The sequence below is a fragment of the Mycobacterium sp. 663a-19 genome, from assembly GCF_035616495.1.
In the GTDB taxonomy this organism is placed as follows: Bacteria; Actinomycetota; Actinomycetes; order Mycobacteriales; family Mycobacteriaceae; genus Mycobacterium.
On record NZ_JAPJAV010000009.1, the window covers coordinates 167,600 to 211,359 of the forward strand.

Consider the following 43,760-nt stretch of genomic DNA (forward strand, 5'->3'; position numbering starts at 1 on the left):
ACATCGGCCAGATCGGTTACGAGATGGCCATCCTCGTCGAACGGGTGGGCGGCGTCGTGCAGTCCTCCCGCCGATCCGCCGCACACTCGTGAGCCGCGATGGACAAACGCGAGCCCTGGCCGTCCTCACGTGAGGCGAGCCTGGTCCGTCCGTACACCCTGACCGCCGGACGGACCGCCACCCACGTCGACCTTCCCCTGGAAGCGCCGATCCAGGCGTTGCCGGCCGGGCAGGCTCATCGATGGCCACCCAACGATGCGAGAGGCAGGATCATCCAACTGTGCGTCAACAGCCCGTCCGTCGCGGAGATCTCGGCCCGGCTCGACCTGCCGGTCGGGGTCGCGCGCGTCTTGATCGGCGATCTGGTGCTGTCCGAATACGTTCGGGTGCATCGAACGCTGACCGAGCGGTCGACCCGCGACGAGCGTCACGAACTCATAGGAAGGACGCTGCGTGGCCTTAAAGCACTCTGAGGCGCACTCCGACGAGCCGGCCACCGCCTCGACGAAGATCGTCATCGCGGGTGGCTTCGGCGCCGGCAAGACCACGTTCGTCGGGGCGGTCTCGGAAATCATGCCGCTGCGCACCGAGGAGATGGTCACCGACGCCTCGGCCGGTGTCGACATGCTCGAGGCGACCCCCGACAAGCGGACCACCACGGTCGCGATGGACTTCGGCCGCATCACCCTGGACGAGGACCTGGTGCTCTACCTGTTCGGCACCCCGGGCCAGCGGCGGTTCTGGTTCATGTGGGACGACCTGGTCCGTGGCGCGATCGGCGCGATCATCCTGGTCGACTGCCGGCGCCTGCAGGACAGCTTCGCCGCGGTCGACTTCTTCGAGCACCGCAAGCTGCCGTTCCTGATCGCCGTCAACGAATTCGACGGCGCGCCAAGGTATCCCGTCGGCGCGGTGCGCGAGGCGCTGACTTTGCCGGCGCACATTCCGGTGATCAACGTCGATGCCCGGGACCGCAGGTCGGCGACGGACGCGCTGATCGCGGTGAGCGAGTACGCGCTGGCCAGCCTGACGGCGTCGTAGGGCGGCCGGGCTATCGCTTGAGCCTCATCCGCCACCGCACGATGCCGAGATACACCAGCGACAACAACACGAGCATGGCCATGTCGAAGAGCCAGGTTCCCGACGCGTGCTTGAAGTGGCTGTCGTGCGGACTCTGCGGACCGGGCGCCACCGTCCACAAATCCACCGTCGACGCCGACGCCGCGTACCCCCACCGCGAGGGCACCAGCCAGGACAGCTGATCGAGGAAGATCCGGTCGGTGACGGGCACCATGCCGCCGCACAGCACCATCTGCATCATCAAAGACACCACCAGCAGCGGCATGATCTGCTCGTTGGAGCGGGCCAGCGACGACAGCAGCAGGCCGAGCATCGCCGAGGCCACACAGGTCGCCGCGACGGTGACGTACAGCTCGAAGGTGGCGTCACCGAGCAGCACGGCCGGCCGCGTCGGCGCGCCCTTGCCCAGTATCACGATGGTCGTCGCGATCACCGCCTGGACGACGGCGAACATGCAGAACACGACGACCTTGGCACCCAGATAGGCCCCCGTCGACAGGCCGACCGCCTGCTCTCGCCGGAAGATGGGACGCTCGCCGATCAGGTCGCGCAGCGTCAGCGCGGTCCCCATGAACGCGGCGGCCATGGTCAGCAGCATCAAGATTGTGGCGGGTTCGCCGGCGGAAGGACCGGCCGGATCGGCGATGCCGAAACCGGTGTTGCCGGGAACGGTCAGCGACAGCGCACCCATGACGAACGGCAACAGCGCCAGGAACACGAAGTAGGCGCGGTCGGAGACGACCAGGCGAACCTGGCGGCGGGCGATCGTGAAGAACTGGCGACGCACGCTGGTGTGCGCCGCGTCGCCCAGTTCGGCGGCCGGCGCTTCGGCCTCCGGGGGCGGCGGCGGCTTGGCCTGGGCCAGGAAGCGGCGGTTGGCCTCGTCCGGGTCGGCGCCCACCTTCGCGAAGATGTGGGCCCAGTTGGTGGTCCCCATGGCGGCGCCGATCTGATCGGGTGCGCCCAGGAAGGCCGTCTTGCCGCCCGGTGCCATCAGCAGCACCTGATCGCAGACGTCCAGGTAGGTCAGCGAGTGGGTGACGACCAGCACGACGCGGCCGGCGTCGGCCAGCTGCCGCAGCATCGTCATGACCTGCAGGTCCAGCGCGGGGTCCAGCCCCGACGTCGGCTCGTCGAGGATCAGCAGCGACGGCCCGGTGAGCAGCTCCAGGGCCACCGAGGCGCGCTTGCGCTGGCCGCCGGAGAGCCTGTCCACCCGGGTGTCGCCATGTTCGGTCAGCCCCAGTTCGTCGAGCACCTGCGCGACGACCTCCTGGCGGTCGGCCTTGCTGGTGTCCGGCGGCAGCCGCAGCTCGGCGGCGTAGCCGAGCGCCTGGTTGACCGTCAGCTGGCGGTGCACGACGTCGTCCTGCGGGACCATCCCGATCCGGGTGCGCAACGACGCGTACTCGGTGTGGATGTTGTGGCCCTCGAACGTCACGGTGCCGGCGGTGGGGGTGGCGTACCCGGCGATCAGCCGCGACAGCGTGGACTTGCCGGCGCCCGATCCGCCGATGATGGCGGTCAACGTGCCGGGCCTGGCCGTCATCGATACCTTCTCGAGCAGGTTCTTGCCGTCGATGGCGAAGTCGACCTGGCGCACCTCCAGCCCGCCGGTGCGCGTCGCGGCCTCCTGGCGGCGCAGCAGGGCGCCGCCGGTGAACACCAGGTCGACGTTGCCGATGGTGACCACGTCGCCCTCGGACAGCAGCGCGGACCCGACGCGGATCCCGTTGACGAACGTCCCGTTGCTGCTGTTGGCGTCGCGGATCTCGGCGCCGATCGGCGTCGGCGCCAGGTACGCGTGATAGCGCGAGGCCAGCACGTCGTGGATGACGATGTCGTTGTCGATCGCGCGACCGATCCGGGCGGCGCCCGGGACGGCCGCGGCCGGTTCGGGCCGCAGCGACCTGATCCTCCGGGTCCGCGCCTCCACCATCTCGGGCCCCGACGCGGGCGGGATCGGCTGCGGGACGGAGCGGTAGATGCGCGCCCGCGGGGCCTGGCCGGACGGCGGGGGTTGCCGCGGCGCGGCGGGCTGCGGCCGCGACGCCGGGGCGCGCGCGGGGCCCGACGGCGGGCCGCCGGGCGGCACGATGGTCGGGATCGACACCGTCGTCGGCGGCAGCGCGCCGACGTTGCCCTGGTGATGCCCGACCTCGAAAAGGATTTGCGGCCCGTCGGGCTTGCCGATGTTGATGCTCTGGCCGTCGGTGATGTCGACCCTCGGCACCCGCTGCCCGTTGACGAACATCCCGTTGAGCGAGTTGTTGTCGACGGCGACCCAGCGGCCCTGCTCGAAGCGCAGCAGCAGATGCGCGCGGGCGACCAGCGGGTGGGCCACCCGAAGGTCGGCGCGCAGGTCGCTGCCGACGACCACGTCGCCGCCCGGGGCGAAGCTGCCCTGGGATCGATTGGACCGGGCCGTGAGCACGGGTTGGGCGGGCCGATTCATCTAGCTCAGTGCCGCTTGAGCCGGATCTTCCACCACACGATGGCGCTGTAGACCACGCTCAGCACCGCGAGCATCACCATGTCGAAGACGAAGATGTGTTTCGAGTGCTGCCAGATCGGATCGTTGGTCGGGATCTGTTTGACCTTCACCAGCGACGGAAAGTCGATCGAGGACGCACCCGCCGCATAGCCCCAACGGGCGGGTGTCAGCCATGCGAGCTGCTCGAGACCGAACCGTTGGTAGACCGGAATCATCCCGCTGGAAAACACCAGCTGCGACATGATCGAAACCACGAGCAACGGCATGATCTGCTCGTTGGACTGCGCCAGGGCCGACAACAGCAGGCCGAGCATCGCAGAAGCAACACAGGTGCCCGCGACGGTCACGAACAGCGAGAACGTGGAGTTGCCGAAGAATTGGGGGTGCGCAGTCGGCGCGCCCTTGCCCAGCCGCACGATGAACGTTGCTATCGCAGCCTGCGCGGTCGCGAAGACGCAGAACACCGTGATCTTTGCCAGCAGATACGCGGTGGTGGACAGGCCGACGGCCTGCTCCCGGCGGAAGATGGCACGCTCGCCGATGAGATCGCGGATGGTCAGCGCGGTGCCCATGAAGACTGCGCCGATATTCAACAGCACCATGATGTACTGCGGCTGCGTGGGCGCGGGACCGAGCGGGTCGGCGGGACCGAGGCCGGGGTGGGGGCCCTTCACCGTCAGCGACAACGCGCCGATGAGAAACGGCAAGATCGCCAGGAAGATCGTGTAACCGCGGTCGGACACGACGAGGCGAACCTGACGGCGGGCGATCGTAGACAGCTGCCGCCACAGGTCGGTTTGGGGTGGTTCGCCCAGATCCGCCGGGCTCTGGGGAGCCGGTGGCTGCGACATCTGCTGATTACGTTCCCTGAAGCGGCGGTTGGCCTCGTCGGGATCGGCGCCCACCATGGCGAAGATGTCGGCCCAGTTGCGGGTTCCCATGGCGGCCTCGACCTGGTCGGGAGGCCCGCAAAATGCAGTCTTACCGCCGGGTGCGATCAGCAGGATCTGATCGCAGACATCCAGATAGGAAACCGAGTGGGTGACCACCAATACCACGCGGCCGGCGTCGGCGAGCTGGCGCAGCATCAGCATGACCTGACGGTCCAGCGCCGGGTCCAGACCGGAGGTGGGCTCGTCGAGAAGCAGCAACGACGGTTGGGTCAGCAGCTCGAGTGCCACCGAGGCGCGTTTGCGCTGGCCGCCGGAGAGCTTGTCGACCCGGGTGTCCGCGTGTTTGGTCAGCTCGAGTTCCTCGAGCACCTGAGCGACGACCTGGGCCCGTTCGCCCTTGCTGGTGTCGGGCGGCAGCCGCAGCTCGGCGGCGTACCCCAGTGCCTGGTTGACGGTCAGCTGGCGGTGCACCACGTCGTCCTGCGGGACCATGCCGATCCTGCTGCGCATGGACGCATATTCGGTATGGATGTTGTGGCCCTCGAAGGTCACCGTGCCCGAAGTCGGGCTGGTGTAGCCGACGATCAGCCGCGACAGGGTGGTCTTGCCGGCACCGGACCCACCGATGATGGCGGTCAGCGTTCCGGGACGCGCGGTCAGCGAGATGTGGTCGAGCAGCTGCTTGCCGTGGTCGACGGTGTAGGTGACCGAGTTGACTTCCAGTCCGCCGGTGCGCGTCGCCGCCTCGGTGCGGCGCATCAGGGTGTCGCCGGTGAACACCAGGTCGACGTTGCCGATGGTGACCACGTCGCCCTGGGTGAGCACCGCCGACCCGACCCGGACACCGTTGACGAAGGTCCCGTTGACGCTGTGCGCGTCGCGGATCTCGGTGCCCAGCGGCGTCGGGGTCAAAAACGCGTGATGGCGCGACGCCAGCACGTCCTGGATGACGATGTCGTTGTCGGTGGCACGGCCGATCGTGATCGAGCCGCTGGGCATCGCGCCGGACCGGGACGGCAGCAGCGCCTGGAACATCTTCGTCGCCAGGTTCGCCACCTCCGGCGGCTTGGCCACGCTGGGCGACATCTGCGTGTGCGGCGCCGCGGGTGGCGCCGCCGGCATCTGCGGCTTGGGCTGGAGGTTGGGCGGCGGGCCGGGTGGCCGCCCGCTGTTCGGAAATGCCGGCGGTGCCGGCGGCGGGCCGGGATGTGGTCGCCGGGGCGGCGCGGCCCAGTTCGGCGGGCGTCCCGGGGGGCCGGGCGGGGCGGCGAGCGGGGGGCCCGGCTGACCCGACGCCGACGGCCACGCCGCCCCCGCCTGGGCCGCGACGGGGATGCCCATCGACTCGGTCCGGGGCGGGCGCCCGGCCATCCCCTGGTGGCGGCCCACCTCGAAGGTCAGCTGCGGGCCGTCGGGGTTCCCGATGTTGATGGTCTGGCCGTCGTGGATGTCGACCACCGGAACACGCCGGCCGTTGACGAAAGTCCCGTTGAGCGAACCGTTGTCGATCGCCAGCCACCTGCCCTGGTCGAAGCGCAGCAGCAGATGGGCGCGCGAGATCAGCGGGTGGGTGATGCGCATGTCGGCGCGCAGATCGCGTCCGACCACCACGTCGTGACCCGCCGCGAACGTCCGTTCCGACCCGTCGTGTCGAACGGTCAGCGCTGGCGGGGGTGGTGCGGTCATCGCCACAACTCTAGCTCGTGCAACTGGCGTCACCCTGGCCTTAGCCCCGGCATTGATTGTGAAGCCCGGGCCATCAGTGGGCCAGCGCGTCGGGCGCCCCCGTCACCACGCAGCGGGTGCGGCTGTAGATGGTCGGCATGCATCGATTGCAGTGCGTGCACGCCGAATGCACTGTGCGCGCGGTCCCGTCGGCGGCGATCCGGTTGATCAGGTCGGGCTCGGCCAGCAGCGCCCGCGCCATCGCGACGAACTGGAAACCCTCCGCCATCGCCAGGTCCATCGTCTCCCGGTTGGTGATGCCGCCGAGCAGGATCAGCGGCATCGACAGCTCGGCGCGAAAAAGCTTGGCGTCACGCAACAGGTACGCCTCGCGGTAGGGGTACTCGCGCAGGAACTTCTTGCCCGTCATGCGCATGCCCCAGCGCAGCGGCGGCTTGAACGCGCCGGCGAACTCCTTCAGCGGCGCGTCGCCGCGGAACAGGTACATCGGGTTGACCAGCGAGCTGCCCGCGGTGAGCTCGATCGCGTCCAGCCCGCCGTCGTCCTGCAACCACTTGGCGGTGCGCAGCGATTCCTCCGTGCTGATGCCGCCGCGCACCCCGTCGGCCATGTTGAGCTTGGCGGTGACCGCGATCGGCGCCCCCTCCCGGTCGACGGCGCGGCGGACGGCCATCACCACACCGCGCGCGACCTTGGCCCGGTTCTCCAACGATCCGCCGAACTCGTCGTCGCGACGGTTGATCAGCGGGGACAGGAACGCGCTCGCCAAATAGTTGTGGCCCAAATGGATTTCGACGGCATCGAAGCCCGCCTCGATGGCCAGCCGGGCTGCGTTGGCGTGCGCGGCCATCACGTCGTCGATGTCGTCGCGGGTGGCCTTCTTGGCGAACCGCATCCCGATCGGGTTGAAAAACCGCACCGGCGCCAGGGCCGTGGCTCGGTTGGTCTTGGCGTTGGCGACCGGGCCGGCGTGGCCGATCTGCGCGCACACCGCGGCGCCCTCGGCGTGGATCGCGTCGGTGAGCCGGCGCAGGCCCGGGACCGCCTCCGGGCGCATCCAGAGTCCGTTGCCCTCGGTGCGGCCGCCGGGGGACACCGCGCAATAGGCGACGGTCGTCATGCCGACCCCGCCCGCGGCCGGCAGCCGGTGATATTCGATGAGGTCGTCGGTCACCAGCGCGTCGGGCGTGCGCGCCTCGAACGTCGCGGCCTTGATGACGCGGTTGCGCAGCGTGACGGGTCCCAGCTTGGCCGGTGCCAACACGTCCGGAGGGGTAGACATGCCAGGAGCGTACGCGGCGGCCGTGCCAGACTGTCAGGCGTGGGCGCAATCACGCTGGACGGCAAGGCCACCCGTGACGAGATCTTCGTCGACCTGAAGCGACGCGTCGCCGCGCTGACCGCCGCCGGCCGCACGCCCGGGCTGGGCACCATCCTGGTCGGCGACGACCCCGGCTCGCAGGCCTACGTGCGTGGCAAGCACGCCGACTGCGCCAAGGTCGGCATCAACTCGATCCGCCGCGACCTGCCCGCCGACATCAGCCCCGCCGTGCTCGACGAGACCATCGACGAGCTGAACGCCAACCCCGACTGCACCGGTTACATCGTGCAACTGCCGCTGCCCAAGCACCTCGACGAGAACGCGGCGCTGCAGCGGGTCGACCCGGCCAAGGACGCCGACGGGCTACATCCGACCAACCTGGGCCGGCTGGTGCTCATGGACCCGGCCCCGCTGCCGTGCACGCCGCGCGGCATCGTGCACCTGCTGCGGCGCTACGGCGTCGAGATCGCCGGGGCGCACGTCGTCGTCATCGGCCGCGGTGTGACGGTCGGCCGGCCGCTGGGCCTGTTGCTCACCAGGCGCTCCGAGAACGCCACGGTGACGTTGTGCCACACCGGAACTCGCGACCTGCCCGAGCTGACCAGGCAGGTCGACATCATCGTCGCGGCCGTCGGCGTGCCGCACCTGCTGACCGCCGACATGGTCCGCCCGGGCGCCGCCGTCGTCGACGTCGGCGTCAGCCGCACCGAGGACGGACTGGTCGGCGACGTGCATCCCGACGTGTGGGACGTCGCCGGTTACGTGTCCCCGAACCCCGGCGGGGTCGGCCCGCTGACCCGGGCGTTCCTGCTGACCAACGTCGTCGAGCTGGCCGAGCGGCGATGACCGCCCGGTCCGTCGTGCGGGCGCAGTGGCCGATCGTGTCGGTCGGGCTGATCTTCGCCGCGGCCTTCGTGCTGGTGGCGGCGAACTTCTGGCGCCGCGGCTCGTTGCTGATCGGCATCGGCGTCGGCGTGGCGGCGGTGCTGCGATTGCTGTTGTCCGAAGACCGCGCCGGCCTCTTGGTGGTGCGCAGCAAGGGCACCGACTTCGTCACGACCGCGATGGTCGGGGCGGCGATGATCTACATCGCGTCGACCATCGACCCGTTGGGGACGCGTTAGACGCCGGGCATGCCCGGCATACCCGGCATCCCGCCTTGCATCCCCGGCATCCCCGGCATGCCCGGCACCTGCGGCACACCGGATAGGTTGCCGCTGGCCACATTTGCCATCTCCGCCGGGCAGTACGTCTGTATGGCGATGGTGGTGAACATCTGGGCCATCGCCGGCGACAGCCCGGCGCCCCGAACGCGTTGCACGGCCGCGGCCATGCTCCCGCCGGGCTGGGCGATCATCGGGCAGACGGACTCGCCCATGGCCATCGCGTTGCCCGGTTGGCCGAACTCGACGCCGGCGTGGTTCAGCGCGTCGATGAAGTTGTCGTCGTTCGGATCCGCCTCGGCCGGGGCCGCGAACGCCGCCGCCACCGTGAGCAGGCAGGCGGCCGCCGCCAGCAGGCGAATGGTCAGCGGCTGATAGCGAAACGGCCAGATCCAGTCCTGCGTTCGTGCCAGAGCCTTCAAAACAGCTTCCCCATCTGTTCCGGAGTGCACTCACAGCACTCGAATCACTCTAGGAACATTGATCTATCGGGGTCACATTTACGACACGTGGGGATAAAGGTTTGCACACTATGCGTTTCGTGACCGCGATGCGCCCGAGATATCGGCTATTGCAGCCTCGCGCGGATGCACACGGTGACGTAGGGCATGGCCAGACCGTTGGAGTTGGCCAGCGCCGGATGGGTGGCCAGCAGCTCGCGCACCCGGTCGAGCGTCCTGGTGCGAACCTCGGTCGGCGAGGTGATGCAGTAGCTACGGGACGCCACCAGGTCGATCAACGCTTGCGGGGTAAGGTAATTCGTCCATTCCACCTGATGGCGCTGCGACTCGGCGAACGGCGCGGGCAGCGCTACGTCGAAGCGCCGCTCGCCGTCGCTGCCGATGATCTCGCCGAGTTCGCGCACCCAGCCCAGCCTTTCGTCGCGGGTGTTCCACACCAGGCCCAACCGGCCGCCGGGCCGCAGCACCCGCGCCACCTCCGGAACCGCCCGTTCGGGATCCACCCAGTGCCACGCCTGGGCGACCAGCACCGCGTCAACGCTGTTGTCCTCCAACGGAATATCTTCGGCGGTGCCCAGCACCGCGCGAGTCTCCGGCAGCGACGTGTGCAGCACCTCCAGCATGTCGGGAATCGGGTCGACGGCCACCACGTCCAGGCCGCGCTCCACCAGCCGGGTGGTCAGCTTGCCGGTGCCCGCACCCAGGTCGAGCACCCGTCGCGCGTCGCGCGGCAACAACCAGTCGATCGCCTCGGGCGGGTAGGAGGGACGGCCACGCTCGTAGGCGGCGGCCGCGGAGCCGAACGACAGCGAGCGGTCGTGCCTCGAGCGGCTCACGTCGGACACCAAAGTCACGCGCCTTCCTTCTCGGCCAGTTCCTTCTCGGCCAAATCGAGGGTCTTGCGGATCAGGTCGTTGACCGCCTCGACTTCCACCAGGAAGGAATCGTGCCCGTAGGCGGACTCGATCACGTGCAGGCCGGTGCAGCCCGGCAGCAGCTCGGCCAGTTCCTCCTGCAGGCGCAGCGGGTACAGCCGGTCGGAGGTGAAGCCGCCGACCACCACCGGCACCGGACACCCGGTCAGCGCCTTTTGCACCCCGCCGCGGCCACGGCCCACATCGTGGGCGCTACATGATCCGCTCAGCGCGACGAAGGTTCCGGCGTCGAAGCGGTTCACCAGCTTGTCGCCCTGGTATTCGAGGTAGCTCTGCACCGCGTAGCGGCCGCCGCTCAGCGGGTCCTCGTCGCCCTGGCCGTCGTTGGCGAACCGGGTGTCGAGCTCGACCTCGCCGCGGTAGGTCAGCTGCGCGAAGCGACGGGCGAGGGACATCCCGGCATCCGGCTTGCGCCCGGTGCCGTAGTAGTCGCCGCCCTGCCAGTCGGGGTCGGCCTTGATGGTTGCGATCTGGGTTTCCAGGTGACCGATGAGGTCGGCGGTGCTGCGCGCGCTCATCGCCAACAACAGTCCGGCCCGGACTCGGTCCGGGTAGCTGACGATCCATTCCAAAGCCCTCAGGCCGCCCATGGATCCGCCGACGACGGCGGCAACTCGTTCGATGCCCAGTGCGTCCAGCGCCGCGACATCCGCCTCGACCTGATCCCGCACCGTGATGCGCGGAAACCGTGAGCCCCACGGTTTTCCGTCCGGGGCAAGCGAACTCGGCCCGGTGGAGCCGCGGCAACCGCCCAGCACATTGGTGGCCACGGCGCACCAGCGGTTGGTGTCGATCGGCGCGCCCGGCCCGGCCACGCCGTCCCACCAGCCGGGGGTGGGATGCTCGGGCCCGGCGGGCCCGGTGATGTGCGAGTCGCCGGTGAGCGCGTGCAGCACCACCACCACGTTGTCGCGCGCCGGCGACAGCTCACCCCAGCGCTGCACGGCGATACGGACGTCGTCGATCACCGCGCCGTTCTCCAGGGTCAGCGAGCCGATGTCGACCAGCCCGATCTCGCCCTCCGGGGGGAGCGTCTGGGCAGCGTCGGAAACCATCTTCTCGGAGTTCATCGCAACGCCCCCCTGCCTGCGGCTCACCATTGTCACGCGCCTTCGTTCCCGGCCAATTCGAGAGTCTTGCGGATCATGTCGCCGACCGCGTCGAATTCCAGCAGGAAGCCGTCGTGCCCATAGATGGACTCGACCACCTGCAGGCCGGTGCAGCCCGGCAGCAGCTCGGCCAGCTCCTCCTGCAACGTCAGTGGGTACAGCCGGTCGGAGGTGAAGCCGCCGACCACGACCGGCACCGGGCACCCGCGCAGCGCGTTGCGCACCCCGCCCCGGCCGCGGCCGACGTCGTGGCTGTTCAGCGCCTCGGTCAGCGCCACGTAGCTGCCGGCGTCGAAGCGGTTCACCAGCTTGTCGCCCTGGTGTTCCAGGTAGCTCTGCACCGCGAATCGGCCGCCGTTGAGCGGGTCCTCGTCGCCCTGGCCGTCGTTGCCGAAGCGGGTGTCGAGCTCGACCTCGCCCCGGTAGGTCAGGTGCGCGAACCGGCGGGCGATCGCCAGCCCGGCATCCGGTGCCCGCCCGCTGTCGTGGTAGTCGCCGCCCTGCCAGTTCGGGTCGGCCTTGATGGCGGCGATCTGAGTGCTCTGGGTTCCGATCTGGTTGGCGGTGGCGCGCGCACCGACGGCCAGCAGCAGCCCGGCCCGGACGAGGTCCGGGTGGCTGACGATCCACTCCAAAGCCCTTGCGCCGCCCATGGATCCGCCGACGACGGCGGCGACCCGTTCGATGCCCAGCGCGGCCAGCGCGGCGACGTCCGCCTCGACCTGATCCCGCAACGAAATCTGCGGAAACCTCGAGCCCCACGGCTTTCCGTCGCGCGCAAGCGAACTCGGCCCGGTAGAGCCGTGGCAGCTGCCCAGCACGTTGGTGGCCACGGCGCACCAGCGGTTGGTGTCGATCGGGGCGCCCGGCCCGGCCACCCCGTCCCACCAGCCCGGCGTGGGATGCCCGGGTCCGGCGGGGCCGGTGATGTGCGAGTCGCCGGTGAGCGCGTGCAGCACCACCACCACGTTGTCACGCGTCGGCGACAGCTCGCCCCAGCGCTGCACCGCGATGCAGACGTCGTCGATCACCGCGCCGCTTTCCAGCCGCAGCGAGCCCATGTGGACCAGGCCGATCTCGCCCTCGGCGGGCAGCGTCTGCGTCGGAATTTCGGAGATCGTCATGTCCGGATTCCTCAGAACGCCGCCACGGACTGCGGGTCGCCGCTGGCCTGAGCCGACCCCGCCGCCGCACCGAACTTGCGGGCCGCGGCGAAGCCGAGCTCCAGGTCGGCGAGGATGTCGTCGATGCCCTCGAGGCCGACGGCCAGCCGCACCAGCCCCGGGCTGACGCCGGTGGTCAGCTGCTCGGCGGGGCTCAGCTGGGCGTGGGTCGTCGACGCCGGGTGAATCACCAGGGAACGCACGTCACCGATGTTGGCGACGTGGCTGTGCAGCTTCAGCGCGTTGACGAACGCCTGGCCGGCCTCGATGCCGCCCGCCAGTTCGAACGCCAGCACGGCCCCGGTTCCCTTGGGCGCGAGCTTCTTTGCGCGCTCATGCCATGGCGAACCGGGCAGCCCTGCGTAGTTGACCGACAGCACGCCCTCGTGCGAGGCCAGGAACTCGGCGACCCGTTGCGCGTTGGCGACGTGGCGTTCCACGCGCAGGCTCAGCGTCTCCAGGCCCAGGGCGACCAGGAACGCGTTGAACGGCGACGCCGCCGACCCGTAGTCGCGCAGCAACTGCACGCGCGCCTTGATGGCGTATGCCGGCGGTCCCAGCTCGGCGTACACCACGCCGTGGTAGCTGGGATCGGGTGTGGTGAACCCGGGGAAGCGGCCCTGCGTCCAGTCGAACGTGCCGCCGTCGACGATGACGCCGGCGATCGCCGCGCCGTGCCCGCCCAGATATTTGGTGGCCGAGTGCACGACGATGTCGGCGCCCTGGGTCAGCGGCTGGATCAGGTACGGGGTGGCGATGGTGTTGTCGACGATCAGCGGTACGCCGTTGGCGTGGGCGACCCCGGCGACCCCCGGGGTGTCGAGCACGTCGATCTGCGGGTTGGAGATGGTTTCGCCAAAGAACGCCTTGGTGTTCGGCCGCACCGCGGCCTGCCAGGAGTCCAGGTCGTCGGGGTCCTCGACGAAGCTGACATCGATGCCCAGCTTCGCCAGCGAATAGTGGAACAGGTTATAGGTGCCCCCGTAGAGCCGCGGGCTGGTGACGATGTGATCCCCGGCGCCCGCCAGGTTCAATATGGCGAACGTCTCGGCGGCCTGCCCCGAACTCAGGAACAGCGCGGCCGCGCCGCCCTCGAGCGCCGCGATGCGCTGCTCGACGACGTCGGTGGTCGGGTTGCCGATCCGGGTGTAGATGTTGCCCGGAACCTCGAGCCCGAACAGCGCCGCGGCATGCGCGGTGTCGTCGAAGGTGTACGACGTCGTCTGGTAGATCGGCAGGGCCCGCGCGTTGTTCGGTGAGTCCGGGTGCTGGCCGGCGTGGATCTGCTTTGTCTCGAACGACCAATGCGCGGTCGGATCGGTCTCGGTGTTGCTGTCGTCGCTCATGACGGGCTTTCTGTCGGGAGTGGGTGAATCGGGTATCGGGAGTGCTCGCGGCCAAGCGGGACGCCACGAGCGATGGCGTCGGCCGGGCGGCCGTCGGCTAGCACCGACACACGATGGAGCGCGAATGGGCTTGAAGAATGCGCATCACGTATCCCCGTCTAGTCAGGGGCCCGTCATGGCGGACCCGCGCTTGCCGGATAGCCGGTTGGGCTACTCAACCCGGTCATCACCCGGGGCACCCCACCGCGGTTGGAGGGTTGCCGGCCAGCAAGCCGGGGCTTGTCGCTGGCACTCATGACCAATTACGAAGATTAGCTTATCGCGCCGACTCGGCGCCAACGGGGCGATCCGACGGCCATGGCCACCGGGGTTCACCGCCCTGACCTGCAGGTCGATGCCCGGTCAAACGCCCTTGATAGCGTGGCAACAACCACAACGCTGAGCCTCATCATGTGACAACCACGCCGGGAGATGGACCGTGTGCGCCGAACAGCCGACCGTCGTCTACACGCTGACCGACGAAGCGCCGCTGCTGGCGACCTACGCGTTCCTGCCGATCGTGCGCGCCTTCGCCGAGCCGGCGGGCATCAAGATCGAGACCAGTGACATCTCCCTGGCCGCTCGGATCCTCGCCGAGTTCCCCGACCACCTGACCGACGAGCAGCGGGTTGAAGACAACTTGGCGAAATTGGGCGCGCTGACGAAGCTGCCCGACACCAACATCATCAAGCTGCCGAACATCAGCGCCTCGGTGCCCCAATTGATCGCCGCGGTCAAGGAGCTGCAAGGCAAGGGATTCAAGATTCCGGACTTTCCGCAGAGCCCGAAGACCGATGAAGAGAAGGAAATTCGCGACCGGTATGCCAAGTGCCTTGGCAGCGCGGTCAATCCGGTACTGCGACAAGGCAACTCGGACCGACGCGCGCCGAAGGCCGTCAAGGAGTACGCGCGCAAGCACCCCCACAGCATGGGGGAGTGGTCGCCGGCCTCGCGCACTCACGTCGCGACCATGCGGCACGGCGACTTCTACCACGGCGAGAAGTCGATGACGCTGGACCGCGCGCGCGACGTGAAGATGGTGCTGGAGACCAAGGGCGGGAAGACAATCGAGCTCAGGCCCAGGGTGGAGCTGCGCGAAGGCGACATCATCGACAGCATGTTCATGAGCAAGAAGGCCCTCGTCGAGTTCTACGAGGAGCAGATGCAGGACGCCTACGAGACCGGCGTGATGTTCTCGCTCCACGTCAAGGCGACGATGATGAAGGTCTCCCATCCCATCGTTTTCGGCCACGCGGTGAAGGTCTTCTACAAGGAGGCATTCGCCAAGCACCAGGCGCTCTTCGACGAGCTCGGCGTCAACGTCAACAACGGATTGGTCGACCTCTACAACAAGATCGAGTCACTGCCCGCATCGCTGCACGAGGAGATCATCCGCGACCTGCACGCCTGCCACGAACACCGCCCCGAGCTGGCGATGGTCGATTCCGCCAAGGGCATCACCAACTTCCATTCACCCAGCGACGTGATCGTGGACGCGTCGATGCCGGCGATGATCCGCGCCGGCGGCAAGATGTGGGGGGCCGACGGCCGGCAGAAGGACACCAAGGCCGTCAATCCCGAATCGACTTTCTCCCGCATCTACCAAGAGATCATCAACTTCTGTAAGACCCACGGGGCGTTCGACCCGACGACGATGGGCACGGTCCCCAACGTCGGGCTGATGGCGCAGGAGGCCGAGGAGTACGGGTCGCACGACCAGACGTTCGAGATCGCCGAAGACGGCGTCGCCAACATCGTCGACCTCGACACCGGCGAAGTCCTGCTGACCCAGAACGTGGAAGCCGGCGACATCTGGCGCATGCCCATCGTCCGCGACGAGCCGATCCGCGACTGGGTCAAGCTGGCCGTCACCCGGGCCCGCAATTCGGGGATGACGGCGGTGTTCTGGCTGGACACCGAACGCCCGCACGAGGTCGAGCTGCGCAAGAAGGTCAAGCAATACCTCAAGGAGCACGACACCGAGGGCCTACAGATCCAGATCATGCCGCAGGTGTGGGCCATGCGGTACACGCTGGAGCGCGCGATGCGCGGCCAGGACACCATCGCCGTCACCGGAAACATCCTGCGCGACTACCTGACCGACCTGTTCCCGATCCTGGAGCTGGGCACCAGCGCCAAGATGCTGTCCATCGTGCCGTTGATGTCCGGCGGCGGAATGTACGAGACCGGCGCGGGCGGTTCGGCGCCCAAGCACGTCCACCAGCTCGTCGAGGAAAATCATCTGCGCTGGGATTCCCTTGGTGAATTCCTTGCCCTGGGAGCGTGTTTCGAAGACATCGGGATCAAGACCGGCAACGAGCGCGCCAAGATTCTGGGCAAGACGCTGGACGCGGCGATCGGGAAGCTGTTGGAGAACAACAAGAGTCCGTCGCGCAAGACCGGCGAACTCGACAACCGCGGCAGCCAGTTCTACCTCGCGCTGTACTGGGCCGAGAAACTCGCCGCGCAAACCGACGACAAAGAGTTGCGCGAGCACTTCGCCGCGCTGGCCGAGTCGTTGAGCCGCAACGAGGACGCTATCGTGGCCGAACTTGCCGAGGCGCAGGGCGAGGCGGTCGACATCGGCGGTTACTACCGGCCGGACCATGAGAAGACGACCGCGGTGATGCGGCCGAGCAAGACGTTCAACGAAGCCCTGGCAGCTTCGCAAGGCTGACGCGACGGCCCGCGGGTCGAAGCGGGCGCCCCTTGTAGTCTGAGCCCATGTCCGGTGGAAGCAAGATCAAGGTCAAAGGTCCGGTAGTGGAGCTCGACGGCGACGAGATGACGCGCGTCATCTGGAAGCTGATCAAGGACATGCTGATCCTGCCCCACCTCGACATCAACCTCGACTATTACGACCTGGGCATCGAGCATCGTGACCGCACCGACGACCAGGTGACGATCGACGCGGCCTACGCCATCAAGAGGCACGGCGTGGGCGTCAAGTGCGCGACCATCACCCCCGACGAGGCCCGCGTGCAGGAGTTCAACCTGAAGAAGATGTGGCTGTCGCCCAACGGGACGATCCGAAACATCTTGGGCGGCACCATTTTCCGCGAGCCGATCGTGATCTCCAATGTCCCGCGGCTGGTTCCGGGCTGGACCAAGCCAATCGTCATCGGCCGTCACGCTTTCGGCGACCAGTACCGGGCGACGAACTTCAAGGTCGACCAGCCGGGCACCGTCACGCTGACCTTCACCCCCGCCGACGGCAGCGAGCCGATGGTGCACGAGGTGGTGTCCATCCCCGAAGAGGGTGGCGTCGTGATGGGCATGTACAACTTCAAGGAATCCATCCGGGATTTCGCCCGCGCGTCCTTCGCGTACGGCCTGAACGCCAAGTGGCCGGTGTACCTGTCGACCAAGAACACCATCCTCAAGGCCTACGACGGCATGTTCAAAGACGAGTTCCAGCGCGTCTACGACGAGGAGTTCAAGGACAAGTTCGAGGCCGAGGGGCTGACCTACGAACACCGGCTGATCGACGACATGGTCGCCGCGTGCCTCAAGTGGGAGGGCGGCTACGTGTGGGCGTGCAAGAACTACGACGGCGACGTCCAGTCGGACACCGTCGCGCAGGGCTACGGCTCGCTGGGGCTGATGACGTCGGTGCTGATGACGGCCGACGGCAAGACGGTCGAGGCCGAAGCCGCGCATGGCACCGTCACCAGGCATTTCCGCCAGTACCAGGCCGGCAAGCCGACCTCGACCAACCCGATCGCCTCGATCTTCGCGTGGACGCGCGGGCTGCAGCATCGCGGCAAGCTGGACAACACGTCCGAGGTGATCGAGTTCGCCCAGACGCTCGAGGACGTCGTCATCGGCACGGTCGAGGGCGGCAAGATGACCAAGGACCTCGCCATCCTCGTCGGTCCCGAGCAGGACTGGCAGAACAGCGAGGAGTTCCTCAACTCGATCGCCGAGAACCTCGAGAAGGCGCTGGCCGGTTAGCTCGCCGGCGGGTTGTCCACCGCCCGCAGCGGCGGGGTGCACTCCTGGATGAAGCCGTCGATCAGCTCGGCGACGCGGTCCGGCGCCTCGAACATCGGGATGTGGCCCACGCCGTCGAGCACGGTGAGCTTGTGGTTCCTCGGCAGCAACTCGGTGAAATGCCGGCTGAACCTGCGGGGCGGGACCACCCGGTCCTTCTCGCAGAGCACCAGATGAGACGGCACCGCCGTGTGTTCCAGCTCCACCAGCCCGGGCAGCCACAGCGCCTTGATCAGCAGCTGGTAGTAGGCGGGGCAGTGCGTGACGTCGTCGACGATGGCCGACAGCTGCCGCTCGCTGACCCCGTCGGGCCGGGCGCTCACCGGCACGCTGCCCAACTGGCGGCTGAACGGCAGCCGCAATATCCGCTGGCCCAGCAGACAGGTCAGCAACCAGATCGGCAGCCCCGAGACGAACTTGGCGATCACCTCGAATTTCACCGGGCTCCAGCGCGTCCATCCGCCCGCCGGCGCGATTCCGGTGACGGTGCGCGCCCGCCCGCGCCGCTCCAGTTCGAAGGCGACCCAGCCGCCGAGCGAGTTACCGACGATGTGGGCGGTGTCCCAGCCCAGCTCGTCCATCTGGCGCTCGACGTGATCGGCCAGCACGGCCGACGACATCAGCCAGCTGCTTGCGCGCGGCCCGCCGTTGTGGCCGGCCATCGTGGGGGCGAACACCTCGTAGCGGCCGGTGTCGGCCAACCGCTGGGCGACGACCTCCCACACCGTCTGGGACATCAGGAACGGATGCAGCAGCAGGACCGGTTCTCCGGAGCCGAGGTGGATCGGCGGGCGGTGGCGCATAGTGCCGACATTAAAGGTGATACCGGCGGTACCGCAAGCAAGGGCCGGTGCCTTCGAATCGGCCCTGCGTGAAAGGATCGGGACATCATGAGCACCGCCACCGGACGCAGCCGGATCTTCTCCGGCGTGCAGCCCACGTCAGACTCGCTGCACCTCGGCAACGCCCTGGGCGCCATCACCCAGTGGGTCGCGCTGCAGGACGACCACCCGGACGAATACGAGGCGTTCTTCTGCGTCGTCGACCTGCACGCCATCACGGTCCCTCAGGATCCCGACGCGCTGCGGCGCCGGACGCTGGTGACCGCCGCCCAGTACCTGGCGCTGGGCATCGACCCGGAGCGCAGCACCGTCTTCGTGCAGAGCCAGGTGCCCGCCCACACCCAGCTGGCGTGGGTGCTGGGCTGCTTCACCGGCTTCGGGCAGGCGTCGCGGATGACGCAGTTCAAGGACAAGTCGGTGCGCCAGGGCAGCGACTCCACCACCGTCGGCCTGTTCACCTACCCGGTGCTGCAGGCCGCCGACGTGCTGGCCTACGACACCGACCTGGTGCCCGTCGGCGAGGACCAGCGGCAGCACCTCGAGCTGGCGCGTGACGTCGCGCAGCGCTTCAACGCCCGCTTCCCGGACACTTTCGTGGTTCCCGGCCTGCTGATCCCCAAGATGACCGCCAAGATCTACGACCTGCAGGACCCGACGTCGAAGATGAGCAAGTCGGCGGCCACCGACGCCGGGTTGATCAACCTGCTCGACGATCCGGCCTTGTCCGCCAAAAAGATTCGCTCGGCCGTGACCGACAGCGAGCGCGAGATCCGGTTCGACACCGAGGCGAAGGCGGGCGTGTCGAACCTGCTGAGCATCCAGTCGGCGGTCACCGGGGCCGACATCGACAAGCTCGTCGACGGCTACGCCGGGCGCGGCTACGGCGACCTGAAGAAGGACACCGCCGAGGCCGTCGTCGAGTTCGTCAGGCCGATCAAGGCCCGGGTCGACGAATTGATGGCCGACCGCACCGAATTGGAGGCGGTGCTGGCGACCGGCGCGGAGCGCGCCCAGGATGTGGCCGGGAAAACGGTGCAGCGGGTTTACGATCGGCTGGGGTTCCTTCCGCACCGGAGGTAGCAGGATTCACCATGACCGAGCCGGCCGAGCCTGGGTTCCTGGATCGGCTGCGGGCCCGGTTCGGCTGGTTCGACCACGTGATGCGCGCCTACGGGCGCTTCGACGACCGCAACGGCAGCTTCTTCGCGGCGGGCCTGTCCTATTACACGATCTTCGCGTTATTTCCCTTGCTGATGGTCACTTTCGCGATCGCGGGGTACACGCTGTCGCGGCGGCACCAGCTGTTGAGCACGATTCAGGGCCGCATCCATGCCTCCGTGCCCGGGGCGCTGGGCCAGCAGCTGGTCGACTTGATGAACTCGGCCATCGACGCGCGGGCGTCGGTCGGTGTCATCGGCCTGGCGACCGCGGCGTGGGCCGGGCTGGGCTGGATATCGCATCTGCGGCAGGCGCTGACCGAGATGTGGTGGGAGCAGCGCATCGACTCGCCGGGTTTCCTGCGCAACAAGCTGTCCGATCTGCTGGCGATGCTGGGCACCTTCCTGGTGCTGATGGGCACCGTCGCGTTGAGCGCGCTGGCCCACTCCGGGCCGATGTCGGCGGTCCTGAGGTGGCTTGGGATACCCGAGTTTTCGGTGTTCGACCTGATCTTCAGGATCGTTTCGCTGGTGGTGTCGTGGTTGATCTCCTGGCTGTTGTTCACCTGGATGATCGCCCGGCTGCCGCGTGAAAAGGTGAGCCTGGTCGCCTCGATGCGGGCCGGGCTGATCGCGGCGATCGGTTTCGAGCTCTTCAAACAGGTGGGGTCGATCTACCTGCAGGCGGTGGTGCGCAGCCCGGCCGGGGCCGTGTTCGGTCCGGTGCTGGGCCTGATGGTGTTCGCCTACATCACCGGCTATCTGGTGCTGTTCTCGGCCGCGTGGGCCGCCACCGCCTCGACCGACCCGCGCGCCCGGGCCGTCGAGCCGCCGGCGCCCGCGGTCATCGCGCCGCGGGTGCAGTTGCACGAGGGGCCCAGTCCCCGTCAGACGCTGACCGCGGTGGCCGCGGGAGCCGTTGGCGCGCTGGCCCTTTCCCGGTTTACCCGGTTCATCCGCCGTTAGCCGACGACCTTCAGGCCCGCGATGCAGGCCACGATCCCGGCGATCAGCACCAGCTTGATCAACGATGCCGGTTCGTCGCCGGTCAGCGTCGCGTACGCCACGGTGAGCACGGCGCCGACGCCGACCCAGACCGCATAGCTGGTGCCGACCGGCAGGGTGCGCATCGCGATCGCCAGCCCGATCATCGAAAGCGCCAGCGCGACACCGAAGACCAGCGACGGGCCGAGCCGCGAGAAGCCGTCGGACTTGCTCAGGGCGGTCGCCCACACCGCCTCCAGGCACCCCGACGCGATCAGGACGAGCCAGGCCATTTACGCTCCTCATCCCGCCAACCGCCGCGCACCATCACGGCCCTGGCCCGCAAATCCCGGTCCAGCACAACGAGATTGGCCTCGTAGCCCTCCCGCAGACTGCCCACCCGCTTCAGGCCCAGGGCCCGCGCCGGTGTCGCGGAGGTCATCCGCGCCGCGTCGGCCAGCGCCGCGTCGGGGTCGCGATCGCCGGCGACGGCGTTCACCGCGCGGAACAGCCGATCCATGGTGGCGGTGCTGCCGGCGATCGTCGAGGTTCCGCGCACCCGCGCCACACCGGAGACCACCTCGATCGGCACCGAGCCGAGTCGAAACGCGCCGCCGTCGCAGCCGGCCGCCGCGACGGCGTCGGTGATCACCGCGACCCGGTCCGGCCCGGCCGCGCGGATCACCGCGCGCACCATCGCGGGGTGCACGTGCACGCCGTCGGCGATGAGCTCGAGGGTCACCCGCGGGTCCTGTAGCAGCGCGAGCGCGGGCCCGGGCTCGCGGTGGTGCAGCGGCGGCATCGCATTGAACAGGTGCGTGCCGACCGTGGCGCCCAGGGCGATTGCGTGTCGGGTCTGCTCGTAGGTCGCGTCCGTATGTCCCACGGCGACAACGACTCCCGCGTCCACGAAGCGTCGGATCGCGTCGTCGCTGCCGGGCCGCTCGGGCGCCAGCGTGACCATCCGGATGGTCCCGGCACCCGCGGCGAGCACGGCGTCGATCTCGTCGGGGTCGGGGTCGCGCATCTGGGCGGGGTCGTGCGCCCCGCACCGGGCCGCGCTCAGCCACGGCCCCTCCAGGTGGATGCCCGCGACGGTGCCCCGCCGCGTCGCGTCGGCCAGCGCGCGCACGCCGTCGAGCAGTTCCGCGGGAGGGGCGGTGACCAGGCTGGCCAGCGTCGTGGTGGTGCCGTGCGCCTGGTGGAACGCGGCGGTCTCGGCGATTTCCCCGGCCCGCAGGTACGAGCCGCCGCCGCCACCGTGCACGTGCATGTCGACAAAGCCCGGCACCACAACGCAATCCGGGAAATCGTCGTCGGCCCGCCGCGGCGGTGCACCCGCTCCGCACGCGACGATCGGCGCGTCGGAGGTCTCCACCCATCCGGGCCGGCAGACCCGCCCGTCGAGGACGACCGTGCCCGCGGCGATCAATCCCATCGGCCGCCGTTTTCCCAGAAGTGGCTTATCTCCTCGAGCTGGCGTCCCTTGGTCTCCGGGGCCAACCGGTAGACGAAGCCGAACGCGGCCACGGCCAGAACGGCGAACACCGCGAAAGTCCCTGCGCCGCCGAGCGAATGCAGCATCGTCAGGAAGACGGCGGCGACGATCGCGTTGGCGACCAGGTTGGACGTCAGCATCGCGCTCGACCCGATGGACCGTAGCCGGGACGGAAAGCTTTCGCTGGCGTACACCCAGCCCAGGGAGCCGAAGCCCATGGTGTAGCCGACGATGAACAGCAATATGCCGGCGAACCCGACCACCAGTCCCGCGCCGCCGAGCTGGCCGCGGGCGAACACGGCCATCAGGACGACGTCGGCGGCGACCATCATCGCGATGCCGCACAACAGGATCGGGCGCCGGCCCAGCCGGTCGACGAGCAGCAGCGAGGTGCACACGGCCGCCAGGCCGGCGACCTGAACCAGCGCCGGCAACCCCAGCAGCGCGAAATTTCCGGTGAAGCCCATGGCTTCGAATATCCGGGGGCTGTAGTAGATGATCGCGTTGATGCCGGTGATCTGGGTCAGGAAGCCGAGCGTGACCACGAAGGCGCTGGCCCGCAGGTACGGCCGTCGAAGCATCTCGGCCAGCATCTCGGAGAAACCGGCGCTGCCCTCGCTCAGGGCGCGGGCGATCTCGACCAGCTCCTCGTCGGCGCGCGCGTCCGGCTCGATGCGCAGCAATACCCGGCGGGCGTCGTCGACCCGGCCCTTCAGCATGTACCACCGGGCGGTGTCGGGCAGCCGAATCAACAAGGGCAGCAACAGCATTGCGGGCACGGCTGCCAGCCCCAGCATCCACCGCCAGCTGTGGGTGCCGGCCAGCAGGTAACCGGTCAGATAGCCGACGATCAGCGCGCCGACGATAGCCAGTTGATAGGCCGTCAGTAGCGAGCCGCGCACCGCGGCCGGGGCCGATTCCGCCACGTACACCGGGACGACCACCACCGCCACGCCGATGCTCAGGCCCAGCAGGAGTCGCGCCGCCAACAGCATCGGCAGCGAGACCGAGAGCGCGCCCAGCAGCGCGAACAGCGCGTAGCTGACGGCGATCAGCACGATCGCCTTCTTGCGCCCGATCGCATTGGCGAGCACGCCGGCGCCGAGCGCCCCGGCGATCTGGCCGATCACCACCATCGTCGTCAGCAGTTCTTGCTGCCGAGTCGTGAGCCCGAAGTCCTCGGTGACGAACAGCTGCACCCCGGCGATGATCGACAGGTCGTAGCCGTAGACGATGCCGACGCTGGCGGCGGTCAGCCCGACCAGCAGGCCCCGCCGCGAGACGGCGGGCCGCGTCGTCATCGGTGCTGCGGTCGGCGGTTCATCGAGCGAGCGACCATGATCAAACTAAACACGACGATCGTTCCGATCACGGCGACGCCCACCCGCACCGGCAGCGCGTCGGCCGACGGCAGGATCCCGCCGGCCTGGGCGCCGTTGCCCTGCCGGTCCGCCGCGGCGTCGGGCCTGGTGGCGATCAGCGAGGGGTCGGGCTCGACCAGGTTGCCGACCTGGGTGCCGGTCGGGGTGGAAAACCCGTAGTCCAGCAGGTGCGCCGCCTGCTCCCACGGGGCGATCGGCTGCCGGGTCCCGTGCAGCAGCACCGCCATCAGCCGTCGCCCGTTGTGGTTGGCCGCGCCGACGAACGTCTGGCCGGCGTCGTCGGTGTAGCCCGTCTTGCCGCCCAGCGCGCCGGGGTACTGGTAGAGCAGCTGGTTGTCGTTCTCCAGCTCGTAGCCGGGGTGGTCGCCGTGGCCGGGGAAGTCGAACGTCCGGGTGGCGACGATGTCGGCGAAGGTGGGGTTCTGCCAGGCGTACCGGTAGAACAGCCCGATGTCGTAGGCCGACGTGCTCATGCCGGGACCGTCCAGTCCCGACGGCGTGGCCACCCGGGTGTCCCGGCCGCCGAGCTTGGCGGCGAGCACGTTGATCTTCTCCAGCGCCTGCTGCATCCCGCCCAGCTGCATGGCCAGCGCGTGCGCCGCGTCGTTGCCGGAGTGCATCAGCAGCCCATGCAGCAACTGGTTGACGGTGTACGTGCCGCCGTCGTCCACGCCGACCTTGGTGCCCTCGGCCGACGCGTCCTCGGGCGTTCCGACGACGGACTTGTTGAGCGGCAGCGCGTTCAGGGACGCCATCGCCACCAGCACCTTGATGACGCTGGCCGGCCGGTGACGGCCGTGCGGGTCCTTCGCGGCGATCACGGCGCCGCTGTCCAGGTCGGCCACCAGCCAGGCGTCGGCGGAGACGTCGCCCGGCAGCGGCGGGGTGTCGGGCGCGGCGACGATGCCGCAGCCGCCCAGCGCGTCGCCGCCGACCGGCTTGGGGGGCACCGCCAGCGGGACCGGCGCGTCACCGGCCTGGGGGACCTCCGACGAGTCCACCGCCGGCGGGGTCGTCACCTTGTACGGGCAAGCGGCGGGGCCGGCATTGGGCCCGGGGGCGGGCTCGGCGTTGGCGGGCGGCGTGATCGGCGCGGCGAGCGGCGCGGCGATCGGCGCGGCGGCCATGAAAACCGCCGCTGCCAGGCATGACGCGGAACGTGACAGGCTCATTGTTTGAGCAGACTAGGCGATCGGCGGCCCAATTCCGCGAAGCCGCGCTGTGACTGATGGGACGGATGTTACAAAACCCGCCCCGGCGCGCGCGGACGGCGCCGAACCACTACGCTGACCTCTATTCCGAAAGATCGGTTGTGGTCGAGGTGGTTGGGCCCCCGGGATGGCGCTGGTGAATCCGGCCCCCGGCCGCTGAGTCGACTGCTGAAGCAGGTCGAGAAGGGGACCCAGGTGCGCAGCTCCGGGTCCGACCAGGTGCTGGAGGAGCTGAAGCAGCATCGCGATGCCGCAACCGACCCCGACCTGCGGTCCGCGCTCGCCTGGCTGTGTAACGCGCAGACGCGGATGGTGAGCAGCCCGACGGCGGCGCATTCCCGGGAGGTGCTGCTGGCCGCCTACGAGGTCAACCGGATCCTCGCCGTCGGCTAACCTCCCGCGAGACTGCAACTACCGACGGGGCCACTCGGGCGATGTGTCGCCAGTTGCAGTTTCGCGGTCAAAGCCGACGGGACTCCTCGCTTAGCACGCCGCGCAGGGCGGCCTCGATGGTGTCGAACTCCGCCTGACCGCTGATCAGCGGCGGCGCCAGCTGGATGACGGAGTCGCCGCGATCGTCTGTGCGGCAATACAATCCGGCCTCGAACAGCGCCGCCGACACCCGGCCCAGCAGCGCCCGGCGCTCCTCGTCGCTGAAGGTCTGCTTGGTCGCCTGGTCCTTAACCAGCTCGACGCCGTAGAAGTATCCCTCGCCGCGAACGTCGCCGACGATCGGCAGGTCGTACAACTTCTCCAGCGTGGCGCGGAAGGCCGGTGCGTTTTGCTTGACACGGTCGTTGAGGCCCTCGCGCTCGAAGATGTCGAGGTTGGCCAGCGCCACGGCGGCCGAAACCGGGTGCCCGCCAAAGGTGTAGCCATGCGGGAACATCGTCGCGCCGTCGTCGAACGGCTCGAACAGCCGGTCGCCGGCGATCATCGCGCCGATCGGCGAGTAGCCCGACGTCATCCCCTTGGCGCAGGTGATCATGTCGGGCACGTAGCCGAAGTCGTCACAGGCGAACATCGACCCGATCCGGCCGAACGCGCAGATCACCTCGTCGGAGACCAGCAGCACGTCGTAGGAGTCGCAGATCTCGCGGACCCGTTCGAAGTAGCCCGGCGGGGGCGGGATGGAGCCGCCGGCGTTCTGCACCGGTTCCAGGAACACCGCCGCGACGGTCTGGGGCCCCTCGAACTCGATGGCCTCGGCGATCCGGTCGGCGGCCCACTGCCCGAAGGCCTTCACGTCCGTGTGGAACGGTTCCGGCGCGCGGTAGAAGTTGGTGTTGGGCACCCGGAAACCGCCCGGCGTCACCGGCTCGAACGGCGCCTTGTACGACGGCAGCCCGGTGATCGCCAGCGCGCCCTGCGTGGTGCCGTGGTAGGCGACCGAGCGCGAAATCACCTTGTGCTTACCGGGTTTGCCGGTCAGCTTGAAGTACTGCTTGGCCACCTTCCACGCGGTCTCGACGGCCTCGGTGCCGCCGGTGGTGAAGAACACCCGGTTCAACTCGCCCGGCGCGTAGCGCGCGAGGCGCTCGGCGAGCTCGATGGCGGGCGGGGTGGCATATCCCCACAGCGGGAAGAACGCCAGGGTGCCGGCCTGCCGGGCCGCGACCTCGGCGAGCTCGGCGCGGCCGTGGCCGACCTGCACGGTGAACAGGCCGGACAGCGCGTCCAGGTAGCTCCTGCCGCGGTCGTCGAAGATGGTGACGCCGTCGCCGCGCACGATGACCGGCGGCGTGAAGTCCGGGCCGTGCCGGGTGAAGTGCAGCCAGAGATTGCGAGTCATGTTGTCGGTGAGCGTAACGCTAGGCTCGCTGATATGACCGCAGCGCAGCAGGTCAGTGAGTTCGAAGAGTTGCGGCCGCATCTCATGGCGGTCGCCTACCGGCTGACCGGCACCGTCGCCGATGCCGAGGACATCGTGCAGGAGGCGTGGCTGCGCTGGCACGGGCGGGACGATGCGATCGTCGACCTGCGGGCCTGGCTGACCACCGTGGTGAGCCGGCTCGGCCTGGACAAGCTGCGGTCGGCGGCGCACCGTCGCGAGACCTACACCGGCAACTGGCTGCCCGAGCCGGTGGTCACCGGCCTCGATCGGGCCGACCCGCTGTCCGCGGTGGTGGCCGCCGAGGACGCGCGGTTCGCGGCGATGGTGGTGCTGGAGCGGCTCACCCCCGACCAGCGGGTCGCGTTCGTGCTGCACGACGGGTTCGCGGTGCCGTTCGCGGAGGTGGCCGAGGTGCTGGGTACCAACGAGGCCGCCGCCCGGCAGCTGGCGTCGCGGGCCCGCAAGGCGGTCGCCGCCGAGCCGCCCCCGGAACCCGACCCGTCACACGCCGAGGCGGTCGGGAAGCTGATGGCCGCCATGGCCGCCGGCGACGTGGAGACCGTGGTTGCGCTGCTGCATCCCGACGTGATCTTCACCGGCGATTCGAATGGCAAGGCGCCCACGGCCGTTCAGGTCATCCACGGGCCGGACAAGGTGGTGCGGTTCATGCTCGGCCTGGCCCGCCGCTACGGCCCGGAGTTCTTCACGGCCTACGAGCTGGGGCTGGTCAACGGCGAGCTGGGCATCTACACGGCGGGCTTCCCCGCAAGCGACGGCTACCGGGAGATGTGCCCGCGGGTGATGGCGATGACGGTGCGCGACGGAAAGGTCTGCGCCCTATGGGATATCGCCAATCCCGACAAGTTCACCGGCTCCCCCCTGCGGCGTGGGCGGCCCTGAGTCATGGCGGGCAGGGTCGCCGAGGCGATGGGCAAACTGATGTTCCGGGGCATGGACAAGCTGCGCCACCGCAGCGCCTTCGACGCTCTGACTCCGCAAGGCAACGACTTCGCCGGTTTCGAAAACACGCGGCAGATCTTGTTGGTGACGTTCAAGCGTTCCGGCGAGGCGATGCCGAGCCCGATCAATCACGGTGTCGCCGACGGGAAGATCTATGTGCGAACCGATCCGTCCACCGGAAAGGTCAAGCGAATCAAGAACAATCAGCGCGTCGTGGTGGTGCCCTGCAGCCTCCGCGGCAAGCCCAAAGGGCAGGCGGTTGCCGGGACGGCCCGAATCCTGCCCGAGTCCGAACATGCGCACGCGGACAAGGTGATCGCGGGCAATTGGAGCCTGCCGATGAGGCTATTCGAGCGCAGTCTGGACAAGGGCAGCGCGGCGTTCGGTATGCCGACCGCCTACATCGAGATCACCCCGGCGCAAGAGCGTTAGTCAGCTCAGGACCTGCGTTTCGTCGGCCCACGGAACACGGCAGGCGTCACCGGAATTGAAGCCCTGCTCGGTGATGCCCAGGGCGGTGTTCACCCGCGCCCGCATGTTCTCCAGACCGACCTGATAGGTGAGCTCGAACACCCCGGCATCACCGAAACGGGCCCGCAGGTCGGCGACCTGCTCGTCGGTGACGGTGTGCGGGTCGGTCGTCATCGCGTCGGCGTAGGCGATGGCGGCGCGCTCGTCGTCGCTGAATGCCGGTGAGGTGGCGTAATTGTCGATGTCCTTGAGCCGCTCCATGTCCAGGCCGTCGAGGCGCTGCAGCATGGACCCGAAGTCGACGCACCACGAGCAGCCGATCTGGCGCGCGGTCCAGTACACGGCAAGCTCGCGCACGCTGGCCGGAAGCGTCTTGGACGCCCGGTCGACCATCGTCTCGTGCACGGCGCCGGCGATCAGCAGCTTGCGGTGATGCGCGGACACGGCGAATGGTTCGGGGACCTGGCCGTAGCGCCGCTTGGCGACCCGGTACATGACGCGGGTCAGCAGGCCGGCGCGGTTGGGGGGCAGGGGCTCGATGCGGGTTTTCTGTGTCATATCCCTCAGACGAGACGGGCACGCAAAGTGTGACGCGCCCCCACCCCTCTCCGCGAGCGTGCGTGTCTGTACGGCGCCACGCCGTAAATGGCGTACAACTGCGCACGCTCGCGGCGCGTAGCGCGGTCAGCGCGATGGGTGACTTCGATGGCTTCTGCCTCGTGGGCCGCGGGAGCGCCGTAGCATGCGGCTAGCCTTTCGACGTCGATGAGCGTCGATGAGCGGTGGTGGCGATTGGGAGTCAACGATGACCGCGCTGTTTAGCCGGCGGGCCGATCAGTACGACTGGCTCTCCGGCTACCTCGCGTCGCGGGGCATCAGCGGCGCCACCCGGGCCGTGATGGCGTTGATCTCGGCGTCGATGGTGTTGTGCCTGCTCGCGCTGCTGGGCGGCTCCGACGGTCCGCGCGGGGCGGTGCCGGTGGCGATGACGTGGGCGGCCGTCGCCGGCGGGGTGGCGGGCGTCGCGCTGTGGGCGTGGCGCTGGCCGACGCGCGGGCAGTCAATCGCATTCGCCATCACCTGCAACACCGCCGTCGCCTTGGCATGCCTGGCACACCCGAACCCGCTCGCCGCGCTGATCGGCTGCATTGCCTTCGCGACCTTCGGCGCCTACATGGCGTTCTTTCACACCACGGGATTCGTGCTGTACAACTTCGCGGTCGCCGCCGCGGTCGGATCCTGGGAGGCGTTGTCGCTGGCGAGGTCCGGACACCCCAGCCTCGCCGGGGTGGATCTGTGGCTGGTAATCGAGGTCAACATCGCGCTGCCGCTGGCCATTCGCATTCTGATGCGCGCCTTGACGGGAGACCTGCTGCAAGCCGACCGGGATCCGTTGACGGGCCTGCTGAACCGGCGCACCTTTCAGCACGAGGCGTTGGGGATGGTGTTGGCCCGCCGGGGCATCGACTCCCACCTGGTGGTCATGCTGATCGACCTCGACCACTTCAAAGCGATCAACGACCGCCTCGGTCACGCCGCGGGGGACCGCGCACTGGTTCAGGTCGCTCAGGCGCTGTTGTCCGCGTCGGACGACCAGGCGGTGGTGGCGCGCAGCGGCGGCGAGGAATTCCTGCTGGCCGGCACCTCCAAGACGTGCAACGCCGAGTCGTTGGCCGCGCAGATGTGTCGCGCCATCGCGGCGTCGGCGGCGGGGGTGACCGCCAGCATCGGCACGGCCTGCGCCCATCTCGAAGACACCGCGTCCGAACCGCAATCGCTGCTGGGGGAGTTGATCACCGCCGCCGATGCCGCGATGTATGAGGCAAAACGGTTGGGGGGCAACCAAAGCAGCCATCACGAGCTGTGTGACCCGCGCAGATGAGCGCGCCCAAAGTGTGGCGAGCAGACGCAAAAGCCCCCATTTCGTGCCGATATGAGGGGCTTTTGCGTCTGCTCGCCGAACTAACGCGAGAACATGATCGCGCGCTTGACCTCCTGGATGGCTTTGGTCACCTCGATCCCGCGCGGGCAGGATTCGGTGCAGTTGAACGTGGTCCGGCATCGCCACACGCCGTCGACCTCGTTGAGGATGTCGAGGCGCTCCGCGGCGGCCTCGTCGCGGCTGTCGAAGATGAAGCGGTGCGCGTTGACGATCGCGGCGGGACCGTAGTAGCTGCCCTCGTGCCAGAACACCGGGCAGCTGGTGGTGCACGCCGCGCACAGGATGCACTTGGTGGTGTCGTCGTAGCGGGCGCGATCGGCCGGGCTCTGGATTCTTTCGCGCGTCGGCGGGTTGCCGGTGGTGATCAGGTATGGCTTCACCGCGCGGTAGGCCTCGAAGAACGGCTCCATGTCGACGACGAGGTCCTTCTCCACCGGCAGCCCGCGGATCGGTTCGACCGTGACGGTCAGCGACTTGGCCCGCTTCTTGGGCAGCAGGTCGCGCATCAGCACCTTGCACGCCAGCCGGTTCACGCCGTTGATGCGCATCGCGTCCGACCCGCACACCCCGTGCGCGCAGGAACGCCGGAACGTCAGCGTGCCGTCGAGGTAGCTCTTGATGTAGATGAGCAGGTTGAGCACCCGGTCGCTGGGCAGGCAGGGTACCCGAAAGCTCTGCCAGCCACCGGAATCGGCGTACGTGTCCGGGTTTTCGGGGTTGAACCGGGCGATCTTGACGGTCACCATCACCGCGCCCTCCGGGACGGGCGGCAGGGGCGGCGCGGAAGTGTCGACGTCTGGTTCAAGAGCCATCAGTACTTCCGTTCCTTGGGTTGGTAGCGGGTCTGTACGACGGGCTTGAAGTCCAGCGCGATGTCGGACAGCAGATCGGTGCCCTGCTTGTAGGCCATGGTGTGGCGCATGTAGTTGACGTCGTCGCGGTCCGGATAGTCTTCGCGGGCGTGCCCGCCGCGGGACTCCTTGCGATTCAGGGCGCCGACCACCGTGACCTCGGCCAGCTCCAGCAGAAAGCCCAGCTCGATGGCTTCCAGCAGGTCGCTATTGAAGCGTTTTCCCTTGTCGTGCACGGAGATTCGGGAGTAGCGCTCCTTGCACGCGTGGATGTCGGTCAGCGCCTGCTTCAGCGTGTCCTCGGTGCGGAATACCGCGGCGTTGTTGTCCATCGTCTGCTGCAGCGCACCCCGGATGTCGGCGACGCGCTCGTTGCCGTTCTCGGAGAGGATGTCGGCAACCCAGCCCACCACCATCGCAGCCGGCTCCGGCGGCATGTCGACGAAGTCGTGACCCCGCGCATACGAGGCCGCGGCGATGCCGGCGCGGCGGCCGAAGACGTTGATGTCCAGCAGCGAGTTGGTGCCCAGCCGGTTGGCGCCGTGCACCGACACGCACGCGCACTCGCCGGCCGCGTACAGGCCCGGGACGACGGAAGTGTTGTCCCGCAACACTTGTCCGGTTACGGTGGTCGGGATGCCGCCCATCAGGTAGTGGCACGTCGGGTAGACGGGCACCAGTTCGTGCACCGGGTCCACACCCAGGTAGGTGCGGGCGAACTCGGTGATGTCGGGCAGCTTGGCCTCGAGCACGTCCTCGCCGAGATGGCGGACGTCGATATAGACGTAGTCCTTGTTCGGTCCCGCTCCGCGGCCCTCCAGAACCTCCAAAACCATCGAGCGGGCGACGATGTCGCGCGGCGCCAGGTCGACGATCGTCGGGGCGTAGCGCTCCATGAACCGTTCGCCGTCGGCGTTCAGCAGCCGGCCGCCCTCGCCGCGGACGGCCTCGGAGATCAGGATGCCCAGCCCGGCCAGCCCCGTCGGATGGAACTGGTGAAACTCCATGTCCTCCAACGGAAGTCCCTTGCGGAACACGATGCCGATGCCGTCGCCGGTCAGCGTGTGCGCGTTGGAGGTGGTCTTGTACATGCGGCCCGCACCGCCGGTCGCGATCACGACGGCCTTGGCGTGGAAGACATGAACATCGCCCGTCGCCAACTCGTAGGCGACCACCCCGGTGGCCACCGGTCCGCTCGGCGTCTGCGTCAAAACCAGGTCCAGCGCGTAGAACTCGTTGAAGAACTCCACGTCGTGCTTGATGCAGTTCTGGTAGAGCGTCTGCAGGATCATGTGGCCGGTGCGGTCGGCGGCGTAGCAGGCCCGGCGCACCGGGGCCTTGCCGTGGTCGCGGGTGTGCCCGCCGAAGCGGCGCTGGTCGATGCGGCCCTCGGGGGTGCGGTTGAACGGCATCCCCATCTTCTCCAGGTCGAGCACCGCGTCGATGGCTTCCTTGCACATGATCTCCACGGCGTCCTGGTCGGCGAGGTAGTCGCCGCCCTTGACGGTGTCGAAGGTGTGCCATTCCCAGTTGTCGTCCTCGACGTTGGCCAGCGCGGCGCACATGCCGCCCTGGGCTGCGCCGGTGTGGCTACGGGTGGGGTACAGCTTGGTCAGCACCGCGGTGCGCACGCGGGGACCGGCCTCGACGGCCGCGCGCATGCCCGCGCCGCCCGCGCCGACGATCACCACGTCGTATCGGTGTTGGTGCAGCAACCGGGTCGCCTCCCTCGATCAGGAAATGTTCGGGTCGAAGGTCACCAGCACGTAGGTCCCCAGCGCCAGGGTGAATCCCATCGACAGCAGCAGCAGGCTGTTCAGCCAGAACCGGGTGCCGTCCTTGCGGCTGTAGTCGTCGATGATGGTGCGCAGGCCGTTGCCGCCGTGCAGCTGCGCCAGCCACAACAGCGTCAGGTCCCAAAATTGCCAGAAGGGCGACGCCCAGCGCTGCGCCACATAGTTGAAGTCGATGCGGTACACGCCGTCGTCCCACATCAGCATCACGAACAGGTGCCCGACGACCAGGAAGATCAGCACCACGCCGGAGAACCGCATGAACAGCCACGCGAACTTCTCGAAGTTGGGGATGCCGGCGCGACGGCGGGGCGAGCGCGGGTTGTCCAGGCTGGCCGGGCGGTAGCTCATCGGAACTGCTCCCACATGTGGATGCCCATCGCCACCGCGACCGGAACCATGAGCAGCAGGTAGACGACGCCGACGATCCACAGCATCAGCCGCTGGTGGCGCGGGCCCTGCGACCAGAAGTCGATCAGGATGACCCGGACCCCGTTCAGCGCGTGAAACAGCACCGCGGCGACCAGGCCGAACTCCATCAGGCCCACGATCGGCGTCTTGTAGGTCGCGACCACCTCGTTGTAGGTCTGCGGACTCACCCGGACCAGGGTGGTGTCCAACACGTGGACGAACAGAAAGAAGAAGATCGTCGCGCCGGTGATGCGGTGCAGCACCCACGACCACATGCCGGGATCCCCCCGGTACAGCGTCCGCGGTGGCCGCCGCTTGCGCGAGGGCGCCGGTGTGGCCGGGTCCGCGGTTGTCGTCTGTGCACTCACTGAAGTTCCCACCGCCTTCGTGAACAAGCCGGGCAACCGAGCTTAGCCCGGCCGCGATGCGCCGTGGTAGGACGACGATCCGGCCACAGGCCCGTGTCGTGCCGGAGTTAGGGTGGCTGCAAAAGCCGGCCCAGGAAGCCAGCCCATCGGTGAGCGGGGGTTGCGGTATGGACGATGTCGACTGGAATGCGCTGCGGGACAGCGCGATTCAAGCGGCGACGGGAGCCTACGCGCCGTACTCGCGGTTCCCGGTGGGCGCGGCCGCGTTGGTGGACGACGGCCGCGTGGTCACCGGCTGCAATGTGGAGAACGTCTCATATGGCCTTGGTCTCTGCGCGGAGTGCGGTGTGGTGTGCGCCCTGCATTCGAGCGGTGGGGGGCGGCTGGTCGCGCTGGCGTGCGTGGACGGGCGGGGATCCCCGCTGATGCCGTGCGGGCGCTGCCGCCAGGTGCTGCTGGAGCACGGCGGGCCCGGGCTGCTGATCGATCACCCGGCCGGGCCGCGCCGCCTCGACGAGTTGCTGCCCGACGCGTTCGGCGCCGACCTGCCGCGGGAACGCCCTTGACCGACTTGGCATTCGACGCGCCGACGGTGATCAGGACCAAGCGCGACGGCGGCAGGCTGTCCGATGCGGCCATCGCGTGGGTGATCGACGCCTACACCGACGGCCGGGTCGGCGACGAACAGATGGCGGCGCTGCTGATGGCCATCGTGCTGCGCGGCATGGACCGCGGCGAGATCGCGGCGTGGACGGCGGCCATGCTGGCGTCGGGCGAGCGGCTGGACTTCGCCGACCTGCGCCGCGACGGACGGCGCCTGCCCACCGTGGACAAGCACTCCACCGGCGGGGTCGGGGACAAGATCACGCTGCCGTTGGTGCCCGTCGTCGCGGCCTGTGGTGCGGCGGTGCCCCAGGCGTCGGGCCGCGGGCTCGGGCACACCGGCGGCACCCTGGACAAGCTGGAATCCATCGCCGGGTTCACCGCCCGGCTGTCCAACCAGCGGGTCCGCGAACAGCTCGTCGACGTCGGCGCGGCGATCTTCGCCGCCGGCCAGCTGGCGCCCGCGGACGCCAAGCTGTACGCGCTGCGCGACATCACCGCGACCGTCGAGTCGCTGCCGCTGATCGCCAGCTCGGTGATGAGCAAGAAGCTGGCCGAGGGCGCGGCGGCGCTGGTGCTCGACGTGAAGGTGGGCTCGGGGGCGTTGCTGGCGTCGGAGGCCCAGTCCCGCGAGCTGGCGCACATCATGATCGAGCTGGGCGCCGCGCACGGGGTGCCGACGCGCGCGCTGCTGACGGACATGAACGCCCCGCTGGGCGCGGCCGTCGGCAACGCGCTGGAGGTGGCCGAGTCCCTGGCAGTGCTGGCCGGCGGCGGGCCGCCCGACGTGGTGGAGCTGACGCTGCGGCTGGCCGCCGAGATGCTCGAGCTCGCCGGGGTCGACGGCGCCGAACCCGCGCAGACGCTGCGCGACGGCACCGCGATGGACCGGTTTCGGCGGCTCGTCGCGGCCCAGGGCGGCGACTTGTCGATACCGTTGCCGATCGGTGCGCACTCCGAGACCGTGACCGCGCCCCGGGGCGGCACAATGGGCGATATCGACGCGATGGCAGTGGGGCTGACGGCATGGCGGCTCGGTGCGGGCAGGTCCCGCCCGGGCGAACGGGTGCAGTCCGGGGCCGGCGTCAAGATCCACCGCCGTCCCGGCGAGCCGGTGGCGGCCGGCGAGCCGTTGTTCACCCTCTACACCGACACCCCGGAACGCTTCGCCGCCGCGATGGCCGAGCTGGACGGCGGCTGGAGCGTCGGGGACACACCACCGGTGTCACGGCCGCTGATCATCGATCGGATCGGCGCGTGACCACACCCCTGGGTCTGGAGGAGATCAGGAAGGCGCCCAAGGCCCTGCTGCACGATCACCTCGACGGCGGGCTGCGCCCGTCGACCGTGCTGGACATCGCCGGCCAGATCGGCTACGACGGGCTGCCCGCCACCGACATCGACGAGCTGGCCACCTGGTTTCGCACCCGGTCGCACAGCGGCTCGCTGGAGCGCTACCTGGAGCCGTTTTCGCACACCGTGGCGGTGATGCAGACGGCCGAATCGCTGCACCGGGTGGCCTACGAGTGTGTCGAGGACCTGGCCGCCGATTCGGTGGTCTACGCCGAGGTGCGGTTCGCCCCCGAGTTGCACATCGACCGCGGCCTGTGGTTCGACGAGATCGTCGAAGCGGTGCTGGTGGGTTTCGCCGAGGGGGAGAAGGCCTGCGCCGCCGCGGGCCGGCCGATCGTGGTGCGCCTGTTGGTCACCGCCATGCGTCATGCCGCGGTATCCCGAGAGATCGCCGCGCTGGCGATCCGCTTCCGCGACAGGGGCGTGGTCGGATTCGACATTGCCGGCGCCGAGGCAGGTAACCCGCCGACGCGGCACCTGGATGCCTTCGAGTACATGCGAGACCACAACGCGCGCTTCACCATTCACGCCGGTGAAGCCTTCGGGTTGCCGTCCATCCACGAGGCGATCGCGTTCTGCGGCGCCGACCGGCTGGGCCACGGGGTGCGGATCGTCGACGACATCGACGTGATCGAGGGCGGGGGCGTCCGGCTGGGCCGGCTGGCATCGATATTGCGGGACAAGCGAATTCCGCTTGAGCTGTGCCCCAGCTCGAACGTGCAGACCGGCGCGGTCAAGAGCATCGCGGACCACCCGTTCGACCTGCTGGCCCGCACCCGGTTCCGGGTGACCGTCAACACCGACAACCGGCTGATGAGCGACACCTCGATGAGCCTCGAAATGCACCGGCTGGTCGAGGCTTTCGGCTACGGGTGGAGCGACCTCGAGCGCTTCACCATCAATGCGATGAAGTCGGCGTTCATCCCGTTCGACGAGCGGCTGGCCATCATCGACGAGGTGATCAAGCCGCGGTACGCGGTGTTGATCGGCTAGGGGCCGGCTACAGCCCGGGCAGGCAGATCGGGGCGCCGTAGCACGGGGGCGGACCCAGCGGCTGCCGGGGAGCGTTGCCCTCCCACACGAACTGGCCGACGTTGCCCATGCCCCCGACCGGGACCCAATACCAGTGGTGGCAGACGTTCATGTCCCAACGGACATCCGGCATCGGCAGCGGTTGGCCCGGGCACCAGTCGTGCGGGACGGTGAAGTTGTCCGCCTGGGCGGTGCCGGCGGCCAGCCACGAACCGCCCACCGCGAGGCCACCGCATAGCAGCGCGCCGACCAAGAGCTTCTTGACCTTGTCATTGTGTGACATTGCATTGCGCCTTTCCTCGACGCTGTGATGCTGACGATGAGTATTGCACCGGTGAGTGCATCAGGGTCGGTTCGCTACCGATCCCAAAAACGCGAGTTGGTGCAGCCTCGTTCAGGAAGAGCCGGTTTGACGGGCTGCCTCTTTGGCAAGCTGAACGCGCGACGTCAGACCCAGCTTGGTGTAGACGTGGGTGAGGTGGGTCTCGACGGTGCGTGGCGAGACGAAAAGCCTTGTGGCGATGTCCTTGTTGCCCAGGCCCTCACTGACGAGACGGACGACGTCGAGTTCGGCTGGGGTGAGCGCGGCCCAGCCGGTGGACGGGCGCTTGCGTTCGCCGCGGCCGCGTTGCGCGTAGGCGATTGCCTCGTCGGTGGACAGTGCGGCGCCCTCGGCCCAGGCTGCGTCGAAGTCGTTCTGGTCCATGGCACTTCGGAGGGCAGCGACCGACGCTTCGTAGTCGGCCTGGTAGATCTGGTACCGGACCTCGCCGGTGCGGTGCCGAAGGGCTTCCGCTGCGCCGAACAGCCGGGCCGCCTCCGCGTAGCTCTCGGCTTGCGCGGCCAACCGAGCCAGACACTCCAAGATGTCGGGCACGCATATTTGTTCCTCGCCATTCGCCGCCAACGCCAACGCGCTGTGCGCGTCACGCTCGGCGCCTTCCGCGTCATTCTCGGCGAGTGCCACGCGGGCGCGAGTGGTCAGGGCCCATGTCCGGTGAAATCCGGCGGTTGCCGACACGGCTTGGTCGGCCCATGACCGGGCCGCCACGAGATCGCCTGCGGCAAGCTCGGTTTGGGCCCGAAATTGCATGTTCGCCGTCGTAAACGCGACGTCCGGTATGCGGCTATAGCCCTGTGCGAAAGCATGGTTCGCGGCCGCAACCTCGCCGGCGGCTAAGTTTGCAATGCCCGACGCCAGATAGCCGAGTCCCTCCATCACCGAGCCGAGTTGGGCGGCGGACTCGATGGCCGCGTCGGCAGCCGCTCGCGCCTCGGCCGTCTTGCCCTGCCACGCGAGGATGGTGCTCTGGTTCAGGAACGCGTTGAACCTGCACAATGAGTCGCCGGCAGCATCGGCGTCAGCGATCAATTCCCGTAACCCTGCTTCGGCGCCTCGGAGGTCGCCCAGCACCGCGGCTGATCCGCCGACACCCCACACGCGACACAGACCGGCGGCGAATCGGTCACCGATCGCTTCAGAAAGTTCGCGTCCTTCTTCGGCGACCGCAAGCGAAGCTTTCGCATCGCCCGCCATGGCGGCCGCGTATGCCTGAAAGCCCAGCAACTGGCTGAGCCGCCATCTATCGTCCACGTCGCGTGCCAACTCGATGGCCTCGGCGAAGTACGCTGCCGCCTGTTCGGGGCTGAACGCCGCCGTGCCACAGCAGGCGGTGAGGGCGCGGACCAGGAGGGACGGGTCGTCTAGTTGGCGAGCGATGGCCAGGGCTTCGTTCGCCTGCTCCTGACGTTCCGGCACGCCGACCCAGCCGTCGAACAGCGCCGCGTCGGCCAGCGCCCGCGCCAGCACCTCCGGTGCCAGCTCGCGGTCGACGGTGTCCAGGTCGGACAGTGCCTCGTCGATCCAACTCAGCCCTCCGCGCAGGCGGCCCCGGGTGAGCCACAGCGGCTGCAGCGACGACGCGATCTGCAGTGCCAGCTCGACGTCGCAGTTCTCGAGGCTCCACGAGAACGCCGCGCGCAGGTTGTCGATCTCGGCCTCGATTTGCTCGACGCGCCGCTGGTGTCCGGTGCTCGCCGGTGCGTCGAGCTGGGCGGCCATCGCCGTGTAGTAATCGCGGTGACGCGTCCGCACGGCATCGGCCTCCCCGGACTCCCCGAGCTTTTCCAGGGCGTACTGGCGCACGGTCTCGAGTAGCCGGTACCGCATCCTGCCGCCCGTGCGCGACTGGTCAGAGGCGACCACCAGCGACTTGTCCACCAGCAGGGTGAGCTGGTCGAGGACCTGGTAGCGCTCCACCTCGGTGCCGCCGGCGACGGCACGCGCGGCGGCGAGGTCAAATCCACCCATGAACGGCGCAAGCCGGCGAAACAAGACCCGCTCGGGCTCCGTCAACAGCGCGTGCGACCAGTCCACCGAGGCGCGCAATGTCTGCTGTCGGCGCACCGCGGTGCGCCGCCCGCCGATCAACAATCTGAAGCGGTCGTTCAGGCTGTCCACGATCTCGTCGAGCGACAACGCCCGCACCCGCGCCGCGGCGAGTTCGATGGCCAGCGGCATGCCGTCGAGGCGACGGCAGATCTCCTTGACTGCGGGAAGGTCGTCATCGGTGATGGTGAAATCGGATCGCGCCCGGCGGGCCCGGTCTACGAACAGCTCGATGGCCTCGTCGTCCAACGACAAGGACGGCACCCGCCAAGTCGCCTCGCCGGCCACCCCGATCGGCTCCCGACTCGTCGCCAGCAGCCTCAGCCCCGGACAGGCGCTCAGCAGCGCGGTGGTCAGCTCGGCGATCGCGTCCACGAGGTGCTCACAGTTGTCCAGCAGCACCAACATCCGACGGCCGCCCACAAAGCGGATGAGCGTGTCCGTTGTCGACAGGCTGGACTGATCCGCCAGCCCGAGGGCACCCGCCATCGTGACCGGCACCAGTTCGGGGTCGGCGATGGGCGCAAGGTCGACGTACCACACCCCGTCGTCGACGTCGTCGGTCATTTGGCCCGCCACCTCGATGGCCAGCCGGGTCTTGCCGACACCACCGGCGCCGGTCAACGTGACCAGCCGGTCGGCGGCGAGGGTTTGCCGCACATCGTCGATCTCCGCGCCACGGCCGACGAAACTGGTGAGCTGCACCGGAAGATTTTGAGCAACAACGGTTTTCGACGTCCTTAGTGGCGGGAAGTCGTTGCGGATGTCCGGGTGGCAGAGCTGGACCACCCGTTCGGGACGGGCCACGCCGCGCAGTTCGTGCCTGCCGAGATCGGTCAGCCACGCATCGGCCGGGAGCGCGTCGACGACCAGATCCTCGGTGGTGCCCGAAAGCACCGTCTGGCCGCCGTGCGCGAGGTCGCGCAGCCGCGCGGTCCGGTTGATGGTCGGTCCGACGTAGTTGCCCTCGTCGCGCAGCTGCACCTCGCCGGTGTGCACACCGATGCGCAGCCGGATCGGGGCCAGCGGCGCGCGCTGCAGCTCCAACGCGCACGCGGTCGCGTCGGTCGCGCGGGCGAACGCGACCACGAAGCTGTCGCCCTCACCCTGCTCGACCGGCCGCACCCCGCCGTGGGCGGCGAGCAGGTCGGTCAGCGTCCGGTCCAAGCGCGCGAAGGCGGCCGTCATCTCCTCGGGCTGGGTCTCCCACAGCCGCGTCGAGCCCTCGACGTCGGCGAGCAGCAGCGTCACCGTCCCGGTTGGCAGCACGTCGCTCCAGTTCAACTCCGCGCGATCAGTTTCGGTCATGCTAGCCAGCATCTCGGGGCGGGACGCCGCAAACATCAGGGGAATCCCGTATGTCGAGCGTCCGCAGCGTGCGCGGGCCCGTTCACTCTGCGCTCAGGGCGGGGCCTACTCGAACTTTGTCGCCATAGCCGCAGAGTCAAACGCTCCTGGCATTTGCGAGTTCTCCCCGATGATCGGGCCCTGCCGAAATCCCATAGTCGAGTCATGACCACCCTTGCTGACAACCGCCCAAGTGTTTTCGAAGCCGATCTACCCGCAATCGACTACGCAAACGCTCGACACCCCGACGAGGCGCACGCGATCATCAGGCGGGCCCGAGACAAGGCGCCGATCGCGATGGGGCCGTACGGGCCCGAGTTGCTGACGTATGAGCTCGTGCACACCGCGCTGCGCGACCCGCGGTTCCGGGTGCCGCAGGGCATGTTCCTTGCCGCGCAAGGTATTACCAGCGGCCCGTTGTGGGACCGCATCGCCACCAACATCCTCAGCCTCGACGGCGACGAACACCGCCGGCTGCGCCGGTTGGTCAGCAAGGCTTTCACTCCCAAAGCGACCGCACGGCTGCGCACCACGGTCGTCGGCATCATCAACGGACTGGTTGACAACGTCAGCGCGAGCGGGCGCTGCGACGTGGTTACCGACATCGCCCGTCAGTACCCGATCCCGGTCATCTGCGCACTACTCGGCGCGCCAGCCGAGGACTGGGAACTGTTCTCCGGCTGGACCGACGACATCTTGAAGGCCTTCGGCTGGAACGCCGCCGAAGCGACGCCGGCGATCCTGACCGCATGGAAAGCGCTTGACGCCTACATCGACGACATGATCGCGCGCCGTCGCCATACCTTGACCGATGACCTGATCTCCGGATTGATCCGCGCCGAAGATGACGGCGATCGGCTCAGCCCCGACGAACTCCGGATGCTCGTCGCAGCACTGCTGATGGCCGGTACCGACACCACCCGCCTGCAATTGGGCGCCGCGGTCCATGTGCTGTGCGATCATCCCGACCAGTGGGCCCTGCTCGGCCGGCACCCAGAGCTGGCGGCCAAGGCCGTCGACGAGCTCATTCGGCATTCGCCGATGACGTTCGTGACGTTGCGCGCGGCCGTCGAGGATGTCGAACTCGCCGGCGTCGTAATCCCTGCCGGCACAATCGTCGTCGTCAACACCGGCGCGGCCAACCGCGATCCCGCCGTCTGCGACGACCCCGACCGCCTCGACATCACCCGCGAGGGCGCCCCGCCCGTGCAGACGTTCGGCGGCGGCATGCATTACTGCCTCGGCGCCAATCTCGCCCGCCTCGAGTTGGCTGAAGCGTTGGCGGTCCTGACGCGGCGCCTGCCCAATGCCCGACGCACCGGACCCGCACCGTGGAAGCCGGTGAACGCGCTCGGCGGACCCGTCACGCTACCCATCGAATTCGACTCCACCCGCTCGCCACTGACGTAACAGCCTGACGAAATCTATGTACGCAAGGGCGTGCCGGGAGTTCAATAAACGCATTCCGGTTGGAACCGGAAAATGGTGTCCGGTTGTCCGGACTGGGATGGAAGGAACGTCCCGATGAACTTCACTCGCGCGGTCACCCGAATGATGACCTCGGCGCTGCTGGCCGGCGGCATGGCGGTGGGACTGGCGGCAGCGGGTGCCGCCGACACCGACAAGGGCGGCGGCACGTGGTGCCCCGGGCAACCATTGCCGCAGGCGTACAACTTCAGAATCATTCCGGGTGGCGGCCTGTCCATGACCGGCCCGGTTCCCGACGCCGTCAACTGGGACATGTCGGTCTGCCACGACTGGTACCACAAGATGGTCGACAACGGCGACGGGACCAAGACCAACACAGTTGTCGAGGGCAGGCTGCTTCCGATGAATTGCGGCCTTTTCTGGTGTCCGGTGCCGCCCGGAACGCCGGCGCCTTAGGGCCCTGCCTTCAGGCCCGCTTCGTCAGCGTTAACTGCCGCCGATGATGGTCATAATGCTGACCGGCGTAGCGGTAAACATCCTCCAACGTCATGTAGTCGCGGAAGTACGGGTCCCAGTCGTCGGGATAGTGCATGCCACGCCTGAAGGCGTCCTCGGGTGCTCGATGTAGCGAGCGTTGCAGCGAACTGATCACGCGGTCTAGCTTGGCGGCCATCCGCTTTCGGTTGTAGATGCGAGCAGCGAAACGCGATCCGTAGAAGTTGATCCGTTCGAACGCGGGTGTGACCCGATTGAGCAGTCGCGCATAGCCGCGACTAACAGAATCCGGGAGCCGGTCAAACAAGCGCACCAGCAACAGGAGGCGTTGCACAACCATGTATCCGAACACCATGTGGAACAACAACTCCTCGTTGTTCCACATGGTGCCCTTGGTGGGTTTGGTCCAATCATCGTCATTGGCCGACTCAATGAGGTGATGGAAGTCGGTGCGCGCTCGGTCGAGGTCCGCGGCGATAGCTGCGCGATCGATTGGTTGTGGCATTACCTTGCCTCGGTGCGAGGTGGAGCGATCACCTCCATCATCCGCCAGCGCAGCGGAATGTTGTGGCGACAGCTGCCAGCCCCTCTGATTACGGCGTTCCCGAACACATGAACGGAAACCCGCACCATGGCTTCTGCGTCGCCTGCGGCGGCGGTGGATCAGGGCCGTCCCAAGTGGTGGGCCCAACATTTCCGTGCCCGTAGTAGACGCTCCACCACGTGTGGCAGACATTCGTGTCCCAATTAACCCCCGCTCCCGAAAATGGGCATCCCGGACCGGGCCCTTGGGGATGTCCTTGTTGCTGTCCCGGGCAGCATGTCCACGGCCCGAAGTACGGCTCGGCATGGGCGGTAGCGGCTCCCACCCCCAAAAGTGCCACGGCGACGCCGCCTGACAGCAGCGTTGCGCCGAGCATCTTCTTCACGGTGCGATAGTGCGACACGGCTTGGCCTCGATCCCTTTGCTTGACGATGCCTCGGCTCACGGCGACTCCGTCGTGTGGGTAATTGTCTGATCGAGACCCCTTACAGAGGGGCCGGTTTGCTACCGATCCCAACAAACCTCACCCCATGTCGATCCAGATAGTCAGGGCCGCGGTCATGACGGCGACAAGCGCGAGCAGAGCCGTATCTGTTGTGCGGAGGCGCGGCGTGTCGGACGCACCCATGCGTAACTCCCGGGCGATCAGGAACAGCGGAAACATCACACTAATGGCGATGAAGAATGACCCGACAACGTAAAGCCAGACGAAGCGCACGCTGTGCTTCGCGGCTTCAATGACCATCAGAATGACGACGCTAATACCCAACATCAAGGCGTCGGCCGCCACAAAACGCGAGGCCGACGTGGCCTTGGCATCGCGCCAAAAGGTGCCTAAGAAGTCGGCGGCGCTGTGGACGTACGGGCCACCGTTACGCCATGTCGCAATCAGCGCGGCGAGAGCGATCACACCATAGACGGCACACAGGATCTTGCGGGACCTTGGGACGGACGATGTTCCGTCGGCTTGGTTGGCTGTTGTCACGCCCTCACGCTAGAGCCAGTGAACGCGTTCGCGCGGGGAAGTCTTGCAAACGCCTTCGATCCGTTTCTCACCCGGACGAATTTCTTGATGCCCCAGCCTGTTTGGGCTTAGTTGGTGGTGGGTGGTGGTTGGGGTTGGAAGGGGTCGTACCACCACCAGTCGGCGCGTTCGCCGAGGGGCCCGGGGCATGGTGGCAC

General features: G+C 68.3%; 41 protein-coding genes, 1 pseudogene and 1 riboswitch (1 of these 43 cut by a window edge). Of the genes and pseudogenes, 18 read left to right on the forward strand and 24 right to left on the reverse strand.

Annotated features, from left to right (window positions below; genetic code table 11):
• The 3 genes in view from OQ968_RS17575 to OQ968_RS17585 are tightly spaced (at most 6 nt apart) and all read left to right on the forward strand, a layout consistent with a single transcriptional unit that may run on beyond the window.
• Window positions 1–92, forward strand: partial view of a serine protease inhibitor gene (locus OQ968_RS17575; RefSeq protein ID WP_324680130.1) — the 3' end only. 310 nt of this gene lie to the left of the window's left edge; the window shows 92 of its 402 coding nt (coding positions 311–402); its start codon lies off the left edge, out of view; it ends in the stop codon at window positions 90–92.
• Between the two features lie 6 nt (window positions 93–98).
• The gene (locus tag OQ968_RS17580; RefSeq protein ID WP_324680132.1) at window positions 99–473 is read left to right on the forward strand and encodes a DUF742 domain-containing protein; all 375 of its coding nucleotides are present in this window, start codon (window positions 99–101) and stop codon (window positions 471–473) included.
• Window positions 454–1,041, forward strand: coding sequence for an ATP/GTP-binding protein (locus tag OQ968_RS17585; protein WP_324680134.1), 588 nt, complete (start codon window positions 454–456; stop codon window positions 1,039–1,041). The genes OQ968_RS17580 and OQ968_RS17585 overlap by 20 nt, the downstream gene beginning before the upstream one ends.
• Window positions 1,042–1,051: 10 nt before the next feature.
• Here the strand turns inward: OQ968_RS17585 and OQ968_RS17590 are convergent, their stop codons facing one another.
• The 3 genes from OQ968_RS17590 to OQ968_RS17600 all read right to left on the reverse strand — a co-directional run bounded on the left by OQ968_RS17590 (window position 1,052) and on the right by OQ968_RS17600 (window position 7,435).
• On the reverse strand, window positions 1,052–3,535 hold the full coding sequence (locus tag OQ968_RS17590) for an ATP-binding cassette domain-containing protein (protein ID WP_324680137.1): 2,484 nt from the start codon (window positions 3,533–3,535) through the stop codon (window positions 1,052–1,054).
• 5 nt (window positions 3,536–3,540) lie between these two features.
• Complete coding sequence (locus tag OQ968_RS17595; RefSeq protein WP_324680139.1) at window positions 3,541–6,153, reverse strand: FHA domain-containing protein; 2,613 nt, start codon at window positions 6,151–6,153, stop codon at window positions 3,541–3,543.
• A gap of 73 nt (window positions 6,154–6,226) precedes the next feature.
• On the reverse strand, window positions 6,227–7,435 hold the full coding sequence (locus tag OQ968_RS17600) for an NADH:flavin oxidoreductase (RefSeq protein ID WP_324680141.1): 1,209 nt from the start codon (window positions 7,433–7,435) through the stop codon (window positions 6,227–6,229).
• A gap of 39 nt (window positions 7,436–7,474) precedes the next feature.
• Here OQ968_RS17600 and OQ968_RS17605 point away from each other — a divergent pair, with 39 nt between their 5' ends.
• A complete protein-coding gene (locus OQ968_RS17605; protein WP_324680144.1) occupies window positions 7,475–8,320 on the forward strand; it encodes a bifunctional methylenetetrahydrofolate dehydrogenase/methenyltetrahydrofolate cyclohydrolase in 846 nt (281 codons plus the stop codon).
• Window positions 8,317–8,598 (forward strand): DUF3017 domain-containing protein, encoded by a 282-nt coding sequence (locus tag OQ968_RS17610; protein ID WP_324680146.1) that lies wholly within the window; start codon window positions 8,317–8,319, stop codon window positions 8,596–8,598. Before OQ968_RS17605 ends, OQ968_RS17610 begins: the two co-directional genes overlap by 4 nt.
• Here the strand turns inward: OQ968_RS17610 and OQ968_RS17615 are convergent.
• The 5 genes from OQ968_RS17615 to OQ968_RS17635 form a co-directional block, all read right to left on the reverse strand.
• Window positions 8,595–9,059 (reverse strand): DUF732 domain-containing protein, encoded by a 465-nt coding sequence (locus OQ968_RS17615; protein WP_324680148.1) that lies wholly within the window; start codon window positions 9,057–9,059, stop codon window positions 8,595–8,597. The two genes, OQ968_RS17610 and OQ968_RS17615, sit on opposite strands and share 4 nt — an antisense overlap.
• 146 nt (window positions 9,060–9,205) lie before the next feature.
• Window positions 9,206–9,934 carry a class I SAM-dependent methyltransferase gene (locus OQ968_RS17620; protein WP_324680223.1) on the reverse strand — a complete coding sequence of 243 codons (729 nt, stop codon included), beginning with the start codon at window positions 9,932–9,934 and terminating at the stop codon, window positions 9,206–9,208.
• 14 nt (window positions 9,935–9,948) lie between these two features.
• Window positions 9,949–11,088, reverse strand: a complete 1,140-nt coding sequence (metX, locus tag OQ968_RS17625; RefSeq protein WP_324680225.1) for a homoserine O-acetyltransferase MetX — start codon at window positions 11,086–11,088, stop codon at window positions 9,949–9,951.
• A 47-nt stretch (window positions 11,089–11,135) separates the two neighbouring features.
• Window positions 11,136–12,266, reverse strand: coding sequence for a homoserine O-acetyltransferase MetX (gene metX / locus OQ968_RS17630; RefSeq protein ID WP_324680150.1), 1,131 nt, complete (start codon window positions 12,264–12,266; stop codon window positions 11,136–11,138).
• An 11-nt stretch (window positions 12,267–12,277) separates the two neighbouring features.
• Entirely contained in the window at window positions 12,278–13,651 is a 1,374-nt protein-coding gene (locus OQ968_RS17635) for a bifunctional o-acetylhomoserine/o-acetylserine sulfhydrylase (protein WP_324680152.1), read from the reverse strand.
• A 181-nt stretch (window positions 13,652–13,832) separates the two neighbouring features.
• A riboswitch (SAM riboswitch) is annotated at window positions 13,833–13,951 on the reverse strand.
• A gap of 178 nt (window positions 13,952–14,129) precedes the next feature.
• On the opposite strand from OQ968_RS17635, the gene OQ968_RS17640 reads away from it, so the two are divergent.
• Together OQ968_RS17640 and OQ968_RS17645 are read left to right on the forward strand one after the other, a co-directional pair.
• Entirely contained in the window at window positions 14,130–16,367 is a 2,238-nt protein-coding gene (locus OQ968_RS17640) for an NADP-dependent isocitrate dehydrogenase (RefSeq protein ID WP_324680154.1), read from the forward strand.
• A gap of 47 nt (window positions 16,368–16,414) precedes the next feature.
• Entirely contained in the window at window positions 16,415–17,644 is a 1,230-nt protein-coding gene (locus tag OQ968_RS17645) for an NADP-dependent isocitrate dehydrogenase (protein ID WP_324680156.1), read from the forward strand.
• On the opposite strand, the gene OQ968_RS17650 is transcribed toward OQ968_RS17645, so the two are convergent.
• The gene (locus OQ968_RS17650; RefSeq protein ID WP_324680158.1) at window positions 17,641–18,486 is read right to left on the reverse strand and encodes an alpha/beta hydrolase; all 846 of its coding nucleotides are present in this window, start codon (window positions 18,484–18,486) and stop codon (window positions 17,641–17,643) included. The two genes, OQ968_RS17645 and OQ968_RS17650, sit on opposite strands and share 4 nt — an antisense overlap.
• A gap of 87 nt (window positions 18,487–18,573) precedes the next feature.
• Between OQ968_RS17650 and trpS the strand changes: the two genes are divergently transcribed.
• Both trpS and yhjD read left to right on the forward strand, forming a co-directional pair.
• Window positions 18,574–19,605: a tryptophan--tRNA ligase gene (gene trpS, locus OQ968_RS17655; RefSeq protein WP_324680160.1), complete on the forward strand. Its 1,032-nt coding sequence runs from the start codon at window positions 18,574–18,576 to the stop codon at window positions 19,603–19,605.
• A gap of 11 nt (window positions 19,606–19,616) precedes the next feature.
• Complete coding sequence (yhjD, locus tag OQ968_RS17660) at window positions 19,617–20,648, forward strand: inner membrane protein YhjD (RefSeq protein ID WP_324680162.1); 1,032 nt, start codon at window positions 19,617–19,619, stop codon at window positions 20,646–20,648.
• Here the strand turns inward: yhjD and OQ968_RS17665 are convergent.
• The 4 genes from OQ968_RS17665 to OQ968_RS17680 are packed head-to-tail and all read right to left on the reverse strand — an operon-like array spanning window position 20,645 to window position 24,718.
• Window positions 20,645–20,959 carry a multidrug efflux SMR transporter gene (locus OQ968_RS17665; protein ID WP_324680164.1) on the reverse strand — a complete coding sequence of 105 codons (315 nt, stop codon included), beginning with the start codon at window positions 20,957–20,959 and terminating at the stop codon, window positions 20,645–20,647. The two genes, yhjD and OQ968_RS17665, sit on opposite strands and share 4 nt — an antisense overlap.
• Window positions 20,941–22,104, reverse strand: coding sequence for an N-acetylglucosamine-6-phosphate deacetylase (gene nagA, locus OQ968_RS17670; protein ID WP_324680166.1), 1,164 nt, complete (start codon window positions 22,102–22,104; stop codon window positions 20,941–20,943). The genes OQ968_RS17665 and nagA overlap by 19 nt, the downstream gene beginning before the upstream one ends.
• Window positions 22,095–23,465, reverse strand: a complete 1,371-nt coding sequence (locus OQ968_RS17675; RefSeq protein WP_324680168.1) for a sugar porter family MFS transporter — start codon at window positions 23,463–23,465, stop codon at window positions 22,095–22,097. The genes nagA and OQ968_RS17675 overlap by 10 nt, the downstream gene beginning before the upstream one ends.
• Window positions 23,462–24,718: a D-alanyl-D-alanine carboxypeptidase family protein gene (locus OQ968_RS17680; RefSeq protein WP_324680170.1), complete on the reverse strand. Its 1,257-nt coding sequence runs from the start codon at window positions 24,716–24,718 to the stop codon at window positions 23,462–23,464. The genes OQ968_RS17675 and OQ968_RS17680 overlap by 4 nt, the downstream gene beginning before the upstream one ends.
• A gap of 195 nt (window positions 24,719–24,913) precedes the next feature.
• Between OQ968_RS17680 and OQ968_RS17685 the strand changes: the two genes are divergently transcribed.
• On the forward strand, window positions 24,914–25,150 hold the full coding sequence (locus tag OQ968_RS17685; RefSeq protein ID WP_324680226.1) for a hypothetical protein: 237 nt from the start codon (window positions 24,914–24,916) through the stop codon (window positions 25,148–25,150).
• A gap of 67 nt (window positions 25,151–25,217) precedes the next feature.
• Here OQ968_RS17685 and OQ968_RS17690 read toward each other — a convergent pair whose 3' ends face one another.
• Window positions 25,218–26,582, reverse strand: a complete 1,365-nt coding sequence (locus tag OQ968_RS17690; RefSeq protein ID WP_324680228.1) for an aspartate aminotransferase family protein — start codon at window positions 26,580–26,582, stop codon at window positions 25,218–25,220.
• On the opposite strand from OQ968_RS17690, the gene OQ968_RS17695 reads away from it, so the two are divergent.
• Together OQ968_RS17695 and OQ968_RS17700 are read left to right on the forward strand one after the other, a co-directional pair.
• Window positions 26,583–27,491, forward strand: a complete 909-nt coding sequence (locus tag OQ968_RS17695) for a sigma-70 family RNA polymerase sigma factor (RefSeq protein WP_324680172.1) — start codon at window positions 26,583–26,585, stop codon at window positions 27,489–27,491.
• Window positions 27,492–27,494: 3 nt separating this feature from the next.
• A complete protein-coding gene (locus OQ968_RS17700; protein ID WP_324680174.1) occupies window positions 27,495–27,983 on the forward strand; it encodes a PPOX class F420-dependent oxidoreductase in 489 nt (162 codons plus the stop codon).
• Here OQ968_RS17700 and OQ968_RS17705 read toward each other — a convergent pair.
• Window positions 27,984–28,613 (reverse strand): annotated as a pseudogene (locus OQ968_RS17705) (carboxymuconolactone decarboxylase family protein); the annotation flags it as partial. It abuts the gene before it with no gap.
• Window positions 28,614–28,827: 214 nt separating this feature from the next.
• On the opposite strand from OQ968_RS17705, the gene OQ968_RS17710 reads away from it, so the two are divergent.
• On the forward strand, window positions 28,828–29,904 hold the full coding sequence (locus OQ968_RS17710) for a GGDEF domain-containing protein (RefSeq protein WP_324680176.1): 1,077 nt from the start codon (window positions 28,828–28,830) through the stop codon (window positions 29,902–29,904).
• 80 nt (window positions 29,905–29,984) lie between these two features.
• On the opposite strand, the gene OQ968_RS17715 is transcribed toward OQ968_RS17710, so the two are convergent.
• From OQ968_RS17715 to sdhC, 4 genes are read right to left on the reverse strand one after another with little or no spacing between them, the layout of a single operon-like run.
• A complete protein-coding gene (locus tag OQ968_RS17715; RefSeq protein ID WP_324680178.1) occupies window positions 29,985–30,776 on the reverse strand; it encodes a succinate dehydrogenase iron-sulfur subunit in 792 nt (263 codons plus the stop codon).
• Complete coding sequence (gene sdhA, locus OQ968_RS17720) at window positions 30,776–32,530, reverse strand: succinate dehydrogenase flavoprotein subunit (RefSeq protein ID WP_324680181.1); 1,755 nt, start codon at window positions 32,528–32,530, stop codon at window positions 30,776–30,778. Before sdhA ends, OQ968_RS17715 begins: the two co-directional genes overlap by 1 nt.
• 18 nt (window positions 32,531–32,548) lie before the next feature.
• Window positions 32,549–32,959: a succinate dehydrogenase hydrophobic membrane anchor subunit gene (locus OQ968_RS17725; RefSeq protein ID WP_324680183.1), complete on the reverse strand. Its 411-nt coding sequence runs from the start codon at window positions 32,957–32,959 to the stop codon at window positions 32,549–32,551.
• Window positions 32,956–33,294, reverse strand: a complete 339-nt coding sequence (gene sdhC, locus OQ968_RS17730) for a succinate dehydrogenase, cytochrome b556 subunit (protein WP_324680230.1) — start codon at window positions 33,292–33,294, stop codon at window positions 32,956–32,958. Before sdhC ends, OQ968_RS17725 begins: the two co-directional genes overlap by 4 nt.
• Window positions 33,295–33,554: 260 nt before the next feature.
• Between sdhC and OQ968_RS17735 the strand changes: the two genes are divergently transcribed.
• Genes OQ968_RS17735 through OQ968_RS17745 form a run of 3 tightly spaced genes read left to right on the forward strand, consistent with a single transcriptional unit; the run spans window position 33,555 to window position 36,336 of the window.
• Window positions 33,555–33,953, forward strand: coding sequence for a cytidine deaminase (locus tag OQ968_RS17735; RefSeq protein WP_324680185.1), 399 nt, complete (start codon window positions 33,555–33,557; stop codon window positions 33,951–33,953).
• Entirely contained in the window at window positions 33,950–35,251 is a 1,302-nt protein-coding gene (locus tag OQ968_RS17740; protein ID WP_324680187.1) for a thymidine phosphorylase, read from the forward strand. The genes OQ968_RS17735 and OQ968_RS17740 overlap by 4 nt, the downstream gene beginning before the upstream one ends.
• Window positions 35,248–36,336 (forward strand): adenosine deaminase, encoded by a 1,089-nt coding sequence (locus tag OQ968_RS17745; RefSeq protein WP_324680189.1) that lies wholly within the window; start codon window positions 35,248–35,250, stop codon window positions 36,334–36,336. The genes OQ968_RS17740 and OQ968_RS17745 overlap by 4 nt, the downstream gene beginning before the upstream one ends.
• Before the next feature lie 7 nt (window positions 36,337–36,343).
• Here the strand turns inward: OQ968_RS17745 and OQ968_RS17750 are convergent, their stop codons facing one another.
• Window positions 36,344–36,658 carry a hypothetical protein gene (locus tag OQ968_RS17750; RefSeq protein ID WP_324680191.1) on the reverse strand — a complete coding sequence of 105 codons (315 nt, stop codon included), beginning with the start codon at window positions 36,656–36,658 and terminating at the stop codon, window positions 36,344–36,346.
• A 111-nt stretch (window positions 36,659–36,769) separates the two neighbouring features.
• Window positions 36,770–40,072, reverse strand: coding sequence for a LuxR C-terminal-related transcriptional regulator (locus tag OQ968_RS17755; protein WP_324680193.1), 3,303 nt, complete (start codon window positions 40,070–40,072; stop codon window positions 36,770–36,772).
• A 204-nt stretch (window positions 40,073–40,276) separates the two neighbouring features.
• Here OQ968_RS17755 and OQ968_RS17760 point away from each other — a divergent pair, with 204 nt between their 5' ends.
• Together OQ968_RS17760 and OQ968_RS17765 are read left to right on the forward strand one after the other, a co-directional pair.
• Complete coding sequence (locus tag OQ968_RS17760; protein WP_324680195.1) at window positions 40,277–41,521, forward strand: cytochrome P450; 1,245 nt, start codon at window positions 40,277–40,279, stop codon at window positions 41,519–41,521.
• Window positions 41,522–41,635: 114 nt separating this feature from the next.
• A complete protein-coding gene (locus OQ968_RS17765; RefSeq protein ID WP_324680197.1) occupies window positions 41,636–41,995 on the forward strand; it encodes a hypothetical protein in 360 nt (119 codons plus the stop codon).
• A 10-nt stretch (window positions 41,996–42,005) separates the two neighbouring features.
• Here OQ968_RS17765 and OQ968_RS17770 read toward each other — a convergent pair whose 3' ends face one another.
• The 3 genes from OQ968_RS17770 to OQ968_RS17780 form a co-directional block, all read right to left on the reverse strand.
• Entirely contained in the window at window positions 42,006–42,539 is a 534-nt protein-coding gene (locus tag OQ968_RS17770; protein WP_324680198.1) for a DinB family protein, read from the reverse strand.
• Window positions 42,540–43,101: 562 nt separating this feature from the next.
• Window positions 43,102–43,563, reverse strand: coding sequence for a DUF2834 domain-containing protein (locus OQ968_RS17775; protein WP_324680200.1), 462 nt, complete (start codon window positions 43,561–43,563; stop codon window positions 43,102–43,104).
• 107 nt (window positions 43,564–43,670) lie between these two features.
• Window positions 43,671–43,760: hypothetical protein (locus OQ968_RS17780; protein ID WP_324680232.1), on the reverse strand; the 90-nt coding region annotated here is incomplete at its 5' end.

What these genes read in the sequence shown, in the direction of transcription:
- OQ968_RS17580 (WP_324680132.1), top strand. Translation starts at nt 99, where the DNA reads ATGGACAAACGCGAGCCCTGGCCGTCCTCACGTGAGGCGAGCCTGGTC.
- OQ968_RS17590 (WP_324680137.1), bottom strand. Translation starts at nt 3,535, where the DNA reads ATGAATCGGCCCGCCCAACCCGTGCTCACGGCCCGGTCCAATCGATCC.
- OQ968_RS17595 (WP_324680139.1), bottom strand. Translation starts at nt 6,153, where the DNA reads ATGACCGCACCACCCCCGCCAGCGCTGACCGTTCGACACGACGGGTCG.
- OQ968_RS17600 (WP_324680141.1), bottom strand. Translation starts at nt 7,435, where the DNA reads ATGTCTACCCCTCCGGACGTGTTGGCACCGGCCAAGCTGGGACCCGTC.
- OQ968_RS17610 (WP_324680146.1), top strand. Translation starts at nt 8,317, where the DNA reads ATGACCGCCCGGTCCGTCGTGCGGGCGCAGTGGCCGATCGTGTCGGTC.
- metX (WP_324680225.1), bottom strand. Translation starts at nt 11,088, where the DNA reads ATGGTTTCCGACGCTGCCCAGACGCTCCCCCCGGAGGGCGAGATCGGG.
- metX (WP_324680150.1), bottom strand. Translation starts at nt 12,266, where the DNA reads ATGACGATCTCCGAAATTCCGACGCAGACGCTGCCCGCCGAGGGCGAG.
- OQ968_RS17635 (WP_324680152.1), bottom strand. Translation starts at nt 13,651, where the DNA reads ATGAGCGACGACAGCAACACCGAGACCGATCCGACCGCGCATTGGTCG.
- OQ968_RS17645 (WP_324680156.1), top strand. Translation starts at nt 16,415, where the DNA reads ATGTCCGGTGGAAGCAAGATCAAGGTCAAAGGTCCGGTAGTGGAGCTC.
- OQ968_RS17650 (WP_324680158.1), bottom strand. Translation starts at nt 18,486, where the DNA reads ATGCGCCACCGCCCGCCGATCCACCTCGGCTCCGGAGAACCGGTCCTG.
- trpS (WP_324680160.1), top strand. Translation starts at nt 18,574, where the DNA reads ATGAGCACCGCCACCGGACGCAGCCGGATCTTCTCCGGCGTGCAGCCC.
- yhjD (WP_324680162.1), top strand. Translation starts at nt 19,617, where the DNA reads ATGACCGAGCCGGCCGAGCCTGGGTTCCTGGATCGGCTGCGGGCCCGG.
- OQ968_RS17665 (WP_324680164.1), bottom strand. Translation starts at nt 20,959, where the DNA reads ATGGCCTGGCTCGTCCTGATCGCGTCGGGGTGCCTGGAGGCGGTGTGG.
- nagA (WP_324680166.1), bottom strand. Translation starts at nt 22,104, where the DNA reads ATGGGATTGATCGCCGCGGGCACGGTCGTCCTCGACGGGCGGGTCTGC.
- OQ968_RS17675 (WP_324680168.1), bottom strand. Translation starts at nt 23,465, where the DNA reads ATGACGACGCGGCCCGCCGTCTCGCGGCGGGGCCTGCTGGTCGGGCTG.
- OQ968_RS17680 (WP_324680170.1), bottom strand. Translation starts at nt 24,718, where the DNA reads ATGAGCCTGTCACGTTCCGCGTCATGCCTGGCAGCGGCGGTTTTCATG.
- OQ968_RS17695 (WP_324680172.1), top strand. Translation starts at nt 26,583, where the DNA reads ATGACCGCAGCGCAGCAGGTCAGTGAGTTCGAAGAGTTGCGGCCGCAT.
- OQ968_RS17700 (WP_324680174.1), top strand. Translation starts at nt 27,495, where the DNA reads ATGGCGGGCAGGGTCGCCGAGGCGATGGGCAAACTGATGTTCCGGGGC.
- OQ968_RS17710 (WP_324680176.1), top strand. Translation starts at nt 28,828, where the DNA reads ATGACCGCGCTGTTTAGCCGGCGGGCCGATCAGTACGACTGGCTCTCC.
- OQ968_RS17715 (WP_324680178.1), bottom strand. Translation starts at nt 30,776, where the DNA reads ATGGCTCTTGAACCAGACGTCGACACTTCCGCGCCGCCCCTGCCGCCC.
- OQ968_RS17725 (WP_324680183.1), bottom strand. Translation starts at nt 32,959, where the DNA reads ATGAGCTACCGCCCGGCCAGCCTGGACAACCCGCGCTCGCCCCGCCGT.
- sdhC (WP_324680230.1), bottom strand. Translation starts at nt 33,294, where the DNA reads ATGTGGTCGTGGGTGCTGCACCGCATCACCGGCGCGACGATCTTCTTC.
- OQ968_RS17735 (WP_324680185.1), top strand. Translation starts at nt 33,555, where the DNA reads ATGGACGATGTCGACTGGAATGCGCTGCGGGACAGCGCGATTCAAGCG.
- OQ968_RS17750 (WP_324680191.1), bottom strand. Translation starts at nt 36,658, where the DNA reads ATGTCACACAATGACAAGGTCAAGAAGCTCTTGGTCGGCGCGCTGCTA.
- OQ968_RS17755 (WP_324680193.1), bottom strand. Translation starts at nt 40,072, where the DNA reads ATGACCGAAACTGATCGCGCGGAGTTGAACTGGAGCGACGTGCTGCCA.
- OQ968_RS17760 (WP_324680195.1), top strand. Translation starts at nt 40,277, where the DNA reads ATGACCACCCTTGCTGACAACCGCCCAAGTGTTTTCGAAGCCGATCTA.
- OQ968_RS17765 (WP_324680197.1), top strand. Translation starts at nt 41,636, where the DNA reads ATGAACTTCACTCGCGCGGTCACCCGAATGATGACCTCGGCGCTGCTG.
- OQ968_RS17770 (WP_324680198.1), bottom strand. Translation starts at nt 42,539, where the DNA reads ATGCCACAACCAATCGATCGCGCAGCTATCGCCGCGGACCTCGACCGA.